Genomic DNA, 57,671 nt, shown 5'->3' on the forward strand with positions numbered 1-57,671 from the left:
AGGCACTACATTCGGAGATTTTGATCAGCCTGAACAGGGAAAAAATTACTGGATGGGCTTCAACAATGGCTACCAAGACATTCCAAGTAGCTTTCCTAAGAAAAATCTAAATTTTGCAACTCCTGCCGAACTCGAACTTGCGGGAAGAGCATTACGTAACAATTGGACAACCAACCGCACCTTAGCTGTTCCTGACCAACGTTATTCATTGACTGGCAACTTCAAGTTTCAAGCAGGAAGTATTCGTTTTGGAAACGTTACAGCTCTTAATTATAGTGATGCTCGCACGGCTTTTGAAATTAACCGTAAAGACTTTAACGAAAGTAACAACAATCAACAGTCAGTTATCTATAATTATAATGACGCTCAGTCAAACCGTAATATTCGAGTAGGGGTACTTCACAACTGGTCGGTTCGCTTCAACGAAAACCACGCTGTTGATTTTAAAAACTTGTTTAATCAGTTGAGTAATTCAAGTACAGTTAATCGTACAGGCCGAAACCTAGAGTCAAATTATTCACCTGATAGCTATTCTTTCGACCAAGTATATCGTGGTATTTATACAGGGCAGTTAACTGGGAACCATAAATTTAATGGCAAAAAAACTTTGGTTGATTGGGTAGTTGGTTATAACAATGCCTATCGTGACCAGCCCGATTATCGTCGTTATCGTTCGGATATAGATGAATCAAACGGGCAGCGCACGCTTTATGTACCTGTCGGAACAGCTGCGGCTTTTTTCTTGGGACGTTTTTCTTCCGAAATGAGAGAAACTTCACTTACAGGAGGAGTTAATCTTACCCAAAAAGTAGCGCTTAAAAACGGTTCAGAGGTAGAATTCAAAGCAGGAACTTATTATGAGAGCAAAGAACGTGATTTTAAGGCTCGTAACCTTGGCTATGTTCGTACAAGTCGTACCAATCCAGAAATTTTGGGAGGAACAATTTCACAGTTATTTCAACCTGCTAATATCAATAATACAGACGGTATCCGTATTGATGAACAAACCAATAACAGTGACTCGTATAAAGCAAGCAATGACTTACTAGCCTTCTACGGTTCGGCCAACCTTCCGTTGTCAAAGAAGATAAACTTAATAGCTGGTTTACGTTATGAATCCAACACACAAAAGTTGTCGTCTGCTACCATCAATGGTGAACCCGTCAACGTAAGCTTTCCAGTCAATAAGTTGTTGCCGTCACTAAATGTTACATACAATTTTTCAGAAAAAAGTCTCCTAAGAGCAGCCTATGGACGGACGTTGAATCGTCCAGAGTTTCGTGAGTTAGCACCGTTCGCATTTTATGACTTTGATTACAATATTGTTTACAAAGGAAATCCAGAAGTACAAACGGCTAACGTTGATAATTTTGACCTTCGTTATGAATGGTATCCAACTCCCAACGAAGTAGTAAGCTTGGCTGGATTCTACAAATATTTTACTAATCCTATTGAGGTAATTGTTGTTCCAGGGGCAGGTTCAGGTGGTGCAAAAACATTCACATTTGCCAATGCAAAAAGCTCTGTTAGCTCAGGAATGGAACTAGAAATTCGTAAAGGTTTAGCTTCATTTGGCGCGTCACCAGTCTTACAGAATATGAGCCTTTTGTTCAATGCGGCGCTTATTTTCAGTCGAATTAAATTAGGAACATTGGGTTTAGGCCAGTCAGATGACCGCCCACTTCAGGGTCAATCACCGTACATTGTCAACGTAGGACTAAATTACAACAACACAAAATCAGGGTTACAGGTAAATATTTTGTACAACGTCATTGGGCGTCGAATCTTCGCTGCTGGTTTTGAAGGTTATCCTGACATTTATGAAATGCCGCGCAATGTATTAGACATTACTTTCTCAAAAGAAGTTGGTAAGCGTTGGGTACTCAAAGGAGGGGTAACAGACATCCTTAATCAAACGAACGTATTGCTTCAAAATGGTAACGGTGACAAAAAATTTGACCGTAAAAATGACCAGCTTATCCAGACTTACCGCCCAGGTAGAATGCTCCAATTCGGATTTTCGTATCGGATATTATAAAAATAACCAATCAAATCAATTCTCAAACTCATGAATTTGTTTAAACACACACACATTCTTCGTACAATAGCGATTTTGCTATCGGCAGCGATGATTTTCAACGCCTGTACCAAAGAAGAAGAAATTGTTCCCGTACCAACTATTTCAGCAGGAGCTGCTGTGAGCAGCAAGGTAGGGGATGTCGCTAAAGTGACTGCCACTATCAATGCACCGGGTGGGCTAAAAACCCTTACAATTCTTAAAAATGGTCAAACATTTGAGAGCAAAGCATACACAGGTGAAACAAGCATTTCGTATTCAAAAGATTATACAATTGAATCACTTCCTGTAGGTTCTACTGTAGTATTTACTTTTCAAGCCACCGACAACAAAGACCAAGCTTCCACCGTTGCTACACAGGTAATTACGGTATCAGCAGTTCCTGCCAAACAAGTGGTAGATGTTTCTGGAGTTTTGGAAGGAAACATTAGCTGGACAAAAGACAAAATATACAAACTGAAAGGATTTGTACGTGTTGGTGAGGACCTAAAAGTGGATGGTACTCCTACTAAAACGGGAACGTTGACAATTCAAGCAGGAACGGTCATTATTGGTGAACGTTCTTCAAAAGCAACCTTGATTATTCAGCGCGGAAGTAAAATTATCGCCAATGGTACTGTTGATGAGCCAATCGTGTTTACCTCTGAGCGTGCTATCGGTGAGCGCGAAGCAGGTGACTGGGGCGGATTAGTAATTTGTGGAAAAGGACTTAATAACGTCACCACAGCCGGGGTTAAGGGAGTTGCTGAATTGGAAGGTCAATATGGTGCGTTCCATGGCGGCACTGACAATGCCGATAATTCTGGTTCATTGAAATACGTACGTGTTGAATATGCTGGTATTCCTATTAATCCTAACCAAGAAGTAAATTCATTTACTTTTGGTTCAGTGGGTTCAGGGACAACATTGGAGTATGTGCAAGCTTCGTACGGTGGAGATGATTCTTTTGAGTGGTTTGGTGGTGCTGTCAATGGTAAGTATTTAGTAGCCTACCGTGGTATTGATGATGATTTTGATATGGACAATGGTTATAGCGGTAACCTACAGTATGGGATAGGTTTACGCGGAGCATCAATAGCTGACCAGTCAGGTTCAAATGGTTTTGAAATTGACAACGATGGTTCTGGAACAACCAATACACCTGCAACTACTGCTACATTATCGAATTTCTCTTTGATTGGACCTAAGCAAGATAATACTACTGCTATTAGTGTTCAATTTCAGAACGGTATGCACCTACGCCGCAATGCCCAAGTTAAGATACACAATACTTTTGTAACTGGTTATCCTAACGGTATTTTTATGGATCCTACTGGTGCTGTATCTACTTTAACAAATGCAGAAGAAGGTAAATTAGTTTTGAACCGAGTTGTACTATCAGGAGTGAAAAGCTGGGGAACTAACAACTTTGGTGCAGGTGCAGGAAACCCGAATGGATTTGCAGTTCGTGACGTGAATACAGCCTCTACACCAGTCGCTTTAGCCAATATATCTGGGAAAAAACCTTCGGAGTGGTTTGCAGCTCAGGCAGGTAATAAAATTCTGGAAGATTGGTCTGTGACGGGAGTTAGTACAACTATTTTTGGAGCAGGCCGTCCTACTTTCACTGTGGGGACTTCAGCTACTGAAACGCTGACGAAAGGTGGGGTAGCACCTACTGGATCCTACTTTACCGCGACCGATTTTGTCGGTGCATTTAAAGACAATGATTGGACTGCGAAGTGGTCGAACTTCAGTCCTGGTACAACAGATTATAGCAAATAATAATTGCTGACTATCTTTCGGGGAGTCTTTAAAAGCAGACTCTCCGAAACTATGAAAACACATTTTTCAACCGCGTTCTTTCTCTTTATTGTTGCTTTAAGCGCCCCGTTTTTTTTGGGTTGTAAAAAAGACCCGTACCAAGCCAAAACGTACTTCTCACAAGCCGAACAAGATACGTTATTGGTCAACATCATTACTTATACGAGTCAATACGCTCGTGGAGCAACCAATGCCACCCGCTTCGATGCTAAGTTTCGTCAGGAGTATGTAGGTCGGTTGCCGCAGTACAAGTTGGTCAACTATTTCGTGACGTCCGACTCCACGCATTATTTCTTTATCACCCGCCCCGTAGGTAGTGGGATGTTTAGAAGAGGAGTAGGAGGAAAGTTTAAATTAGGGGCGAAGTTGATGCCCACCGAGTACGAAGAGCTTTGGTGTACACCTCATTTTAAGGAGGAAACAGTGGTAGTTGAACGAGGCGGATTTTTGTTTAAAGCAATGACAAAAGAAGGAAATATCGACAAATACTTGACCATGAAGATGTACGTTGAGTGGCCCGACTCCACCCTCAAGTACGATAAAAACATTCACGAATGGGTACCTAGAAATAACTTAGCCATTCCGCTGAAATAAATTCATATTGGTGTCAGATTATAAGAAAAGCCAGAGGCAAATGCTTCTGGTTTTTTTCGTTTATTTCTACTTCAGGCACGTTCGACTCCCAGTACATTACTAGCTAAGTTTTTTAAGTTTTACCCGCAGATTGACGCAGAGTAAGAGCCGCAGATTTTCGCCGATGAAAATAACTTCATTAGGTCATTTATCAGCGAAAATCTGCGTTTGTAGTATTCTGCGGGCTTCTGCGGGCAAAAAATGAAGCTATTTACTCAACAGTGTACTTAGAGTAGAAAAACCCAACGTTTTGATTTTCAACTAAAAACAAAAATGAAACCTATCTTCGCCTTTTTCGTTGCCCTCTTTGGTTTCTTCTACCAAGCCGTGGCTCAACCCTCGCTTAGCACCCAAATGCGAACGACGGCCTCTGCATTTTTAGAAACACTCTCTTCGGAACAAAAATTGGAGGCGACGTTGCCCTTCGACTCCGAGTGGCGTTTTGACTGGAACTACACGCCCCGAACGCGCAAGGGGCTTCCGCTCAAACAAATGAACGACGCCCAACGAAAAGCAGCTATGCAGCTCCTTATTGTAGCACTAAGCCAAGAAGGAATCAAAAAAGCAGAAGCCATCATCGCGCTCGAACACGTGCTGCGACAAGTAGAAAAACGACCCGAAAACGATACCTACCGCGACCCCGAAAATTATGCCTTCTTGGTGTTTGGTACACCTTCAACCAAACAGCCTTGGGGATGGAGTGTAGAAGGACACCATTTGTCGTTACACTTTACATTCGTTGGCGACAACGTCGAATTTTTACCAAGTTTTTTTGGAAGTAATCCTGCCCTTGTGCTCCCTGGTTTTATTCAAGAAGGAAAACAAGTGCTGCAAGCGGAAGCAGAAGCGGCTTTTCAGTTGCTACATTCTTTGGATGAAAAACAGCTTGCCCGAGTCGTCCTTTCTCCAAAAGCTCCCAGCGACATGTTGACGACCAACAGCAGACGAGCGCTACTAGAAAAACGGGAAGGATTGGCATTGGGAGAAATGACGGCTCCCCAACAAGCCCTTTTCAAAAAACTCCTCCACGTTTATTTTGATCGCTACCACGTAACGCTCAAAAACCAAGCCCTCAATCGGCTCCAAAAAGCTGACTTAAACGCCGTTACGTTCAGTTGGATGGGCGACCAAAAGCCCATTCGAGGCGCAGGGAAAGGGCATTATTACCGTATCCACGGCCCTACGTTACTTATTGAATACGACAACACCCAAAATAACGCCAATCACGTGCATTCGATTGTCCGCGACTTAACCGACGATTGGGGCGAAGACCTCCTCAAAGCCCATTACGAGGCTGGGCATCGAAAGTGAGGGAAGGATAAATTATGAGGAACAAAAAATGTCGTATTTTTGTATCTAAAAAATGTCGTATTTTTGCTGAAATAAAATACTGTTATTCAGATGAATAAGCGAACTTCATTGGAGTCTAAAATCTTAAAAAGAATTGTACGAAAGAAGTCAAATATCTTCTTACGCGACGATTTTTTGGACTTGGGAGGTTATGATCAAGTGGGGAGAGCTTTAAAGTATCTAATCACGAAAGGAAAACTCGTTAAACTTGGATATGGGCTATACGCTAAAACCAAAATTTCTGCCCTTAATGGTGAAACCGTTCCTGCAGCAACTTTACCAACGTTAGGAAAAGAGGCGCTTCGTCGATTAAATATCCCAATAGCACCTACTAAAGCCGAAATAGCTTACCAGGAAGGGCGTTCTACTCAAATACCTACAGGTAGAATGATAGGAGTAAAAGGAAGAGTTAGCCGTAAAATAGGTTATAAAGGAATGTATTTAGCCTATGAACGCACCCCTTGATAAGTCCCTACTTGAAGAAGTTGCCCTGTTAAAATCAAGTATTAATGAGGCTTTTATTGAAAAAGACTGGTTTGTAACTCAGGTTATCAAAACCATTGCGGGAAACCCCTATCTTGATTTCTTGATTGTTTTTACGGGAGGAACGGCACTTTCTAAAGCCCACAAACTAATTGAACGTTTTTCAGAGGACATTGACTTTAGAATTATTGCTCCCAGATTGGCAAACCAAGGTGTCTCGGTAATTAGGAAGTCTCTATCTGAATTTAAGTACTACCTCATTGAATTACTAAGTCAAGAGTTTGAAGTTTTAAACATAACTGCCAGAGATAACAATAGATACCTAAAAATTGACCTGGCTTATCCTACGGTCTGTAATCCTACCGATGCGTTACGTCCCCATATCAAGCTCGAATTTGTGCTTTCTGACCTTCTACTTCCATTCGTTGATTTACCCGTTTCCTCCATTATAAATGAAGTGGCTGGCAAACCCCCAGAAGTTAACAGAATTGCTTGTATCAACCCCGTAGAAAATGCGGCAGATAAATTAAGTGCGCTTGTCTGGCGAGTACCATCAAGAATTAGAGGAGAAAATGATAAACAACCTGAAATAGTGAGACATTTGCACGACTTAGCCAAGCTAAGTAAGGCTATTTTAGCGCACAATGATTTTTCTGAGATAGCAAAAATAACCGTAGAGCGTGATACCAATCGCGCCGTGGAAATACAAGGACTAGCTATTTCGGAAAAGCTAGATTTAATGCTACAAATTCTACAAACAGACGCCCAGTACTTTCAAGAATACGATACTTACGTCAAAGCAATGGTGTACAGTGATAGCGTTACTGTACCTACATTTACGGAGGCCATAGCTAATGTACAAGGAATTTTAAGTAAAATACGTTGAGCCTCATCTAACAATCCGAGCCGTAACAGGTACACATTTTTGAGTGGCACATTCGCTTGCAAGCGCGTCAGCTTTTTTGAAATTAGGGATGCCGTAGCCCAACAAATTATCAGGTGCTTGAGCTTGCGTGCCCGATTGCTTGAGGTAGTTCATTACCTGAACGTTGGTCAGGTTGGGATGTGCTTGCCAAAAACCTGCCGCCATTCCTGCCAATAACGGCGCCGCAAAAGACGTCCCTTGACTGTACGCATAACTACCACTAGGCGTAGCCACGACCACAAAACTACCCTGCGCGGCCACATCGGGCTTCACCCGTCCATCGGCAGAGGGACCAATGGAGCTAAAACTCGTCCGAATCCCCGCAGGATTGACCGCCCCTACGGCCAACACAGAATCTCCGTCGGCAGGAGCGGTGATGTATTGCCAAGGCGAACTTCCCGAGTTTCCAGCCGAAACAACCACCAAAATACCCGCCTGCGCGGCTAAATCAGCGCCACGGGTGGAGAGCGCTACGTCGCCATTCATTTGGGAATAGGTGTAGTTTTGGGCAGGATTGTCAAACTCGCTGTAGCCCAACGAAGAATTGATGACGTCCACCCCAAGGCTGTCGGCGTACTCTGCGCCAAACACCCAATAGGCTTCTTCTATCTTAGTTTCGGTGGCATCGTCTTCGGTACGGAGAAGTACGTACGAAGCTTTGTAGGCAGTACCGATGAGCGTGTCGGGCATGTAGCTTGCCATGCACGAAAGCACGTTGGTGCCGTGGCTATGGTCGTCGTAAACATCGGTTTCGTTGTCCACAAAATCAAAGGTCGAAACCACCCTGTTTTCGGTAAACAACGGCTGCAAACTTGGGTGTAGGTTAGCATTCTGAAATCCTCCATCAAGTACGCCAATGAGCATTCCTTCGCCCCGATACCCCGCCGAGTGCATACTATCGGCACACAGCATTTTTACCTGATTTTCCGAGAAACCGTAACCTTCGGCCGTGGTTGTTCCCCATTTGTCCGTTTTATTGTTTGAACGATTTTCAGCCGATACCCGTGCATTGCGAATGTCGCCGTTGCCTTCAATTCCCCTCACAAAAGGCAATGCCAAAATCTGCGAAAGTGTGGTACTGTTGGTTTCAACAAGTACACCATTGAGCCAACGCGTTTTGTACAATACCGTTGCCCCTAAATTTTTGATGGATTGAATGTACGAAGTATTCGGGGGGAAATCGCGTTCGGAAACGGCAATGTGTTGCCGCTGACGGCGAGCAATGGCCCGCGCCGATAAGTATTGTTGTGGATTGGCCGTAGAATACGACGAACCTGCTTTGTCTTTGAAATAAACCAAGTAACGATTTTGGCTTTGCACTGTTTCAAAAGCCATTATCCATACACTGACTACTAATAAAACTTTGCTGAAAAGGTTGTTCATTGTTTATCGTTATTCACCTTTTAGCTCTGAGCAAAGATGATGCTAAACTTTACAAATCTTGGAGGCTGGCCTGATAAAAAATGGAATGTTGACGCTAATACCCTAATTTTGCGGAGGGATAGGTTTTTCTTTCCCCCCAAACATCGTAAACGACCAACTCACCCATGTCATCTGCTGATAAAAATCTGAGCGTTTTTACCACCGACGGTTTGCCTGACATCACCAACAAAAAATTTGTGATAGTAGTAGCCGAGTGGAATTCGGAAGTAACCGAAGCTTTGTTTCAAGGAGCCTACAAAACGCTTGTTGACCACGGAGCGCAAACGCAAAATATCCTTCGTGCCAACGTTCCAGGAAGTTTTGAGCTTAGTTTTGGCTCACAAGTATATGCCCAAAAAGCCAATGTGGACGCCGTGATTGCCATTGGCTGCGTGATTCAGGGAGAAACTAAGCACAACGATTATATCAACCACGCCGTAGCACATGGCCTCACCGACGTGGCCTTGAAATACAACAAACCCGTAATTTTTGGCGTACTTACGCCCAACACCCTCCAACAAGCCCTCGACCGTGCGGGAGGCGTCCACGGCAACAAAGGCGACGAAGCCGCCATCACTGCCATCAAAATGTTGAGCTTACAATAAATAAAAAGTTAAATCCATAAAGTAAGCCTTCTAAATCCCTTCTTCTGTAAGGAGAGGGGCTAGGGGGGAGGTTAGCATGAAAACTGTCATTATCAAATATAACGCGGGCAATGTGCAGTCGGTGATGTATGCCCTCGACCGCATTGGGGCGGCGTACGAATGGACCGACGACCCCGAAACCATTTTGGCGGCTGATAAAGTGATTTTCCCAGGCGTAGGCGAAGCCAGTACGGCCATGGCCTATTTGAGAGAACACCAACTCGATCAGCTCATCCCGACCCTGCGCCAGCCCGTTTTGGGTACGTGCGTGGGGATGCAACTCATGTGTCGCTATTCGGAAGAAAACGACACCACTTGCATGGGAATTTTTGACGTGGACGTACTGCGTTTTCCGCGCGTATCGGGCTTTAAAGTGCCCCAAACGGGCTGGAACGACATTTATGAGTTGAATAATCCACTTTGTGCAGGACTCAACGAACACGACTACGTGTATTACAACCACGGGTATTATGCCCCCCTTTGTGCGCAAACGGCCGCCAAAACCAATTACATTTTGGAGTATTCGGCCATGTTGCAAAAAGACAATTTCTTCGCCGCTCAGTTTCACTCTGAAATCAGCGGAAACGTAGGACAACGGATTTTTGAAAATTTCCTGAAATTATAATTAGAGATGTGTCGCTTGTTGCTTATCAGAGCGACACATTTCCCTACGATTCAAACTCACTTTACTGAAATCCTTGAGTTTGACGAACAAAATATTCTGAATCTTCACTTAGCCGTTGATATTTGATGCGTGCTTTTGCTTTCTTTTTGCTCATGTTTTCGTGGTTGAAACCCAACGCCCAAACCAATAGCCGTGCCTATAAAGTCATGCTCGAAGGCATGTACAAACACACGGTGCCTACGCTGAGTTGTAATGAATTGAAAAAAGAACTCAAAAACGTTGTATTGCTCGACACCCGCGCCAAAAACGAATACGATGTAAGCCATCTTCCAGATGCGCGTTGGGTAGGCTACGATGAATTTAATCCAAAATCCGTGGCAGATTTGCCCAAAAACACGCCGATTGTAGTCTATTGCACAGTGGGAGTTCGTAGTGAACGGGTAGGCGAAAAACTCAAAGCAGCAGGTTTTCAAAATGTTCGCAACTTATACGGAAGTATTTTTGAGTGGGTCAATCAAGGCAATACCGTCGTGGATAACCAAGGAAAACCTACCCAAAAAGTACATGCCTATTCTCGGACGTGGGGCATTTGGCTTAATAAAGGGGAGAAGGTGTATGAGTGAGTTTGGAACGATGAGAGATGAGTTATAAACGATGAGCTATAAGAGATAAGACCGATGTATTATGGACGATTTTTTGGATAAAAATTACTGGGACGAACGCTATTTGCAGGATCAAACGGGCTGGGACATTGGCTACGTGTCACCCCCTTTGAAACAGTTTTTTGATACCCTTACCGACAAGCACCTCCGCATTCTTATTCCTGGGGGTGGAAATAGCTACGAGGCTGTTTATCTGCTGGAGCAAGGTTTTAAGAATGTCACTGTCGTTGATATTTCGGAAGTGGTATGTCAGCGCTTGACGGATAACTATGGTGAAAAAGGGTTACGAGTCGTTTGTGCTGATTTTTTTGAGCATTCAGACACATACGACCTCATTGTGGAGCAAACCTTTTTCTGTGCCATTTCTCCTTCATTACGAGGTGATTATGTTCAAAAAATGACTGAATTGTTGTCGGAAGATGGAGTACTTGCGGGACTTTTGTTCAATCGCGCCTTTGAAGGTGGGCCGCCTTTTGGCGGAAGTGTGGCAGAGTACCAAGCTCTATTCGATAAAGCTGGTTTTAAGATTACCTTCGATTTGGCTCCTGCTTCTATTCCACCACGAGCGGGAAGTGAGGTGTTTTTTATAGCAAAAAGATAGACGCCACCCACAAAGAGCAGCGTCTATCCGCTATCCTAAACCCTAACTACATTAAAAAATTGGATACAAATGATTAATCGGCAAGAGTCGTTAAGAAACGAACGATTTTAGTAACCGTCGAAACTGCTTGACGAGTGCCTTCGGCACCGTTCTGCGCTTGCTGCGTCACTTCTTTCAAAAGCGAACGCTGTGGCACCACTTCCTTTTTCACTTGGCTTGCCTCTTGCATGGCTTTGCGAGTAGCAAAAACATTGTGTGGACGGCCAATTGAAAAGGCTGAAGAACTTAACAAACACAGAACGGCGGCGAAGGTAATGGCTTTCATGACTGTATGAGTTTTGATGGTGATTTTAATGGTTGATTTGTCTTCTGGCTGAATGTTGAAACAAAGATATATGTTTTGTCTGGTATTATGCAATACAAAGTACCTTGTTTTTTGTTTGATTCGTGTTAAGCGGCAAATTTTAAGGACGAATGGTAAGCTATTTTTTTTGTACTGAAATAATTCCTTTCATCCAATAACCGTTGCCCTTAGCGGCGTCGATTATATGATGCAAAGGTGATACGAAAGGTTGCATCACACCAAAAAAAATTGACAAACTGGCTCTTCTGCCCGATGAATCGGGTAAAATGCTGGGTGAAACGAAAAAGGGAATTGTTGAGGCGAATAGGTTAGGGTTCTCTTAGGTACATGATTTTTCTTTCCCCCAGCACCGTCAATACATCGTTGTTGATGTTGTACCGTCCTTCTTTTGATTCAAGCACAAATGCTCCCGATATAAAAATGGCAGAATAGAGATACTCATTTACGATGTACCACCTAAGTTCGATGGGAAGAGAATCTTTTTCTGAACCTAGACCTATGCCTTCTATTCGCATCTCTCCCTCTTTAAAGAAGTGTTTTTTAGTGTGGCTACGAGGCAGTTCATTTTTATAATCTGTCTCAGAGATAACCTTCCATGTTCCCACCAAATCGGTATCTAGCTTGGGTTTTTCAAAATACGCTTCTAAATGGAAGGTAGTATCGTTGTTTTTACGTTCTAACCTTAGCGAGACGGTCGTTTCTTGAAAAGGGGGAATGTGGTTCAAAAAAACGATATTTGCGTCCAATTTATCGCTCCTCAGTGTTCCCGCCAGAGGGGAGGTACCGAGCGTTTTATGATGTAAAAAGGCTTTTAACTCCCCGTTCATTAAAGTCCCCTCTAAACTATGATTACTGTAATAACTGGTGTGAAACGTACCTGTGACTTTCTCCTTAGAAACTTTGATTGACAACACACATGGCTGTTCCATGAATCTACCTTCATATAAGCCTGCTAGATTCTGTTGGGCGTAGGCAGAGGTAAATAACGAAAGATAGCTAAAAAGAAAATGGAATAATCGCATTGCGGGAGGTTGATAACTGCTAAATACCCAATAGCTTACTATAATTATCAAAACCATATAAGTCATATAAGAGATTATAAGATGGTTTGATGTTCTCAACTTATATGCCCTTATATGTCTTATATGGTTGCAAAATAACTACCGCTCAAACCTCAACCGCTTCCCCTTTGCTGATTCGTCAAAAACGCCATTGGCATACACCAAATGCCCCGATACAACGGTGTGCGTTACGCGGGAATGAAGCGTTGTCCCTTCCAAAGGCGACCAACCGCACTTGAAAAGAATATTTTCTTTCGTAACTGTCGTAGTGTCGTTCAAGTCCACCAATACCAAATCGGCCCAATATCCTTCGCGGATATACCCACGGCGGTCTATGGCAAACACATCGGCAACGGCATGGCTCATTTTCTCCACTACGCGTTCGATTGAAATTTTACCCTGCTGCACAAACTCCAACATCATATTGAGTGAATGTTGTACCAACGGCAAGCCCGACGGGGCCTCCCAGTAGCCTTTCGATTTTTCGTCCCACGTGTGCGGTGCGTGGTCGGTGGCAATGACGTCGATACGGTTATCGAGGACTGCTTGTAAAATTTGAGCTTTGTGATGCGCGGCCTTAATCGCGGGGTTGCATTTTATCTGCGTCCCCAAGCGACGATAATCCTCCGAGTCAAACCAAAGGTGATGCACACAAGCCTCCGACGTAATACGCTTTTTACGCTTATCGGACATAGCTACGGTTGAGTCTCCGTAAGCACCTACTTCAAACAAACTGGTTTCTTCACCCGTCGAAATGTGAAGTATATGGAGGCGCGTTCCGTGTTTTTTTGCCAATTCTACCGCCATCGACGATGATTTATAACACGCTTCTTCGTTGCGCACGAGCGCGTGAATATCATGCCCCCATCCCCCAATGGGGGTATTGTTTTTGTAATATTCTACATTTTTACGGACAGTATCTTCGTCTTCGCAGTGCGTTGCAATCAAACAAGGGGCGTTGGCAAACAGTTTTTCGAGTACTTCGGGGGCATCAACGAGCATGTTACCCGTGGATGAGCCCATAAAAACTTTTATCCCGCAAACATCGGGACAAATGGTTTTCATTACCTCGTCGTAGTTGTCGTTGGAGGCGCCCATAAAAAACGAATAGTTGGCCAACGACGTGTTTGACGCAATTTGGTATTTATCTTCTAACAGCCCCTGTGTCAGTGCATTAGGGACGGTGTTTGGCATTTCCATAAACGAAGTTGTTCCACCTGCTACTGCTGCTTTGGCCTCGGTATAAATCGATGCCTTGTGAGTAAGGCCAGGCTCTCTGAAATGCACTTGGTCGTCGATAACCCCTGGAAGCAAGTATTTTCCTTGGGCATCAATGAGTTGCGAGGCCGACAAATGGCTCAGATTTGCCCCAATTTGTTCGATAAAACCGTCTTTGATAAAGACATCTTGTGTGGTGATTTTACCCTCGTTGACGAGACGTGCATTGGTAATTAGAAGAGTAGTCATACTATATAACAAAAAAGCTCGTTAAATAAATTGAAGTCAAACTTAGCACTCATTCACTAAACAGCCATCACCTTATGCGTTTATTTTTATGGGCTTGCCTGCTCTCTCTATCTACGTATGCGCAACAACGTTACACCATCAGCGGCTACGTCCGCGAAAGTGGCAGCCAAGAACAGCTCATCGGCGTTAATGTCTATCTGCCCGGAACTGTCACGGGAACGACCTCCAACACCTACGGTTTTTATTCGCTTACACTACCCGCAGCCGATTCTGTTACTTTGGCATTTTCATTTGTGGGCTACGGCACCGAAATCCGTACTGTTAAGCTACAAAAAAACCTTGAACTCAACATTTCGCTCGAAGCCCTCGGAAGGCAGCTCAACGAAGTAGTGGTATCGGGAAAACGCGAAGCAGACAAAGTAAGCCAAACGCCCCAAATGAGTCGCATCGACATTCCTGTCCAGCAAATCAAAAAAATCCCTGCTTTTCTGGGCGAAAAAGACGTGTTGCGGGTTATTCAACTCATGCCAGGGGTTCAAAAAGGGTCGGAAGGACAAACGGGCATTTACGTACGCGGGGGTGGTCCTGACCAAAACTTGATTATTTTGGACGACGCGCCCGTTTATAACGTCAGCCACTTGTTTGGGTTCTTTTCGGTGTTCAACGGCGATGCCCTCAAAAGCGTCGAACTGACCAAGGGAGGATTCCCTGCACGTTTTGGCGGTCGGCTTTCGTCGGTGTTGGAACTGAATATGAAAGAGGGCAACAAAGAAAAACTCCACGGCGAAGGCGGCGGCGGACTCATTGCCAGTCGTTTGACGCTCGAAGGGCCACTCAAGTTCCGAAAATCAGCCCCAGCCAAATCTTCCTTTTTAATTTCTGGACGGCGCACCTACCTTGATTTACTGGCTCGGCCGCTCATTGCTGCCGAAAGTAACGGAGCGAGCTCGGGAGGTTATTATTTTTATGACCTCAACGCCAAGTTGAATTATGATTTTGGCCAAAAAAATAAACTCTACGCCAGCGGGTACTTTGGCAAAGACCGTTTTTTCTTCCGTGACAAAAGTACTTCTTCCACCAGCGAAGGTGGTCTCAACTGGGGAAATGCCACGGGAACGCTCCGATGGAATCACCTTTTCAACGAAAAACTATTCTCCAATGCCTCGTTGATTTTCAGCAATTATCAGTTTCAGATTTATGCCAAAGACAGCCAAACCAATGCTACCACCACCAACCAGTACGAACTTCGTTATACGTCGGGGGTGAGGGATTGGGGGTTAAAATACGACGTTGATTATTTCCCTAATCCGCAACATGCCCTTCGATTTGGGGCCTCGACCACCTTGCACCGTTTTACTCCTAGCGCAGTGGTGGTGAAAGATTCGGACATCGACCGTTTTTCAAAAGAAATAGAGGCCATCGACAACGTGGAATCGGGCGTTTATGTCGAAGATACGTGGAAGCCTACCCCGTGGTTCAAGATGAATGCGGGCTTGCGGTTGAGTTATTTTAAGGCCGAAAACCAGCACTACCTCCGCCCTGAACCACGCATTTCGACGGCCTTTATGCTCCGCCCCGATTTGTCGTTTAAGGCATCGTACGCGCGCATGAACCAATATATTCATTTGTTGTCAAACACGGGCATTGGTCTTCCTACCGATTTGTGGGTGCCTTCGACGGACAAAATCGCCCCGCAGCAGTCGAGCCAAGTTGCCGCAGGTTTTGCCAAAGATTTTGAAAAACAAGGACTTGCGCTAACCATAGAAGGATATTACAAAAACATGAACAATATCGTCAATTATAAGGAAGGCTCTAGCTTTTTGTTGATTGACGACCCGTCGAGCGCCGACAAAGTGCGCTGGGACGAAAACATCACCAGCGGACGTGGTTGGTCGTACGGGGCTGAAGTGTTGTTACAGAAAAAGACAGGAAAATTTTCGGGCTGGATTGGTTATACCCTATCGTGGACACAATGGCAGTTTGCTGAACTTAATTTTGGACAAAAATTCTTCCCGCGTTACGACCGTCGCCACGATTTATCGGTCGTAGGTATTTACGAAATCAGTCCGCGCATTACGCTTTCTGGAACGTGGGTATATGGCACAGGCAACGCACTTACTTTACCGCAGAGCAATTACAAAGCATATCAACATACCCTAACACCGCAGGTTCAATACACCGACACGGGCAATGGCACCTACGCCCCTTTTATCTCCAATTCGCCTTTTAGCTACGGCCGCACGGTCAATGATTATGGGCCTAAAAACAGCTTTCGGGCCGAGCCTTATCACCGTTTTGATTTGAGTTTGCAGTTCCACAAGAAAAAGAAATACCACGAACGCACTTGGGAGTTGAGCATTTATAACCTATACAACCGACGAAATCCGTTTTTCTACAACCTCACCTCACGGACTGTCTATGATGCAAATGGGCGTCCTACGGGTAGCCAGAACGTCCTCCAGCGCATTTCAATTTTCCCAATTGTGCCAACGTTGAGTTATAATTTTAAATTTTAAACTCTCGTAACAACAAAAACATGAAACATATACGTATTTTCGGACTCATCCTTTTTGCGCTTGGTTTCTATTCGTGCGAAACCCTCGTCAACGACGTTGACCCTGACCGTTTGCCCCAAGCCGATTTGAAGCTCGTGGTACATGGGTACTTATCACCTCAAGATACACTCACTACGATCCATGTATATTATAGTAATACTTTTTTTGGGAATGCTTCTTTTTACGGCCTCCCAGCCACTTCAATGAATGATGCCACCGTAACACTTTCATCGCAAGGGAAGAGTATTATACTCCCCTTTAGTACCAAAACCAACAATTATAGCATTCGCTCTAGCGAATTTTCTATCGTAGAAGGGCAAACTTACTCGCTAAAAGTGGAGCGAGACAACCGAGTGGCAGAAGCTTCATGTACCGTACCTCTGGCTGTGCCAATTCAGCAGGTACTTCAAGATTCGGTAGAACGAAGCAATTCATCTAACCCCGCCGCTCCCAAAGATTACTTATATACATTGAAATGGAAAGACCCCGCAGGACAGGCCAATTACTACCGCGTAAGTGGATATGTCTATCAAACCCAGCGAGTCCAGACTGGTCCAGACAAGTTTACCAACCAGCCAAACTTTAGCATTTTGAGTTTTCGGGAAAATAACCGCTCACGTGAATTAATAACCGATAAAGGGGGGGATGGCGCACAACTCACCTCTGGTCCTGGGCGGTTTTTCAATTATTATTACTCCAACACGACTCCATCGCCTTTCACTTTTCATTTTGTAGAACTGTCGCTCATTAACTGCGAAAAAACATATTACGATTACCACGAGGCCATACAAAACTTTAACGAAGACAATCCCTTTGCTGAACCGTTGCTGATTCCATCCAACATCAAAAATGGACTGGGGTGTTTTGCGGCCTATAATCGCAGTTCCGTTGTCATAAAGAAATAAGTACTGAGACGTTGCAACACCCACACAAGCGGCCGCGTAAAAGTAGCTGATATTGTGGGTGTTTGCTTTACAGTAAATATCCCATAAAATCAGCTTTTAAGTTCGTTGTTATTTGCACTTCTTTTATTCACACTACATGAGCAAACTTTTCCTTTCGTTTCTGTTTGTTTCTCAATTGGCACTTACGCTACTGGGGCAAACGGCCAAAGTAGCCACTACTTCTCCGCAAAAGCCTATTACAGAGACTCTTTATCAAAATGCAACGGAGCTTTCGCAGCACCTCTACAATGGTCAGCGGTACCATATCTATGACAGTCGCTCAAAAGACCATCAGTTTTTTCAGGTAGAAGATTGGCGGCTAGGAAGCTTCGACTACGATGGGCAGCATTTTGAAAATATCCCAATCATGTATGACATCGTCAAAGACCTACTAGTGATTTATTATCAAGGGCGCTCAGGCTTGATTCAGCTACAGAGCGAACGGGTTAGTCGGTTTTCATATATTGATCACCACTTTGTGCGAATCGAGCAGAATAAAGTGCTTGGGACGACCGTACCAACGGGTTTTTATGACTTTCTGTACGATGGTAAAACCAAGGTCGTGGCTCGTTGGACCAAGCAACGGCAGGAGCAAATTGAGAGCAACAGAGTGAATGTCTATTTTTTGCCCAAAAACTTTTTTTATATTCAAAAAGAAGGGGAGTTTCATCTTATTACGTCAAAAAAATCGGCATTGGCCTTGTTTGGAGAACATAAAAAAGAACTCAAAAAACACCTCCGCGAAAAGCGTATTAAGTTCCGTAAAAACCGCGAAGAAGCCCTCGTTACAATTGCTAAACACTATGATCAACTTGTCCACCCATGAAAAAACAGCTACTTATTTTCTTCTTGCTCAGTGTCTTTGGTAGTGTGACATGGGCGCAAAACAAAACCGAAAAACGAATTAGTATTACGCTCACCGATGGTACTTTTAACCAGTTTGTGAAAGAGGCAGAAAGCCAAACAGGTTGCTTTTTTTACTACGAAAAAGGACTAATTGATAGCCTGAAAATTACCATTCAAGCCCAAAATCAGTCGCTGACGAGTGCGTTGTTGCAGGTGTTTAAAGGCACCGATTTTAAGTTTTCTATTGATGAGCAGCAACGCGTTTTTGTTACCTCAGATCAGGCCATTATCACGGCGCTTCCTTCCAATCTCTTTGAAGGAGACGACACTCCTGCTGATCAGAATCAATACGTAGCTCCCACCACCGACGAGTCGGACAAACTGCTATCGACGGCGGAAAGTAAGACCTATAACATTGGCCCTCAGCGCCAGCGTATTATGGAAGGCAAGTCGGCTATTTCGGGTTATGTGCGAAACGCCGTTACGGGCGAGCCCGTCATCGGTGCGGCCGTCTATATCGAGTCCCCGTCGATTGGGGTTACTACCGATGCCCTTGGTTTTTTTGCGCTCAAGATTCCGAATGGCAAGCATACCCTCAAAATCAAGAGCGTTGGGATGCGTGACACCTACCGCCGTATTGTACTTTATGGAGATGGCAAACTGGACATTCAAACCCAAGAGAGCGTAACGGCCTTGAAGGAGGTGTCGGTCGTGGCAGGAAAAGATGTCAACATTGCAGGAACGCAAATGGGGCAATTAAAACTGAGCATCAAAACCATGAAACAAGTGCCAACGGCGTTTGGCGAAACGGATTTGCTTCGGGCGGTATTGACGCTTCCAGGGGTGAAGTCGGCCAGTGAAAGCAGCGTTGGGCTCAACGTACGGGGAGGTTCTACCGACCAAAACTTGATTTTGCTCAACGATGCGGTAATTTATAACCCGTCGCACTTATTTGGATTTTTCTCCGCTTTTAACCCCGATGCCATCAAAGAAATTGAGCTTTACAAAAGCACGATTCCCGCGCGTTATGGCGGACGTTTGTCGTCGGTACTCGAAATCAATGGCCGCGATGGCAACAAGAAAAAGTTTGTTGGTTCGGGCGGAATTGGGCTTTTGACGGGGCGTTTGTCCGTCGAAGGACCTATCATCAAAGACAAAACGTCGTTTCTGGTGGGGGGGCGTTCAACTTATTCTAATTGGCTTTTTAGACGTTTGGACAACAATGCTTTCAACAAAAGTACTGCCAATTTTTACGATGTAAACCTCCAATTGAGCCACGAGGTCAACCAAAAAAACAGCTTGACGCTTTCGGGTTATTTTAGCAATGACAAATTTAAACTCTTTGGCGATACTGCCTACGCTTACCGAAACCAAGTAGGGTCATTTAAATGGAAACATACCTTCAACTCCAAGTTGTATGGTACTTTTACGGGCGCATTTAGTAAGTACAATTATTCGGTGGGCACTTCGCGCGTTCCCATCAATGCGTTTGACCTTACCTTCGACATCCAGCAGAGCAATGCCAAGCTTGACTTTACGTATTTTATCCACCCAAAACACACGCTTGATTTTGGGGTAAGCAGCATTTTGTACAAACTTTCGCCTGGCACTATCACGCCTGCGGGAGAAAAATCACTCATTCTGCCCGATGTTTTAGAACAAGAACAAGGCGTAGAAAGCGCAATTTACATTGAAGACCGCTATGACGTTAACTCGCGACTTTCGTTGAGTGCGGGTCTGCGTTTTTCTACCTATTCATTTTTGGGGCCTAAAACAGTCAATAATTATACGGCAGGGTTTCCCATTGAAAAAATCTACCTAGATGGTACTACCGAATACGGGAAAGGCAAAAATATTCGTAGTTATCAAGGCCCCGAATATCGTATTTCGGGCCGTTATCGACTGACCGACAATACCTCAGTCAAGGCCAGTTACAACACAACCCGCCAGTATATTCACTTGTTGAGCAATACGATGGTGATGTCGCCAACCGACATTTGGAAACTCAGTGATACCCACATTAAACCCCAGCTAGGTAGTCAGTGGGCGGTAGGGTTTTATCGAAATCTCCGTGGCAACAAGCTAGAGTTGTCGGTTGAAGCGTACTATAAAACCATCCAACATTTCTTGGATTACAAAGGTGGAGACTCGTTGATCATGAACCACCACATCGAAGCGGCGGTCATTTCGACAACGGGAAAAGCCTATGGAGTGGAGTTGATGGCCAAAAAATTGACGGGAAAACTGAACGGCTGGGTGAGCTACACCTATGCCCGTACCCTATTGCGGGCCGACGACCGCACGTCGCCAGAAGCACCTAACAACGGAGACTATTATCCAAGCAACTACGACAAGCCCCACGATTTTACGCTCGTGAGCAACTACAAGTTTTCGCACCGTTTTAGTTTGTCTTTCAACTTTACCTACAGTAGCGGACGACCTTACACGCCGCCTATTGGAAAATACATATTGGAAGGAGTGCAGCGTATTTATTATGCCGAACGTAACCAATACCGAATCCCTGATTATTATCGGGTGGACTTTTCGATGAACGTAGAAGGGAACCACAAAGTCAAGAAATTAGCGCATAGCTCTTGGACATTTGCGGTGTACAACTTGCTGGGGCGAAAGAACCCTTCGTCGGTGTATTTCCGTTCGCAAAATGGCATCATTCAGGGCTATATGTTGTCAATTTTTGGACGACCGATTCCTACCGTTACGTATAACTTTAGGTTCTAACCTCTTCATTTTCACACTAATTACATGAAAAAAATACTTTCGTTTATCGTTATAATAGTGGGGCTTTTGGCGCTTGAAGGGTGCGTGGTGCCTTTCTCTCCTCCTGAGGTCTCGACGCCTGGCCGATTTTTGGTTATAGATGGTTTTCTAAACACCAACGGAATCGACAGCAGTAGCATTATGCTGACTTATACCCAAGTGGTTTCTAATAAAAACACTTTTGGCACCGAACTAAGAGCACGGGTGACGGTGGAGGGAAACAAAGGAAGTACCTATACTTTTACCGAAATCGGGAAGGGGTTGTATCGGCTACCCGCCCAAAAAGTCAATCCTTTAGAGCAGTTTCGGATTCGTATCAAAACCACTGCCAACAAGGAGTACCTATCTGAGTATGTGGAGGTGAAACAAACACCCCCGATTGATAGCATAACGTATAAAATTGCGGCTGATAAAGGCTCGGTTCAGGTGTTAGTCAATACCCACGACCCCCTCAACAAAACCCGCTATTACCGTTGGCGTTTTGAAGAAACTTGGGAGTATCATTCGCCCTTGATATCATATTTTGAAATCAAGAACAAAGCCATGGTAGATCGTACTTCTCTGATTAATGTTTGTTGGCAAACGGCCCGTCCTTCTACGATTTTGTTGGCATCCACCGCAAAATTATCGCAGGATATTATCAACGATTTCCCTGTGACAACGATTACGGCTGCTTCCAACAAACTCCGAGTAAGGTATAGCATTTTGGTAAAACAAATTGGGCTTACGGAAGATGGATTTGCGTATTGGAATTCACTTTCAAAGACGACCGAAAAAACAGGAAGCCTTTTTGATCCACAACCTTCGCAAGTGACAGGAAACATCAAAAATACGGCCAATGTGCAGGAACTGGTGTTTGGGCATTTTAGTGCCGTTTCGCCCCAAGAAAAACGATTTTTTGTCCCTGTGACGCTCGGTTTTTCCGTTTTCTGTCCGCCTTCAGATACCCTTAGTTTGGCCGATGCCCTCAAATGGACGGATATTATCGTGAGTCAGTATTATCCAGAAGGTGCGCGTTTTCCTGATTATATTGTTGGTACCTCCGAATGTGCCGATTGTCGAACCCAAGGTGGTACGCTCGTTCGTCCTAGTTTTTGGTAATAACCCTCCTTATGCTATGAAATCCCGTTTTCTACTGACTTTATATTTTATTTTTGTGCTCGGGGTGGCCGCAGGAGTGGCCCAAAATCCGACGCAGCAGCTGACCAACTACCGTCAGCAAGTACCACAAGAAAAACTTTTCTTTCACCTCGACCGACCGTTGTATTTGGTGGGTGAAATGATTTGGTTTAAGGCACATTGTGTGGATGCCGCCTTGCATACGCCATTGGCCATGAGCAAAGTGGCTTATTTGGAGGTGTTGGACAAAGACCAAAATCCTGTATTACAAACCAAAATCACGCTCGACGGTGGCAAAGGAGTGGGTTCGGTGTTTATTCCGCCGTTTTTAGCCAGCGGAAACTACTTGGTGCGTGGCTATACGCAATGGATGAAAAACTTCAGTTCAGAATTTTATTTCCAAAGCCCCATCACCATCGCAAATCCGTTTAGCAAACCAGCCGCCGCCGCCACTACGGCAAAAGCAACAACGCCTTACGATTTGCAGTTGTTTCCCGAAGGGGGCCATTTGGTGCAAGGACTCGAAAGCAAAGTGGCGTTTAGGGCAGTGGGCGAAGATGGAAAAGGAATAACCTTTCGGGGACGGATTGTCAATCAACAAAACGATACCATTACCCGTTTTGAACCGCATAAATTTGGTATGGGCACTTTTGGATTTGTTCCGCAAACAGGGCAGTCGTACCGTGTTTTGTTGCAAGATGCTCAAAAACAATGGTTTGTTTATAAATTTCCTGATGCGTTGGCGCAAGGATATGCCATGCAAGTGAGCGAGTCAACGGCTAATACGTTAGATGTCATTGTTCGAGCTCAAGGGAAAGATGGTGCCGTATCTTTATTGGCACATACCAAAGGAATCGCTAAACATGCCGCTCAGGCTACTTTCCAAAACGGTCAGGCGCGCTTTAGTCTCAACAAAAACTTGCTTGGTGATGGCACTTCGACGTTGACAATTTTTGATAATAACCAAACTCCTGTTGCTGAACGCTTGTACTTTAAGCGGCCAAAAGAGTCGTTGACGGTTTCGGTCCAAGCGAGCAAAAACCAGTACAACGTTCGCGAAAAAGTGGAACTAGACCTTGGAGCGCAGATAGGCGCCACCACGACTGCCGCCGATTTTTCGGTGTCGGTGTTCTTGGTGGATTCGCTGCCTGCACCTTCACCTGTGTTTATCGACAGTTATTTAGGGTTAAGTTCCGACCTCAAAGGCAACGTTGAGTCGCCTCAGTATTATTTTCAAAACGATGATGAGGTGGCGCTGGATAACCTGATGCTGACCCACGGTTGGCGGCGTTTTACTTGGGATGACGTCACGCAGACCAAACCAAAATTTGCCTTTCCTCCCGAAATGACGGGGCATTTTATTACGGGAAAAGTGGTGGACGCCAAAACGGGCGCGGCTGTTCCTGATATCGATACTTATTTGGCTGCTCCAAGCAAACGCCCTCAATTGTTTGTTTCGACGAGCGATTCTTTGGGGCGTATTTTGTTTGAATTAAAACACTTTTTGGGGGCAAAAGAGGTCATTGTTCAGACCAATACGCGCAAAGACAGCACCTATCGCATCGAAATCAACAGCCCTTACTCCGACAAAATGTCTTCGTATGTATTGCCTAAATTCCATTTTGATGCTTCGTGGAAAAACGATTTGCTAACCCGCAGTATCAACATGCAAACCCGTAATTCATTTTCGCCCAAATCAGCCCAACAAATGATTACTACCGAGGCTGATACTTTGGCCTTTTTTGGAAAACCCGATGAAAAGTATCAACTAGATGCCTACACGCGCTTTCCTACCTTGGAAGAGGTCATGCGGGAGTATGTGCCAGGGGTGGCTGTTCGCCGCCGACAAGGGAAGTTTATTTATAGGGTGTATGACAAACTACAGTCAAATGTTCCGTTTGAGGAAGAGCCGCTTGTGATGGTGGACGGCGTTCCGATGTTTGATACCGACAAAGTATTGACCTTTGATCCGCTAAAAATCAAAACTTTACAGGTGATTGACGGCCTTTATTACCTTGGTCCAGTATCGTTTCCAGGCATTGTGAGTTATTCTACTTACAAAGGTGATTTGGCAGGTTTCCCCATCGACCCACGCGCGTTGGTGCTTTCGTACGAAGGCGTACAGGGAAAGCGGGAGTTTTATGCACCGCGTTACGATGCGGCCGAGCAGCTTAAAAGTCGTGTCCCCGATTTTCGTAACCACCTTTATTGGAATCCGCAGGTAATGACGACAAGCAACAAACAAACCCTCAATTTTTATACTTCAGACCAAGTAGGTACGTATCGAGTTGTTGTACAGGGTCTGACCGACAAAGGTGTTGCAGGTAGCAAAACGTTTACCTTTGAGGTCAAAAAATCGTCTTTGTAAAATACGCAGCAGAGGAGAAAATCTTCATACATTAGGGTTGTTCGCAACCCTAATGGTTATTCGTGGGCAATAATTTCTGTATTATTCATCTCGATTAAACTGTAAAAGGGGAATAATTTTACCAATTCGCTAAAGTTTTTACGAAACAAATCTAGCAGCTGACGATTTTTTATATTTCCAGTGGAAATTAGAAGTAATTTTTTCGGAGAATTTCTAATTAAATAACTATCGTAAAAATCAGAGTCCTTACTGATAACAATACAATTATTTGCATCGGCATACATCCTAATTTCTTGGTCTTCAGTTTCATCCTTATTGGGCAAATCGTCTGTATGAACGACTTCATAACCTTTCTCCCGTATCCATGTGGCCAAGAGAGAGGGTAATTGAGCGTCAACCAAAAATCTCATACTAATACTTGCTGAATACGCTTTACTCTTGATAGTTTAGCAGCATACTGTAAGCAAGCCAAAATGTCGTCATTTTCAAGACTAGGATAATCTATTAAAATTTCTTCGTGACTACTGCCAGCAGACAGTAAATCCAAAATCATTTCCACAGGGTAACGTTTGTTACGGATAGTAGGCTTACCGTGACAAATGTTGGGGTTAATTGTGATTCGACTGAGTAATGTTTCCATGGTTCTGTCATTTTTTACCAAAGATAACATTCTTTTCAAAAAATATTTCTTCACCTCATAGGGGGAAGGGCAGACTTGAGTTGTCATAGGAGCAAATGAGTGCTTTATCCGTCGTTTTCGACAACTCGTCACAAAAAGAAACAGTAGGTTGGCCGCAAAATCGTACTTTTGCGCCAAAACGAAGGGAATCCTATTACGTGCAATTGTCGGACACACAAATACTTATAGCCATCAGGGAAGGCGACGAACGGGTTTTCGAACAAATGTTTCGGAAATACTACGGAGGACTATGTACCTACGGGCGGTCGATTTTGCGCGATGAGGAAGAATCGGAGGAGATTGTTCAGAACGTATTTGTGGGTATTTGGGAAAAACGGGCGGAATTGGAAATTACGCAGTCGCTCAAGTCGTATTTGTATCGGGCGGTGCATAACCACTGCCTCAACCGTATTAAGCACCAAAAAGTGCGCGACGAACACCAACAATACACGCTTTATTCCCAAGAAGAAGCGTATGAGTCGGTGAGTCAGACGGTGTATAAAAACGAACTCGAAAGCGAACTTGCCAAGGCAATTGGGAAGTTGCCCGAACAGTGTCGGGTGATTTTTAAGTTAAGTCGTTTTGAAGAATTGCGTTACCAAGAAATTGCTGACCAATTGGGGCTGTCGGTCAAAACCGTGGAAAACCAAATAGGGAAAGCGCTCAAAATATTACGCGCCGAATTGGCAGACTTCCTGCCCGTGGTAGCGATTATCTATTGGTTGACCAAAAATCTGTGAGGTTTACGAAAATTTAGTGCATGACAAAAATTTACTCATGAGTGCAAACGAACCCATTTCGGACGATTTACTGGCGCGGTACGTGGCGGGAACTACTACCCCCGACGAACAGGCGCAGGTAAAAGTGTGGCTGGCCCAATCGGCTGACCATGCGCAGGAATTGGCGCGTTTTGAGCGGGTATGGGAGGCTTCGACGCAGGTGCGGACTCCTGCAATGGAGGTGGACGTGGAGGCAGCTTGGAGTAAGGTAAATAGGCGAATAACTGCTAAAAACGAGCAATTTGAGCCGAAAGTGTTGCCGTTGCGAAAACCCTCTTTTGCCGCATGGCGGGTAGCAGCAAGTGTGCTGGTCGTGCTCGGTTTAGGCTGGCTGGGGTATCGTTGGATGACCCCGATAGAAAAAGCCGAAATCGCTGTGGTGAAGACCCAAAAAAATACGCTAGAGCAGACCCTGCCCGACGGAACGAAGGTGTTTTTGAACGAAAATTCGACCTTGACTGCCGCCGCCGATTTTAACGAAGAAACGCGGACGGTCACGCTGAAAGGGGAGGCGTATTTTGACGTCAAACGCGATGAAACGCGGCCTTTTATCATCAATGCCAATGGTACCGAAGTACGGGTGTTGGGAACGTCTTTCAACGTAAAAGCGTATGACAACCACGTTCGAGTGGCGGTCACGAGTGGAAAAGTGCAGTTTTCGACCCCAAAACAAAAAGTAGTGTTGGTGAAAGACGAAGCCGCCGCTACTTCCGAAGCCGATACCATCATCAAAATGCCTGCGTTGAATTTTAACGAAATGGCCTACCGAACGCGGGTGTTTGTGTTTGAAAAAACCAATTTGAGCGACGTCGTTGCGTCGTTGCGCGAAGGCTACCATGCCGATATTCGCCTCGGCAGTCGTCGGTTAGAAAACTGCTTGTTGACGGCGCGTTTTGAAAAAGAAAGTTTAGATACTACGCTCTCCGTCATTGCCGAAACCCTGAACCTACGGGTAGTTCGGCGCGGAAATTCCATCTTATTGGATGGAAGCGGATGTGAATAATGTGCTTCACAATCAACTGTTTACCAACTAACAGCCATGAAAAATTGCTTACAAACCATTGGGTTTTGTCTCGTTACTCTTTTCTGTTTTGCCCAAAAATCGGTATTAGATAAACCCGTTACGGTACGCGTTGCCAACGAACGACTGGAAGAAACCCTCAAAATGATTGGGGACAAAAATGGGTTTAGTTTTTCGTACAATCCCAGTGATTTTGACGTCAATCGCCGCGTATCCTTAAACGCGTCGGGCAAGGCCGTTCGCCAAGTGTTGGACGAGATTTTTAAGGGAACGGCCACCTACAAAGAGCGCCGCAACCACGTCATTCTTCAGAAAGTTGCCCCTACCAATGAGCCGCCGAAAGAGGTTTTTATCAATGGTTATATTTTTGACCAAGAAACGGGAGAACGCATTGCCCAAGCGAGTATTTACGAAAAACGAACGTTGGTTTCGGCAGTATCGAATTCGATGGGGTATTATCGGTTAAAATTGCCAGCGGCCTTGCCCAATCCGCGCTTGGAGGTGCGGAAAGAGAAATACCTCGGAACGAGTATGCCCATCAACAACCAACTGTCCTTGGACATTGGCCTGATTCATACGAAAATAGATGGCAAAACCGAGCCTATTCGTCCGCAAACGCTTCCTTCGACGACGGTGGCGCGGAAAGATACCTTCAAGGTAAAAGTGCCCGTGGCACCGCTGCCTGTGTTTGTGGCTTCGGCAGATACCAACGATGTCCCCGCCAAAAAACGCGAGTTGAGGCTGGACAAAGTCCAAGAAACGTTTGTGGATGCTTTTACTACGGCTAAACAAGCTGTTCACATCAAAAACGTGGATGATACGCTCTACCGCCCTTTTCAGGTGTCGTTTTTGCCGTTTATTGGCACCAACCATGTGTTGAGTGGGCACGTTATTAATGCGCTGTCGTTCAATGTGATAGCGGGGTATTCGTTGGGAGTCAATGCGTTGGAATTTGGAGGACTGGCCAATTTGGTGCGTTGGGATGTCCACGGAGCACAATTCTCGGGTTTTGTCAACCTCGTTGGGCGCAATGTCTATGGGTTGCAAGTGTCTGGTTTTGGCAATGCCGCGTTTAGAAATGTGGAAGGAATGCAGTTTTCGGGTTTTGCTAACCTGACGGGCGGGCACCACAGTGGGATTCAGGTGGCAGGTTTTGCCAATTTAACGGGACGTAGTTTTAGCAACGGCCTCCAAACGGCAGGTTTTGCCAGCGTGACACTCGGGAGTTTGCACGGTGCTCAAGTCAGCGGTTTTGCCAACGTGGTGCTCGGAAACACGCGCGGAATGCAACTCAGCGGCTTTGGAAATGTTGCGCTTCGCCGCTTGAGAGGAGTACAAATCAGCCCGTATTTCAACTACGCAGGCATCCACGAAAAAGGACTACAATTAGGCTTATTCAACTATGCCGACTCGTCGGGAGCGGTTCCGATTGGACTTTTTAGCTACGTTCGCCGCAATGGCTACCGTCGTTTTGAAATCAGTAGCGACGAACTCAACTACGCTAACCTAACCTTCAAAACGGGCGTACGTGGTTTTTATAACATCGTGACGCTAGGAGGTAGTTTTGGAATGGCCGACAAACCCCTCTATACTTTTGGCTACGGGATTGGAAGTTCGGTGTATTTTGGCCGTGGTTGGGCAGGGAACTTGGACTTAACCGCCAACAAAATCATGGAAGCGACCAACCGCTTTGATTCCTCAAACGGCATGTTTTATCGGTTGAGTCTGGGATTGGAAAAAAAATTGTCACGACAGCTGGCGTTGTTTGCAGCGGGTACCTGGACGGCACTCACGGCAGAGCCTGGCTACATCAAGGCTGACTTATCGCGTCTGTATCAGCCACTTCCAGCGACCACTTTGCGCGATGGCCTTGATTTGACCAACTGGCTCGGTTTTCAGGCAGGAATTCGGATTTGTAATCGTTAACAATCATTAACGACGCTGGGTGTTACTTGCCAAAATACGGCGCGTCAAAAGGTCGTTAATCAAGAAATAATCGTTTACAAAACCATCTTCGATGCCATGAAAAATTTCGCTTTTATTCGTTCAAATGTTGCTTTTATAGTAGGATTGATGTTCCTCGTCGTGACCGCGCAAGCGCAAGTGTCGATTGGAGCGCGCGGAGGTGCATCCCTTGCCAAAACCACAGGAAACGGTGGTTTCGTTGAAAACTTCACGGGAAATCTTAACTATATCGTTAGCGGAAACGGCGGGGTATTTTTGCAAGTGCCTATCTCAGGCGGTTTGTCATTCCGTCCCGAAATCGCCTATACGCAAAGCGGGGCAGGTATTTCTTCCAACGATTTGTTGGACTTGGTAGGCGTAAACCTTCCGTTGGGCGGGTCGCTCAAACAGCGTCTTACTTATATCCAAGCACCGTTGTTGTTGCAGTATGAGTTTGGAGATGCGGGTAATCGCGTCAAGCCTTATGTGGTAGTGGGGCCTACATTTAGTTATTTGGCCGATGGCAAAATCGTGAGCCGTGCCGATTTGATTATATTCCGTACCCAGCCCAACCGCACGAGCATCGGTTTGGGAGGTTTCAACCGCTTTGAAGTAGGTGGAGCAGGGGGCGTAGGTTTGAGCTTCGATTTGGGAGGGGCAAAACTTTTTGTAGAAGGTCGTTACCAACGCGGTTTTACGCGGGTATATGACACGCCGATAGTGCAAGTGCCCGTTCACAATCAAAGTTTTACGGCATTGGCAGGGTTTTCGATTCCGTTGGGGAGATAGTCGTTGATTATCAGGAAGCTATTATAACAAAAAGACCGCTCTCTATGAGCGGTCTTTTTGTTATAATAGTAAAGCAAAAGTTTATTTCTTAAACGCGTTTGCTATGTATAAAAGCCCATGTATGAGCGCAAAACCCAAAGAAAAATAGAACAAGCCAGTATCTTCACCGTTTGTTTGTCCGTGGTGAACAAAGGCAATGATGGCCAAAGCAGCTGCCAAAACCAACCCAGAAATACTAACAACTTTTAAATCATCGGTTAATTTGTTTTTTCCAGGAGATAATCTACTGTTGGTGATTCCATACCATAGATAAATGTCGAAACCGATAATCATCCATACAATCAAACGAATCCACGTATCTAAAGGTAGAAACGCCATCATAAAGAAACAAGTAACTACACCCAAAATAGGAACAAGCGGAACAAGTGGTGTTTTAAAAGCCCGAGGTGCATCTGGCATTTGCTTACGCATAACGATAATACCGATACATACCAAAATAAAGGCAAAGAGTGTTCCGATACTTGTCATTTCTCCTACTACACGGGCAGGGATGAAGGCCGCAAATAAGCTCACAAAAAGCATGAACATCAAGTTGCTTTTTACAGGAGTTTGGAATTTAGGGTGAACTGCCGAAAACACTCTAGGCAACAAACCGTCTTTGCTCATGCTAAAGAAAACGCGGGTTTGTCCCATAAGCATCACCAAAATAACAGACGCATAACCTGCCAAAATAGCGACGATAATGGCACGGTTTAACCAAGGGTAATCTGGAACAAGCACCCCAGCGGCGTTAGGAGTACCCATGCTTTCGATCGCGACAGCGACGGGAGCGATTCCGTCTTGTCCTTTGAATGAAGTATAGCTAGTTACGCCCGTCATAACGTGGGCAAACAAAATATACAAAATCGTACAAATGGCCAAAGACGCAAGAATACCAATTGGCATGTCTCTTTTGGGATTTTTGGCTTCTTGGGCAGCAGTACTTACCGCATCAAAACCAATGTAAGCAAAAAATACGATGGCCGCCGCTCGAATGATACCACTAAAGCCGTATTCGCCAAAAGTACCTGTGTTGTCAGGAATGTAAGGAGTATAATTCGACTCGTTGATGTATTTCCATCCTAAAATGATGAAGACAATGACAACCGTGACTTTCAATGCCACAATGATGCCATTCACAAGGGCGCTTTCTTGCGTTCCTTTCATGAGTAAAAGGCTCATAAGCACAACGATAAAAACCGCAGGTAGATTGATCATACCGCCATCCCAAGGGCCTACCGTAAGGGCGACGGGTAAGTGGACATCAAAGCCTTCTAGGAACTTTATCAGATAACGACTCCAGCTAATACTAACCGTAGCAGCACCGACGGCATATTCTAACACCAAGTCCCAGCCGATGATCCAAGCAACAAATTCTCCCAACGTAGCATACGAATAAGTATAGGCACTACCAGCTACGGGAATCATGGAGGCAAATTCGGCGTAGCATAAGCCCGCAAAAGCGCAGCCAAGGGCGGCTACAATAAATGAAATGGTGATGGCAGGGCCTGCTTGGTTGGCGGCAGCGCCTCCAGTAATTGAAAATAATCCAGCGCCGATGATGGCTCCTATACCTAGGGCTATTAAGCTACCCGCACCTAGGGTTCGTTTTAGCTGATTGCCCTCACCCGAGGACTCTGAGAGGAGTTGGTCTAAGGGTTTTTTAATCCAAAGTTGCTTCGCCATTCTGTCTGTAGTTAGAAGTTTTTTAATACTAAGATTAGGTTTGTTTTTGAAATGTGGTTGAAAAATACGCCCTTATTGGTTTGTTACCAAATAAAGAGGTTGAAAACTTATTTTTATACCAAATAATCACCTACTCAAAAGGATTGATACTGAAATAGTTACTATGAAGAATACGAGCAATATCTGACTTCAGTCATTCTCTACTACATATAGTGCACCTATCTTGCAGCAATTTTGTTAAAAACGTATGCGAAAACAACTTGAAAACCGCGCCGATGTAGAACTACTTGTGAATAGTTTCTACCAAAAAATACGAGAAGACGCCGAGCTTGGTCATATCTTCGACGAAGTAGCTCAGGTGTCGTGGGAATTGCATTTACCCAAGATGTACGACTTCTGGGAAGGGATTCTCTTCGGAACGCTTAACTATAACGGCCGACCTATGCCTCCTCACTTCCGCCTGACGGCTCAGTACACGCTTACCCCCGAGCATTTTGACCGCTGGCTGAATCTGTTCTTTCAGAATGTCGATGCGCTTTTTGAAGGTGAAAAAGCCGATGATGTCAAGTACCGAGCGTACAGTATTGCCACCATTATGAACAACCGGGTGCAGCAGGTCAATGAGCAAGTTCGTGTCGAAAATCCTTGAAGCAACTTACCCCCTAGTCGTAAGTTTGAGAGTAAATAGTGCCCGATATACTAAATAGTTTATTCGTTTTTGGTAAATTATTTTTGCTGTTTTTTGTAATGATGAACTATTTTATTGTATTATATTAACAATATGTTAATGTAAGTGACTGTATATCATTGACTTGATTTGGATTTATTTTATATCTTTGCCCCTGCGAACTAAATAACCAAATAACGCTATGGCAATTGCAAAACAAGTATTGAAAAGCAAACCTGTTTGTAAAGTAACGTTCTCTCTTTCAGCTGACGAAGTCGCTGGTGCAAAAGATGTTGCTCTATTGGGAGAGTTTAATGGTTGGGCTACCGAGGCCGCTACAAAATTGAAGAAACAAAAAGATGGTTCATATAAAGCTATTGTAGAGTTAGAAACTGGAAAAGAGTATGCTTTCCGTTATTTGCTCGACGGTACTACATGGACCAACGATGAAACGGCCGACAAGTTCGTTCCAACGGGTGTATCTTACGACGAGAACTCAGTAGTAGTTCTTTAATCGGTGCTACAATTTTGAACAAACCCCTCCAAGCGTCACGTTTGGCGGGGTTTGTTGTTTATGGAGTTGAAAGAATGGCCATCGTTAGGCGACTGATGCAGACGAGTTTGCCGTCTTCGGTCGTGATGCGGATTTCCCACACGTGCGTCGTACGGCCGATGTGAATCGGGGTGGCTTTGCCATACACCCAGCCGCTTTTGACGCCGCGTATGTGATTGGCATTGATGTCGAGTCCAACGGCGTACTGATGAGCTGATTCGGGTAAGATAAGGTACGAAGCAATACTGCCAACGGTTTCGGCCAATACCACCGACGCTCCACCGTGAAGAATCCCAAAGGGCTGATGCGTGCGGTGGTCAACGGGCATTCGAGCAATGACGTAATCGTCGCCTACTTCTAAGTATTCGATGCCCAAATGACCCGCAATTGTATTATTATCTAACTGTTTGATGCGTTCGAGCGCATTATTTTTGTTGAACATAGCTAAAAGGGGTATTTTTGTCGTGTCGTCAAAACTAGGCGATTTCATTCGATTTTAAACGGATTTTACGTAGATTTTACATGTCTTCTAAAGTTATTTACCTCATCCGCCACGGTGAAACCGACTACAACCGACGAGGAGTTGTGCAGGGAAGCGGAATAGATGCTGAACTCAACGAACTCGGCCACGCGCAAGCCCACGCGTTTTACCAAATCTATCAAGACGTCGCTTTTGATAAAGTTTATACCTCCAATCTCATCCGCACCAAGCAAAGTGTTAAAGGTTTTTTGGAAAAAGGGCTGCCGCACGAAGCCTACGAAGGGCTCAATGAGATCAGTTGGGGAGTACGTGAAGGACGTACACCTAACAGCATGGACAACGACTACTACCGCTGGTTGATTGAAAGTTGGCAAAAGGGCGAAATTGAGCTACAAGCCGAAGGTGGCGAAAGCCCCGTGGATGTCCAAAGTCGCCAATTGCCCGTCATTGATTTGATTCTAGCTCGCCCCGAAGAAAAAACGGTACTTGTAGCCATGCACGGTCGGGCCATGCGGGTATTGCTGGCGACCATTTTTAAGCGTCCTTTGCACGAAATGGATGAGTACTTACATACCAATTTGGGTTTGTATCTTCTTCATTACGATTATCATACCGCCACTTTTTCGATTCAAAAACATAACGATATAGCTCATTTAGAGCTAGTTCCGCCCCATTTATTAGCCTAACCAAGCGATGAACAGAGCCCAACTGATTGAACAGATAAAGCGAAAAAAATCTTTTTTGTGCGTAGGACTCGACCCCGACCTCAAAAAACTGCCAAAGCATTTGTTGAAAGAACCCGATGCTATTTTTGAGTTTAACAAACGCCTCATCGACGCCACCGCGCCGTATGCCGTAGCGTATAAACCCAACATCGCATTTTACGAAGCCCTCGGCCCACGCGGATGGAACAGTTTGCAGCGTACGTTGGCCTACATTCCCAAAGACTGTTTTACGATTGCCGACGCCAAGCGCGGTGATATTGGTAACACGTCGTCGCTGTACGCCCAAGCTTTCTTTGACAAAAATTCTTCAGGAATGTCCTTTGACAGCATCACGGTGGCGCCTTACATGGGCCGCGATTCGGTGATGCCGTTTTTGGAGTTTAAAGACAAATGGGTGATTTTGTTGGCTTTAACTTCAAACGAAGGAAGCGCCGATTTTCAGACTCATTTGCTCAATCCCCAATTGTCACGCAACGACGATGATGAATTAGGGTTGGCCAATAGCCAGATTGTCGTTGAAAATCAGAATGAGTACGTGTTTGAGCGCGTGCTGCGTGTGTCGCAAGAATGGGGAGGTGCCGACCGCCTCATGTACGTCGTCGGTGCTACCAAAGCCCCGATGCTCAAGCAAGTGCGTAAAATTGCGCCCGATCACTTTTTGTTGATTCCAGGCGTAGGCGCGCAAGGCGGGAGCATGGAAGAAGTGTGTAAATACGGCATGAACAAAGATTGCGGATTGCTCGTTAATGCCGCTCGTAGCATTATTTACGCCTCTTCGGGTACTGATTTTGAGCAAAAAGCAGCCGAAGAAGCAAAACGGATGCAGCAAGAAATGGAAGTCCAATTGAAGGCATTTGGGATTATATAAGCTATGATACAGTTACTCGCAAAGGTAGGCATCAACGGTTTTTTCTTTTGCCTGATTGGAATGATTGGGCTTGCTTATCTTTTCCCTAGTTTCGGTACCGAACAAAGCCCGCTGCACTTGCCTCAAATTGCGGAATACGGTGTGTCGGTGATTTTCTTTTTTTACGGCCTGAAACTAAGCCCCGAAAAGCTAAAAAAGGGGCTAAGTAACTGGAAACTGCACCTGCTGATTCAATTGACGACGTTTGTGTTTTTTCCGTTGGTGATTATCGGGTTAGGCAAGGTGCTACCGATTGACACGTCGTCGCTGTTGTGGACGGGGGTGTTTTATTTGGCCGCCTTGCCTTCTACGGTCTCATCGTCGGTCGTCATGGTGGCGATTGCGGGTGGCAACCTACCTGCCGCGATTTTCAACGCTAGTATTTCAAGCATCATTGGCATTTTTATTACGCCGCTTTGGATGAGCAGCGTGTTGGAACAGCAAGACGCCAACTTCGACGTGACTCACGTGATTATTCGCTTGTGTTTGGAGGTGTTGCTGCCAGTGGTGCTAGGTTTTTTGCTCCACAAAAAAATGGGTAAGTGGACTGAGAAGTACAACAGCGCCCTTCGCCTTTTTGACCAAAGTATCATTTTACTGATTGTTTATACTTCGTTTTGCGAGTCGTTTACGGGAAATATGTTTAGCAACCACGCTGCTTCGGAGCTTTTCCAGTTGGGAGTGAGTATGTTGGTATTTTTTCTCGCGATGTTTGGCCTCATGAATGCCATCAGTTACGCCCTGAAGTTTAACCGACCCGATCGCATCACGGTCTTATTTTGTGGTTCCAAAAAATCATTGGTACAGGGGGCGGTGATGGGCAAAGTCCTGTTTCCGAACCCCGAGCTGTTGGGAGTAGCGCTTCTGCCCCTCATGATGTACCACGCCCTGCAGCTGATGGTGGGGAGTATGATTGCGCAACGGATGGGGGATGGGAGATAAGGAAGTGCTAAAATTGACGCTACTTTCCTTATCGTTTGCCGTATAGTTTCTCAAAAGCTTTACATTGTTCGATATCAAAGTCCGTTTCTAAATATAGCCCATACATATAGCGATTGAATGCCTTTTCTCTGAAATCTCTAAAATCAGTATCTACGATGTCGTTCTTCAATTCATTCAAATGATTCAAATACGCTTCTTTACGTTGTTCAAAACCTTTTGAATCAGTAGTTTTACGTTGGTGCCACAAATACAAACTGTATTGTACCATCGCAGGGGTTTTGCCCTCTATATAGCCTTGCATTTGGCTTCGAAATGTTATCAATCGGTAAATCTGTACCAAGGCTTCAAAGTTTCCTTGTAACTGCCTTCTTTTGGCTTCATCGGTTTTGTTTTTTTGACGTAGAAAATCAGCATAAAGCGCATAAAAATCGTCGGAATGAGCCGTTACCCCAAAATCAATACATTGTTTTTCGCCCGTTTTATCAAAGTATTCTGTATAGCTTTTTATAGCAAATGCACTATCAGGATGCAAGGGTGGGTATTGGTACAAATTAGGGAAGCCATCCACAATATGGTTGAAGATTTCCCTGTCATAGCAATAATATGGTGATATACGCACTGTATCTTGCTGCGTATAGGGCTTTTTTTCGGTGGTTTGCTCTTGCGGTTGGCAGGAAAAGATCAGTAAAACACCCGGTAATAATAGAGAATATTTCATTTTTTCGTTTTTCTACTCCACCATTACCTTCGCCCTGGCACGTATAAACTCATTAATGGCGAATTTATCAAAGCCATTGGCTATAACAGTTACCAAGGCAGGGTTTACAGCTATGATTTCTTTGGTATCATACTTATCGAACCTGCTATCAGTGATGACGCTTGCCCCTGCCCGCACAAAATCTTTCATGTCATATTTATCAAACTTTGTACCCCGTATTGTTACGAGTGCAGGGTTGAGGAGGATGATTTCTTTGACATCGTATTTATCTAACTCATTGCCGAGTATGACGCTTGAACCTGCCCGCACAAAATCTTTGAGTTGGTATTTATCAAATTTGCCGGAACTTAGGGTAAGCAATGAAGGCTTTTGGTTTGTAAAATCTTGAGAACTGTAACGATTGATTGGTTGACAAAAAGCACTAACAGCAAGCAAGCTTGTGAGAATAAGGGTTATGACTCTCATTTATTCTAAGAAATGCTATGGAAAATCTACGCCTTGCGTCTCAAACGCTCTATCCAAATTCCAATTGTTGTCGGCTATCAATCTTTGGAATAACTGAGGGCGGTAACGGGTGTTTCTTAGTAATTTCTTAGAATGATTTGCCAACCACTCGTACCGCACATCTACATATTGTTTAATCCAACGCTTTTCATTTCCGCCCATCAACGGGGGAACTTCTGGAAACCGTTGACGGAGATGGTTAGGAACTCCACCCGAATGAACGAAGCTATCATAAATCACCAAAAGAGACAGGGGGTGCGTAAATTGGTGATGCACAAAGAAGGCTACGGCAGGTTGGAAATAATACCTGTCAAAGAATATATCCTGAGTGACGCACATAATGTTATCATTATTGGCGGCATCTTTTAAAGTCTTCTTAAAAGTATTATTACTCCAAAAAGACTGAGGAACACCACCCACAATTCTTCCAATGTTTGGTATATAAGGGCTTATAGCACTGGCGTAAGTGCCTCCTGCCCCAATATACATTTCGAGTAGCTTTTTAAGATTACCAAACTCGGTCGTTTGCGACCTGCCGTAGGTAATTTGTTTGTAACTCTGCCCTTGATAATTAAAATCTTGATAAGCCACCCAAGCATCATATTTTCCTAATTTAGAACTCGTTTCAAATACATTAATTACTTCCAAAATTTTATCAGCGGCTTCTTGACTTATGCCTGTTGGTAAGAATGAAAAGTTCATAACTAAATTTTTTAAAGTGTATACACGTGATTTTAGAAATTAGGTATTACTTCAAAATTTAGTTTTTAAACAAATCATTATTTGCAACACTGGCACCACAAAGTTTCGCAAGATGCTCATAACCCTTTTTTAATTGTTTGATTTCGTCTTCTGTAACACTGTACCATATTTCAATGACAGAATAAACCCCTGAATCCATAGTGACACCATATTCATTATATTTGCTTATATCACCAAAATAGCTGGAACGATCAGGGTTGAAAACTCTATCTATTTTACCCATAATTCTAAGTTTGTATGCCCCCTCTTGTAATACATAGTTTGCTGCAGTCATTTTTGAAAAATTAATATGCCGTACATCACTATAGCCGTTATATTGAGGATAAAATAACTCGACATCATTACTTGTGGCTTTTAAGTAATACATTTTGGCAAACTCAGGGTTATGAATATTACCTGCTTTAGCATTTAACCATTCAATTGTTTGCTCTTTGGTTTGAGCTTGCGCATTATTGATATAAAAACCAACGCTTAAAAAGAGTAGTAAAAGTATTTTTTTCATGTTTGAAAATTGTTTTTGGGTGAAAGTTTGAGTTTTCTTTTTTTGAAACTGATTTGGAATTATAGGTTGAATTTTGGATAAGATGGAAACTATCTCTTGTTCAAAGCCCAAAAATATTTCGCTTAATAGTGTATTCCGAAGCATCCACATGAAGCTTATTACCCAACGCAATACCTGCTTGAATAAAGAAAAAGCTATCTTCAAAATACACATTGTAGTCATCTTGGCCTTTGTAACCCACCCCAACGAAATAACTTATTGAATTGGAATTGACCCGATATTTGGCGGCATTGGCCCCACTCCATTGGTATTTAAAATCTATATTGATTTTGTTTTTGAATGTAGGAGAATACAAGTTGGTTTTGATGAACTTATTGAGTGCCAATGAACCATTGATCACAAATCTGTGCTTTTCAAAAATAGACTTCTTATTTGTCTCATTGTCTCTTTTTCCTATGATATTCTGGTACCTGAACACAAGCTTTTCTAAGCCATATACCCCCACAAGCGATGCCTCTCCAAGATCAACCAAAGGAGTAGTCAGTTGCCCAGAGTTCATCCCAAAATAAAGTGTTCGATTGGAGATACTTTTAGATAAATCATCAGTAGAATAAAACCTAAATCGGGAGAAAGTAACGCCTGCTTCTACGCCCAAGTTGATGCCAAAATTACCATTGTAGATATTCATGTATCTTTTATAGGTATCGTAATTGGACGTGGGGTTTTCTATCAAAAACGCTTGATTAGCAGCCTGCCGGCTCACGCCATTTGTCAACATATACCGCTCTTCCCAATCTTTTTGGGCACTGCTTAAATAGCGATATTGGGCTGCCTCACTGTTGGTGGCATCTTGTCCATTGGAGTGGTGATAAACACTCATAGAATAATAATGGTGCCTGTACTCTTTCGTTTCTTTACCACTAATTGACCTACTTTTATTTTGTTGGTAGATGCGTTTCCATCTATCCTCTTTCTTTTTTGACCGTCTTTCAAAGAAATAGGTAATACTTGGCTTATAGCTCGGTGTACGGACAGGAAACGATTGGTTCCAAAATGTACGTGAATCATATTTGGGTGAATAGCCTCTCGACCAATTGACGCGAGATTCGTTGGCCATACTCAGCAGAAGCGTATTTTTGGTTTTTGTACCAGTAAATATGAAAAAATTGATAGTTGGGTCTAACACCAAAATATACGAACGATAGGTAGGCGTTTTGTATAAAGTCCAAAAAGTTAACGGTGGAGAAATAAATGTTTGTTTTGAGTTTATCCTTACCGTCTCTTTAAACAAAAAATTTATTTCCTGATCATTCTCAGTTTGAGCATAGACAGCCATTGACCACAGGATACAACATAGTATCAATAGCTTTTTCATATTTTTAGATGGTAAATGCTTTTTTGATTGAAGTGAGTTTATTGCCAAATCCCTTTCCTCCTTTATTTCTAAGAACTATGGTGGTGTTTTTGAAGAACTTATTCATTGGTATAGAGTAGGAAATGGTATAGAACGCAGGTTTGATGTTGGTACTTATGTCTCCAAATTCTTTGCCAATTCCTACCTGAAAATCTAATACCGAAATACCGGTGTAAAAAGCAAACCTACTATTGCCCGCCCCTGACTTAGAAAAAAGAAAACCTGCTTGAAAACCAAAATGATTTCTTATATCTGAGCCTGTGGTATCGCCTTTTGCAGTTAAAAGATTGAAATCAGCTTTAGACAGTGAAATTCCTGCACCAAGTGAATTAAAAAAAGAAACTTCACCCGAGGCTGTTTTACCAACTTTACCGGCCTCAGTATAAGGGCTAAACTGTACAGTAGGTAGATTAAAGTTGGTACTCACAAGCCATGCCGTTTTTTTATAACGCATCACAGTATCTCCGTCCTGGGCATAACTTTTGGTATAAGCCAATGCGACAAACAAGAATGATAATATCCGCTTCATCATTTTGGTAGTTTTAGATAGCCCCTACTCTCAGTATCTAGGCGCTTTTTCAGGTTAGTTCCACCTTTGTTTTTTTAATTCTTAAATAAATCATCACTCACCAACTTTGCACCGCATAGCTTTGCTAAATGTTCATAGGCTTTTTTGATTCTTTTTATTTCGTCTTCTGAGACATTGCCGTAACGTAACTCAAAATTTGTAACTGCTTTCTCTACAAATTGTACTCCATTTAAACCTTCACTAAAAGGCATATACGTTTTGCCATTTTTTATACCTTCATCAGCTGGACCTGATAATACTAATGAATAACCTTTTATTTTTTCATAAGCATTATATTGTACGGCAGAGACCTTCGATAATTTTATACGATAAACACCAGCTAAAAAGACTCCATCAGCATAAAAGGAAAGAGTAGGAGTTAATAATTCAACATCATTGGGGTACACGGGCTTGAGTGAAAAATAGGCTGAGGCATTTCCATTATCAAAATATAGAGGTTTTGTCTTAATCCAGTCAATGGTTTCGTTCATAGTTTGTGCTTGGGTATCGTTACTAAAAAAGCCAAGGCTTAAAAAGAGTATTAAAAATGTTTTTTTCATGATTGAAAGTTGTTTAAGTATTTTGAAATTAGGCCAAACTACCCACAGAATTAATATTGGCATCAATAATACGTACTGTTACACTTAGGGGCTGAATATTATAATTTGGTCTGCGGCAAATGTAGAGTCTGCTTTTCTCCATTGCTTTTATACAAACACTGTCGTTTTGGTTGCCTCCCAAAACAAAAAAATGGTCTGTATTTTCGCCTACATAAAGTCCAACGTGCCCAGCTTTTTTGCCATCGGGAGTTATTCTGTTAAATACAAGTACATCCCCAAGCATTGGTACTTCGGTTAGCTTTCCGAAAGTACCCCAATTTAAAGCCCAAAGCGGGTCTTTTACCACTTGTTTTTTAGCTCGTTTGGCAACTAACGCCATAAACAAACCACACCAAGGTATTGAGTCAGCTTTGTAAACATCGGCTACTTTTCCACCTACTTCTACCGCCCAAGCCATGATGGTATTATTATTTTTAGGGCTTAAGTCTTCTGTTGTTCCGTAAAAATGAAGGGCTTCTTCAATCATACGGGTTTTAGGCTCATCAGCAAGCCATTGAAATTCATTTGGTAGTGCCATAGTTGTATTATTTTATCCAGATTTCTAATTGACCTACTTTTACTTTATTCTCAAAGCCTTTCACTTGTTTAAGAACCAGCCGATAAGGAGTTTTATCATTCAAGAGATTCCTAAGCATTTCAGCTTTGGGCTTGTCTTCTTCATGAAAATATCGGATAGAATTATCTGCTCTACCTTCTTCAAGGTCATACCCTGATGCTTGAAAATCGTTGGAGTTAATTATCTCTATCAACTTCAAGCTTTTGGCTTCGTCCAATAAAAGTTTGCTATTAACTTGGATATAAACTTTCGATTTTGAGTTTTTCTCATTTAAATTAATTGCTGCATTTTCGAGGCTTTTGTCAGCTATCAGTTTGTCCTGTATCAGTTCTTTACTATTACTTTGCTTGGAACTGTTGATTTTAGCAATGTCATCTAAAGTTTTCTTCTTATTAGCGATAATTTTATCCAAAGAATCGGCGGCATTTTTTTGCTTTTCGATAGTTATTTTATTAGCGTTGATAATTTCAAAACTATCTTTGACTTTGTAAAGAACATAAACAAAGCCTACAAGCATTAAAAGTATTGCAAAAACACTCCAAAGGCGTTTTTGGCTTTCTGTTTGATACTTAGATGTTTTCATCGGGTTGGTTTCTTAAAAGTTCAATGGCATCGTTCCAGAATTTCAGAATATTGTTGATAAGAAAGATCATAGCACCCGAAGGTGTTAGCAGCCCGACAAAATACTTAAAGTCAATTCGCTCATTTAAAAGAGAAAATACAGCAAGTCCCATCAATATCAGTGCACATAACAGAACTGCAATTAGATACGCATATCTCTCAATACGAAAGAGTCTTAATAGTGCTTCAATTTGTCTTATTTGTTCTTCCATTTTGATATTTTTTTTAATTGGTTAAATAAAATAAATGAGCCTTGTACAATCGTATTTATTACCTCACTCTTGCATTACCCAAAACGATGAGTAATGCAAGAGTATTGAGAGTTTTCATATTAATCGCAAGTATCAATATCATACTTAATGCTTGAAGTTGCTTTTTCATAACACTTTATTTTATAACCAATATTTCTTTGTAAATCTTCTTTTGCTGCCGTTGAATTTGAATACGTACAAGAAGTAGAGACTTCGATTACACGCATTTGGCCTTCCTTAACAGCATTATCAAAATACATGCAGTTTGGTATTGATTGCGGCCCAACTTTTACAGTTACTGATGCTGTGCCACCATAACGAGTGACATTTTTTGCTTTGAAACTCATAAATGCGATTGATACAACGAGCATCATTGTTAATAAAACAGTTACTTTTTTCATTTTAATAATAGTTTATTGTTGGGACCCTACTTTCTTCTTTAAAGCCGTTAGTTCGGATTAGTTCGGCTTTTCTAACTCTATTCAATTAAAACTGCCATTACCACTTAGTATGCCTGCACCATCCAAGCTGACTCCTTTTATTTCGAATTGCTTGCTACCAAAATTCATCGTGCAGGTTCCTCCTCCACTGGATGTGGCAATTCGCCCACTACTACCAGAAGGACTGATTTCTGAAACAAATATTGAAGCATTATTCCCGCATGGATAAGAAATGTGTTTGTTTATATTAAATGCGGTAGCTTGTTTTGGAAAATTAGATATTGATACTAAAATACGATCTGATGAGGTTGAACTTTCTGCGACTATAGCGAATGCAGGCTGACCACTACATACGGGGTTTGAAGCATTGCTTCTTATTGTTGTAATTTTATAATTTTGCCCCCCATAAGTAATTGAATTAGCATTTACTATCTTATCTAATACATCAAGTACACCACACAAGACGTAAGAAAAGTTTTTTTCATTTGTTTTTCTTGACCCTACTCCCCGTTTTTCGGTGCTTTTTCGGGTTAGTCCACCAAATCGTTTGCTTAATACTATTATTCAAAATGTTTTCGTTAACCCTTCTTTTTCCACCCTACGATAAGCCATTTCTGTTCATCTAAATAAGCTTCGTCTTGATAAAGCAGTTTTTGGAGCAGTGCCATCTCTTCGAGCGATACTTTTTCAAATGAGTGGTCTCTTTGAGACTCATCTGTAAGCGTTACATAGCCCTCCTTCTGTAATGTATTCCAACCAAGGGTGTAAGATTTGATGCGTTTCATTTGGCTATTTTTATGAAGACAAAGCTCTTCATTCAACACGCCGAAGACAATACTGGTGAGGCCGTATTTTTATCAATTTGGCCTACTGCCAAGACAGTATTTTGCTGTTTTTCGTGATTTTATAGCTAACTTGTCTCCCCTAAACCGCTACTTATGAAAAAATACTTTTGGCTTTGGATGCTTGTGCTATGTGCGATTGGTGCCCACGCTCAATCGCCTCGCAAGCTCGACAGCCTACGTACCGTACTTGCCCAACTTCCCCCCGAAGGCAGCAGCTATGCGAGTGATACAATGCGGGTGCGGGTGTTGTGTGAGGTGGCACAACAAATGCCATTGATTCAAATAGACTCTACCATAAAAATATTTGAGAAATCATTACTTATCTGCCAACAAATAAAGTGGCATTTGGGAGAGTGTATGTCTAATTACTATATTGGCTATTATCAAGTAGGAAAAAACGACTTGATGAAAGGTATTGACTACCTCTATAAAAGTTTGGCGATAGCAGAAAAAGAGCATTTGACTTTTTACATAGCCCGAAATAATAAAACGTTGGGTGATGCCTATTCAAATTTGGGGAGTTATGGCAAAGCTACGAAACACCTGAAGGCAAGTGTAAAGATATTTGCAGCATTGAAAAATAAGCGAGAAGAGTTGCTGGCCATGAATAATCTTGGGTTAGTGTATTTTGATAAAGCCGATTATAAAACCTCAATACCTTATTTCAAGCAATGTCTCAACGAAAACAAAACAGCACAAATTGACAACTTAGACGACATATTTTTGGCCAATCTTGGAGCTTCTTATAGAGAAATGGGCAATTTAGATGAGGCATTGCAAGAGTTAATACAGGTAGAAGATATTTTAAAGAATAAGCCAAGATATCAGTATCGGCGACTACTTAATTTGCTATCAATTGCAAATGTTTGGCTCTCAAAAGGTGCTTTTGTAAAAGCCGAGTTGTTATTGAAACAAATTGAAGAATTACAACTTAAAGAAGGTACTGAAATATCACAAAAAGACATCTATAAGGCTTACTTAGAGCTGTATAAAAAAACGAAAAATGCGCCTTTAGCATTAGAATACTATGAAAAATACATAGTGCTAGATAAAAAACTAACCCAACAAGATCAACAACATCGAATAGAGAACCTTCAGGCCGGTTTTGACAATGAAAAGAAAGAAAGCGAGATTTTGCTATTGAATCAAAATGTAAAACAAGAAATCTTGCTCAAAAATATTTTTACCGGTGGGGCCATATTCCTATTTCTGTTTGCTGTCTTGTTTTGGCGTAATAGCCAAAAACTATCCAAACAAAACAAAATCATTGAAGAGCAACGCTTAGAACTTCAATCTACCAACAGTCAATTAGAAACGCTGAATCATGGTTTAGAACAAAAAGTACAAGAAAGAACCTCAGAACTGCAACATGCCAACGAAACCCTTATCAGGAAAAACGAAGAAATAGTATTGGCAATGGTAGAAGGGCAGACTATTGAACGTAAGCGAGTTGCCTCAGAATTACATGACAATTTGGGGGCAACGCTATCAGCCATCAAATGGCGATTGGAAGCTATCAATGGCCATAATCTTACTGATAAAGAGCGAAAAATACATGAAAGCACCTTAGAAATGATGAAAGGGGCGTACTCGGAAGTGCGACTGATTTCTCATAATTTGCTCCCTGCCGAACTCGAAAAAGGAGGATTTAAAGGAGCGTTAGAAAAATTTATTGCCGACATTAACAGTAGTAATAAAATTAACATAACCCACACCCTCGAATCAGAGGCTATCCCGACCGACAAAAAGATTCAGCTTGAACTTTATAGCATAGCCCTCGAACTTCTGAATAATGTTTTGAAATATTCACAAGCCCAAAATGCCCATGTAGCACTTTATAAGCAACAAGGCAATGTTATTTTTGAAGTATCAGATGATGGCAAAGGACTTGATTCGCAACAGCAAAGCAATGGTATGGGTACAAAAAATATTGAGAACAGGGTGCAAAGTCTTAATGGCACTATTTCTTATCAACCCCAGCTCCTCGGGTTAAAGGTTGAAATTTACTTTTCCAAATTTTAAGAATCGCTTTTGCCTCATCCGTATTCTTTTTATACCATGCTTGATAAAACTTCAGCAAGTCTTTCAGCGTAGCCGAAGATGACGATGCTAATAGAAAAAGCACCGCTATTTTGAGCTTTCCATTGTAGTTGGGGCAATATTCATAGTTGCCAAAAGAGTTTTTCATAGGCAGGCTCAATTTCTCAAAGTATCGGTCTATTATTTTTGCTAATCTTTGAAAATCTTCATAACTTATAACCGAATTTTTTGTAATATTATCAAATTCATTTTGAATTCTTTCTAAAATTAGTAGAATCGGTTGGTCTGCATCGCTATCAAGAAATTTAAATAATTCTTCTAAATCAATAACTTCATCTGGTTTATCATCTTTGGGGCTTGCCGATTCATCTTCATCATAAGTGTTTTTTATTTTTTCGGATGCTATACTGTAATAACTATCTTTCGATGTTTTGGCAAGTAAGTGTAAAAATCTTTTCAGTTGTTGTTGTTCTTTATTGTGTGTAATCCTGTAAAAATATTCGCCGTTTTTTTTGTCGTATGTAAGCCAGTGATAGGAATCGCCGGTTGGATTCCAGATAGCTTTTTCAATCAAATCTTTACCATAATTTTCGGCAATATTTAAAAAACGTTTTTGACCGTAATCATCAATCAAAGCATTGTATTTTTTCTTCATTGCAGAAAATATATCAGTGAGTTTATTCCAAGGGTCCCATTTTGAGAGTATGGTCGAATCTTTCTTATCTAATTCGATGTACTTTAAATATTTTGAAAATCTATAATCATATTTAGTATCCGCATTTCTATAAATTGTTTTATACCCCTGTTTAGTTAATTTTTCGATAATTCTATTGATGGCCTCATCACTATTTAATTCCGTTGTTGTCTTAAAACTATCCTTAATGATTTTGCAAATCAATGAACGACGGTGTTCGCCATAACTATCATTCACAAAAAAAGGATCCTCGGCAAAACCAATACCATCATAGAGTTTTAGAGTAAGGAGTGGTACAGTTTCATAAAATAAATCTTTAAATTCTATAGACACCTGATGCACCAAAGGTGCTACCAGCGGAAAATGATTTTGAGCAATATATAAGACTCCATTGTCGGCACTAAGATAATTATCAAGATGAAGTGGATACTTTATCTGGAATGGTATTCGGTAACGATTGAGGTATTTTTGTATATATTCCGCCCATTCTATTACTCGATTTTTTTGGGGAAGCAGATGAAAATAAAAACGTACCATCGGCTTCTCAAATATTTTAATGGCATAGTCTCCTTCTATATTGACATAATAGTTTTTTTTAGGTCTATCAATTTTCTTGACCCTATACAAGTACAAAAACTCGTCTATATCTTTTGAGTTATCTACTTCTTTTGGCAAAAATCCCCCATTAATGTATTCGCCTGGATTGACAATAATAGACTGCCCATCTTGAAAGACTAATTTTTGCCCATCGTTAAGTTTTACTTTATCATTGTTGATAGTGAGCCAAAATCGCTTTTCATTAAACGAGGCCGCAAAAGGCCAAATATCTTCTACCTGCTCGTGTTTTTCTTTTTTGCTTGAGATATTATTTCCTTTGTTTTCGTAACGTTCTTGGAGCGTGCTTAAAAAGTCATACCCATTTGTGAAATTTGTACCATCAAAAGAAAACCCATCCAACAAAGTTTTAAGATTTTGCTCAAGGTCTGGCTCAATCAAGGAGGGTGTCAATGGTTGTTTTTGTAATTGTTTCTGTGAATCTGACATCGTTTATTTGGATATAAAGCCTTAGATATATTTTTAATTTCTCTAAATTAATGACTCCATATACTTGCAAAAAAGCCTTAACTATTGGCTTTATATTATCGAAGCGAGCAGGAGGTAGTTTTATAAAAAACTCGGAGTCTCCAAGTGTAATACATAGCGAGTAAATAAAAACAGCAATATCCCACAATGGGTCTCCGGCCATCGCAAACTCCCAATCAATGAGTTTAATTTGACTTGGGTCAGTATTATTTATCAATATGTTAGCAAGCCGTAGGTCGTAATGAATCAAAGACTTTTTATCCGACCAATTACCAATTAAGGCTATTTCATTTACTGTGAGATATTCTATTGGTAAAAAAGCAGCAGGATTGACCTTAGGAAGGTCATCTCGGTAAAAGCTATGAACGTTGTAAAAAATTTTAGATACATTTTTAACTATTGCTTCAATGTCGTTCCATTTTCCTCTTAAACGTAATTTTGCTAAAAAATTTTCAAGGCTATGAAATTCGTACCATTTTATACAAATAATTAAATTGTGCTCATCAAAAAACGGTACTTCTACAATGAATTCAGATAGATTACTTATTTTCAAAATAGATAAAATCAAATGCTCATTGGCGATAAATGATTTCGATGCCTGAGAGCCATACTGTTTTAGTAAAAATTTTTCTGTCTCTGTCGATACAAATATGAGAAGGTTTCTACTTTCAACATCAAGAGTACAAACCTTCTGTACCTCTATTGTTGGGAGACCATTAAATTTTCGCCAATGCAAATACTCTAAAGCCAAATAAGGCGACTGTAAAAATACTCTCATATCAGTTACAAGGGGGTCTTGATACAGTATCATTCACAGTTTCGTCAAGTGCAACATCTGATGTTAATTCTTTACTTAATTCAGCCTTAGCTAAGTTTTTACTATTAGCTTCCTTAGAACCCTTTGTTCTTACAAAACTCCCATCACTCTTTTTTTGAATAACAATTTCAAAATTCGCACTGTCAGTTACAGTTATGTTGTATAGAGTAAAACGGTGGTCGTTATTTTTTTTATCTTCAAATATTATAGTATTATCAGTTGGAACTATAGATAAAATCCCTTCTACTGGAAATTGTAAAAGAATAAAACTGGTTACATCTTTTTTGTCAATTCTTAAAGGAATTCTGTCTGCAATAATACAAGCAACAGTCATGTAAGGTATATCTCCAAGATGTTGCTGAAATTTTGAAATTTTGCCTTCGCAAATTCCTTGAAAAGTTACTTCTGCCATAATCACAAAAATTTAAAAGGTTAAAAATAGGTTTAAATCTCATCAATCAACTTATGTTTCAAAGCCCAGCGCATGAGACCTACGGCGGTACTTACACCTACTTTTTTGAGGAGGTTTCGGCGGTGGGTTTCTACGGTCGTCACACTAAGGTGCAGTCGGTCGGCAATGGCTTGGTTGCTTAAATCTTCGACGATAAGGCGCATTATTTCGAGTTCACGCTTGGTCAATGGTGCAGCATCGTCTATGGCTGTTTTTCCATTGGTATTGTTGAGATTGGGTAGTTCGGCCAGCTTGCGTACAACCTTCTCGCTAAAATAATTATCGCCTTCTGCTACCATCTGTATCGCCCTGATAAGCTCGGCCCGTTCGGCACTTTTCATTACATATCCAGATACCCCTGCTTGCAATGCCTCACGTATGTGTACGGCTTCTTCGCTCATAGTTAGTATAATGACTCTGATGAGCGGGTGTTGCTCTCGCAGGCGAGTAGTCATGTCATTACCGTTGAGCAAGGGCATGTGCAAGTCGGCTAATACGATGTCCACGGCACATTTTTCTACAAAATTTAGTACTTGCCAGCCATTATTTACGATGCCCGCCACCTCGAAAGCCTCAAACGAGCCTAATAATAGACTGAGGCTATCGGCTACTACATGGTGATCGTCGGCAATCAATATTTTGACAGGCATATCAGTTCTGTAATGTTGAATAGAGGTGTTTGGTTTGGCAAATATGGAAGTATAGATGTTATTAAGAAATACCTACTAGACAGTATTTTTATAATTATTGATACCTTTTTAATAGTAGAAAAAAGAGGAGCAGACTGTAAATATTGTTACAAAGTACTAAGATTTAGTTGTTCTTTATACTTCTAATAGCTGTAAGCAGTCTTTAAAGTTATCCTACTCTACGGAATAGCTAAATAAAAACAAGAGGCTGCCCTTCTTGGACAACCTCTTGTGATGTTTAATTATTTGGTTTGGGGAAAGATGATTTCCGTCCCTACTTCCTAGAAAACGAATACGGAAAACTGCTCACTTCCGTACCACGGCTTTGGTTAGGCGTGGGCGACATCGTAAAGTTCAGACTTCCGCCTTGTTGTAAGGCGTGGTGCTCCACGAAGTTCTGCGTATGAGGTTTGCCATTGAACATCAATTGCTTCACATACACGTTTTTATCGCTGTTTTCGGGGGCCGTGATGGTGAGTTTTTTGCCGTTTTCAAACGTCATCGTCGCGCGTTTGAAAAGCGGACTTCCTACTACGTACTGCGTGGTGCCTGGGCATACGGGGTAAAAACCTAAGGCACTAAAAACGTACCAAGCCGAAGTCTGTCCGTTGTCTTCATCACCACAGTAGCCGTCGGGGGTAGGTTGGTAAAGCTTATCCATGATTTGGCGAATCCAGTACTGCGACTTCCACGGTTGGCCCGCGTAGTTGTACAAATACGGCATGTGCTGAATCGGTTGGTTTCCGTGGGCGTATTGGCCCATGTTCATAATTTGCATTTCGCGGATTTCATGGATTACGAACCCATAGTAAGATTCGTCAAAAACGGGCGGTAAGATAAATACGCTATCCAATTTTTGGGCAAAAGCCTCGCGCCCACCCATCAAAGAAGCCAAGCCGTCCACATCGTGGAAGACTGACCAAGTATAGTGCCAGCTGTTTCCTTCGGTGAAGGCATCGCCCCACTTAAACGGATTGAACGGTTTTTGGAAATCACCCGCTTTGTTTTTGCCGCGCATAAGTTTGGTTTGGGGGTCAAACAGATTGCGGAAGTTCTGATTACGTTTGGTAAAAAGAGCGATTTCGCTTTCGGGGCGTTTTAGTGATTTGGCCAATTGTAAAATACAAAAATCAGCGTAGGCGTATTCAAGGGTACGGGCCGCATTTTCGTTGATTTTCACGTCGTAAGGAACGTACCCAAGTTCGTTGTAATACTCGTGGCCAAAACGCCCAACCGAACTCAACGTACCTGCGTGGTCGGTATTTTTGAGAATGGCTTCGTAAAGGGTATTAATATCATAACCGCGAATCCCTTTGATGTACGAATCTGCAATCAACGAGGCGGAGTTCGAACCAATCATACAGTCGCGGTGGCCTGGGCTGGCCCATTCGGGCAAGAAACCACTTTCTTTGTACGCATTGACCAATCCTTCCATGATTTGGGCGTTGAGCGTCGGGTACATCAGTGTGAAAAAAGGAATGGCCGAACGGAAAGTATCCCAAAAACCATTGTCGGTAAACATGTAGCCAGGCAATACTTGGCCGTTGTAAGGGCTGTAGTGGACGACTTGGTTTTGGGCGTTTAGCTCATAAAATTTGCGAGGGAAAAGCAAAGCGCGGTAAAGGCACGAGTAAAAGGTGCGGATTTGCGCGTCGGTGCCGCCTTCTACGGCCAAGCGACCGAGTTCTTGGTTCCAAGCTTTCTGACCTTTTTGAAGGGTAGCGTCAAAGGTATCGTTGCCCAATTCGCGGGTGAGGTTGAGCGCAGCTTGTTCGGCACTGATAAACGACGACGAAACTTTGATTGTCACTACTTCGCCTTTTTTGGTTTTAAATCCAATGACTCCACCTGCGTGGTCGGCTTTCATTTCGAGGGTGTTTTTTGACAACGTTTTGTCGGACCAAGTGGCTGAGTAGGTAAACGGTTTGTCGAAACGCAATTCAAAGTAATTCTTAAAATTGGGCGGAACGCCACCGCTGTTTTGGGTGCTGTACCCAATGATTTTTTGTTGTTCAGGAATGATTTTGATGTACGAACCCTTCGCAAAAGCATCGATGACCACAAAAGCACTATCGGTTTTTGGGAACGTCAACCGAAACTGCGACGCGCGCTCGGTAGGCGTGATTTCCACCTGCGTGTCGTGGTCGGCGAGGTAAACGCTGTAATAATGAGGCTTTACCACTTCGGCTTTGTGCGAAAACCAGCTTTGGCGGGCATCTTCGGTAAATTTGAGTTTTCCCGTCACGGGCATGATAGAAAACATCCCGTAGTCGTTGATCCAAGGACTGGGTTGGTGGGTTTGCTTAAAACCCCGAATTTTATTGGCGGTGTACATATACATCCAGCCGTCGCCGTTTTTGCCCGTTTGGGGGCACCAAAAATTCATCCCCCACGGCAATGCCACGGCAGGGTAGGTATTGCCAGTCGAAAGTTCGTGGCGCGAGTCGGTACCCATCAACGGGTTAACCCACTGGGTGTAGTCGATTTGGGCGTACGAAAAAGTTGCCCCTAATAGGAGAAGGAGGGTGGTACGAAAAAATGTTTGCATGAATAACGAGTAAATTTGACGCGATTTTACGATAAAATTATCGAATCACGCTCAAACTTCCCGTGAATTTGTGCGCTACTTCTCGAAGATAAATTTGGTAGTAGTACATTCCGACGGGCACCAGTTCGCCGTTCCAGCGGCCATCCCAAGGCGTGGTGTAGCCTTTGCTACTAAAAACGACATTTCCCCAGCGGTTGAGTACTTCCACCGTACAGTTTGGGTATTCTGTGATTCCCCCAATTTCCCACGTATCGTTACTGCCATCATCGTTGGGGGTAAAGCCGTTTGGAATGTTTAAGTCAATGACGAGTACGGTGATTTTTTTCTCCGAAACACAGCCTTCGGGTGTACTTACGGTGAGGGTGTAGGTGGTGGTTCGGTCGGGGCTTGCGTAGGGGCGTGCCGCAGTGGGATTGCTTAAACCGATGCTTGGAAACCACGAAACGGTTGAATTGAGCGGGGGAAGCATTCGTAGTTCGATGCTGTCGCCTTTCACCATAATCCATTTATCAGTACCATCGATGCGGGGCGGGGGCGATAACCTGGCCAAACGAGTGGCTTTGGCCGAACACCCTTCGGGATTGGTATAGGTATAAGTGATGGGGTACGAACCTGCGGCTAAGTTTTGTGAAACAAAGCGATTGCCTGTTACTCCATTGCCGCTAAACACGCCACCTGCGGGCGTTCCTCTGAGGGTGATGGCTTGGAGAGCAGTAGTACAAAGTGGCGCAATAGAGTCTAAGGTAACTTTGGGGGAAGGCTTGACGATAATCTCTAACACCAGCGAACGCGTGGCACAGCGCGTAGCCGTGTCAACCACTGCCACGCTGTATTTGCCTGATTTTTGCGGGTATAATTCGTTGGTAATGACCGAAAAAATAGGAACCCTGTCTTGGTACCAAACGTACTCGTAGGTTTTGACGTTGGTTGTGGCGAGTTTCACCGAATCGTTGGCACAAAAAATGGGAGGCCCCGAAATAGAAATGGGGGCAGGTGGACCCGCTATCAATTTGACAATAACGCTGTCTTTGGCTTGACATTGAGAAACGCCGTCGGTGGCGGTTACTTGGTACGTACCTGCTTGCTTGACATAATATAAGGTGGAGGCGTTGCTTCCGACGGCTTGTCCGTTGTATTTCCAAGCCACGGTAGAGCCTGCCGCCGTTTCGATGCTCAAATTAGTGCTATCGCTGTCACAAAAGGGAAGGGGACGGCTTGAGGTAATCTTGACCGAAGGCGTACTTTTGAGGTTTACGGTAGTGGTGTTGGTAGCAACCTCTTCGGCGCTGCAACTTTGGGCAAAACGTTTGAGAAGCGTATAAACGCCCGCTTGTTTCACAGTCTGAGATGCCGATGTATTCCCTTCGATCGTTTTTCCGTCGCGCTGCCATTCGTAAGCCCATTGTGGGTCTTCGTCGTCTGGTTTTAGCACTGCGCTGTCGATTCCACACATGGTTAATGCCGATACGTGTCCGTTGGACTGAATCGTAGGAACAACGCCAGCAGTTGCGGATTTTACGTTGATAAAAACAGCCGATGGAAGAGAGGAAATGCAGTCAACGACTTGGAAAACAAACTCCCGACGTACTTCACCAATTTTTACTCCATTTCGGTATTCTTCACAACGAACGGCAAAGGCAAACGAACCTAGTTGCGAAGCGTTGACGGTAATTTTGCCCGTTTTAGGGTCAATTTTTAAGGGTGTTTTGCCCGAAATCGCTTTTGTACTGTCAAAACCATTGGCCCAGGTAGCGCGTTTGTACGGGCCTGACTGCGCTTTGGTAGGGAAAGTGCCGCCGCCGTCGGTAGAACCAATAAATGGCGTGACGATGCTGTAGGTAAGTTCGTCTTTGTCGGTATCGGTGGCACTAAAATCGGCTTCTACATCTTTTCCCGCGCAGATGTATTTAATTTCGGGAGCTTTAAAAACGGGGGAGCTGTTGACAGTGGCAAGTGGAGGTAGTTCGGCGTAAAAAACGAGCCCAACGCGGCTGGGCGTTTGGATATTGAGCAGACTACCGTTGCGACAACATTCTTCCCACGCCAGATAAAAACCTCCTGCAGCATTGTAAGCCGCTGCCGAAAAACTGGCATTGACCGTGTAACGAATCAAGGTGTTTTTAGCGTCTGACGGACTGCCAACGCAACGAGCATTGGTGTAGGGGAGTTCTTGTTTTGCAACGCGCGCGAGCGTTAAATCTTCAATTCTGCTGTTATCGCTTTTACGAAAAACCGACACAAAGGCGTTGTCTTCGGTGTTGCGGAGGTTGGCGTCGTAAATAAGCGTGAGTGTGATGGTGAAATCGTTAGAAGAAGTGCTACGGCGGGCTACAGAAATGTCGCCACCAATGATGTGATTGGCCCAACTGCTCATACTACACATCACCAAAAACACCGCTGTTAACCAACTTCTCATTGCAAAGGGAATTTATTTTGCTGAAAAATGCGTCAGAAACGCTAGGCTGTATCCGCCCCGATTGGATGGGAAATGCGTCAGAAACGCTAAACCGTATCCGCCCTGACTGGATGGAAAATGCGTCAGAGACGCTAAACCATATCCGCCCCGACTGGATGTCGGGGCGAGCATTGGGCAATAGCAAGCAAAATTTACGCCAATTTTTAGAAAGCAATCGTATCACCTACTTTGACACCATATTTGTCGCAGTAGCCGCCGTTTACTTCCACTACGTATTGTGCTTCACCATAAGAAGGCAAACTTTCTTCCGAATAAGGCTTTGCATTTTTCTGAATAGAAACGATTTTTTTGCCAGAGTCAACGTAAATAATATCTAGCGAAATCATCGTGTTTTTCATCCAAAACGATTGGGGTGTAGCATATTCAAACACAAAAAGCATACCTACCGAATCTGAAAGATACGGCCGAAACATCAGTCCTTTGGCGCGTTCGGCGTCGTTTTCAGCAATTTCAACGTCGATTTTGCGAAGTTGTTGACCTCCACGCAAAAAAGCAACTACGCCTTCCTTCGTAATGCCGCTGCTCGTAGCGGCGGGAGCTGTAGCAGGAGCCGAGCTTTCGGGGATTGCCGATGGCGCAGGGGCGTTGGTTACTGGGGCAGTCTCGTCATGGTCTGCTACTAGCAGAGGTCTTGCCACGTACAAAACCCCTGCCAGTACAAAAATGGCTAACAAAATATAACTGAAGTAAGCGCTTCTCTTTTGCATGAATGTGTTTGGATTATGACCTACTCTTCGTATGCCCAGTCGATGCGGTGTTTCATGTCGCGGATGACCAAGTTTTGCGTTTTGAAATACGAACGAATTTGATCCACTTTCTCGTATTGTTGGGCGGCTTTGTATTCGCGGTATAGGTCAAGCATCCCGTTTAAGACCGCATCGTTTTCACTGCGCTCTTCTACCAAACCCAGAATTTCTTCCGTAAAAGTGATAAAGTTGTTTTTGAGTGCTGCAAATCCGTCTTCTCCCAAAGCCGCAGGAACAAGCTGATTCAAATAAAGCATGTTGATGTATTTCAACATGTTAAATAGCTGCGCGATAGCCACGGCCGTGTTTAAGTCGTCGTTCATGGCATCGTAAAACCCTTGAACCGACTTCTGGATGTCAGCGACTTTTTTCTCATCCACCTGAACGCAAGGCGTCGATACTTTCAAGCCTACTTCATCGCTGCTTGTGGTTACTTCGGCAGGGATATACGCCATTTCTTTGATGGCTTTTAACCCATTCATTAGGCGTTTATAGGCTTTGTGTGAGCCTTTTAAGGCGTCGTTGGAGAAGTCAAGCGTACTTCTGTATTGCGACTGTAGCATGAAGAACCGGCTCGTCATAGGACTGTAGGCTTGGTCGAGTAGCGGGTGATCGCCAGCAAACAGCTCACGTGGTAAAAACGAGTTCCCTAGCGACTTTGACATCTTCTGGCCGTTGACTGTAAGCATGTTGGAGTGCATCCAATAGCGCACAGGGTCGGTGCCGTTGATACCCGTTCCTTGCGCAATTTCGCATTCGTGGTGGGGGAATTTAAGGTCCATACCACCGCCGTGAATGTCAAATTGTTTTCCTAAATATTTGGTACTCATGCAAGTACACTCTAAGTGCCAGCCTGGAAACCCTTTGCCCCAAGGTGATTCCCACTGCATGATGTGCTCGGGAGCGGCTTTTTTCCAAATGGCAAAATCGAGCGGATTGCGTTTTTCGCTGGTTCCTTCAAGTTCGCGGGTTTCGGTCAAAAGTTCGTCCAATACCCTACCCGAAAGCTTTCCGTAACTGTGGCCTTGGCCGTTGTATTTATTGATGTCAAAATAAACCGAACCGTTTGATTCGTATGCCAAGCCTTTTGAGATTAAGTCTTTGACCGCCTCGATTTGCTCAATCAAGTGGCCTGTAGCGGTAGGCTCAATGCTCGGCGGACGGAAATTGAGTTGGTCCAACACTTGGTGAAAATCGTTGGTGTAGCGCTGGACGATTTCCATAGGTTCCAATTGTTCCAATTTTGCCATGCGCCCGATTTTATCTTCTCCTTCGTCGCCGTCGCCCACAAGGTGGCCCACGTCGGTAATGTTACGCACATAGCGCACTCTATAACCGATGTGCGAAAGGTAGCGAAAGAGCGTGTCGAACGTCAAAAAAGTACGTACGTTCCCAAGGTGTACGTAGTTGTAAACCGTCGGCCCGCACACGTACATTCCTACGTACGGAGCGGTGATGGGTTCAAAAAGTTCTTTCTGTCGAGTGAGGGAGTTATAAATTTTGAGCGGTTGGTTCATGAGATATATAAGTTGCTACTATTCAGGTTTTAGACTAAAATTCAAAACAGGTTAGCAGCAACATCGGAAGTAGGCGATAGTAAATTTTGTGATGGGCATAGTTAAAAATAGAATAAATGAATGCAAAACTAACAATTTGTTGTGGCATCGTGTACAAAATCCGTGCTGGAAGTTCAGTATTTGCGGATGGAACTGTAACTTTACCGGATGAAAAAACCTTTTATCGTTGGTATCACGGGCGGGAGTGCATCGGGAAAAACGTATTTTTTGAATAGTTTGATGGGCGCATTTTCAGAAGATGAAATTTGCCTCATTTCACAAGATCACTATTACCGTCCTCGGAACGAAGTCCCAGTGGATGAAAATGGGGTTCATAATTTTGACTTACCTATTGCCATCAACCATCGTTCGTACGCCGAACACATCATTCAACTTCGAGAAGGCAAACCAGTTGAAAAACTAGAATATACCTTTAACAATCCCAATATTATTCCACAAATGCTAACTTTTCGGCCTACTCCCATTATCGTGGTCGAAGGTATATTTGTGTTTTATTTCAAAGAAATTTCAGAGCTGCTCGACCTGAAAATATATATTGACGCCAAAGAGCATATCAAACTCAAGCGACGTATTATTCGTGATCAAGTGGAGCGGGGATACGATTTGACCGACGTGCTTTATCGCTGGGAAAACCACGTTTTTCCTACTTACGAACAATTTATTAAACCTTCCAAGGCAGATGCAGACCTGATTATTCCTAATAATCGTCATTTTCACCGTGGCTTAGAAGTCGTAAAATCGTTCTTAAAAACAAAAGTATCCTAATTAGTAGCTTACCATTCCCAAATGGTAGGGTTTTTGTGACGGCGC

The 57,671-nt window shown here is 43.2% G+C and carries 57 protein-coding genes (2 of these 57 only partly in view); 27 read left to right on the forward strand and 30 right to left on the reverse strand.

What is annotated here, in order from left to right; genetic code table 11:
- The 6 genes from K339_RS34665 to K339_RS0124350 form a co-directional block, all read left to right on the forward strand.
- Positions 1-2,038, forward strand: partial view of a TonB-dependent receptor gene (locus tag K339_RS34665; RefSeq protein ID WP_037301847.1) — the 3' portion only. Its footprint begins 761 nt before the window's first position; the window shows 2,038 of its 2,799 coding nt (coding positions 762-2,799); the start codon falls outside the window, past its left edge; it ends in the stop codon at positions 2,036-2,038.
- A 30-nt stretch (positions 2,039-2,068) separates the two neighbouring features.
- Positions 2,069-3,841 (forward strand): beta-helix domain-containing protein, encoded by a 1,773-nt coding sequence (locus tag K339_RS0124330; protein WP_028525938.1) that lies wholly within the window; start codon positions 2,069-2,071, stop codon positions 3,839-3,841.
- 51 nt (positions 3,842-3,892) lie between these two features.
- Positions 3,893-4,474, forward strand: a complete 582-nt coding sequence (locus K339_RS0124335) for a hypothetical protein (RefSeq protein WP_028525939.1) — start codon at positions 3,893-3,895, stop codon at positions 4,472-4,474.
- A gap of 312 nt (positions 4,475-4,786) precedes the next feature.
- Complete coding sequence (locus tag K339_RS0124340; protein WP_051398217.1) at positions 4,787-5,824, forward strand: DUF3500 domain-containing protein; 1,038 nt, start codon at positions 4,787-4,789, stop codon at positions 5,822-5,824.
- A gap of 90 nt (positions 5,825-5,914) precedes the next feature.
- On the forward strand, positions 5,915-6,328 hold the full coding sequence (locus tag K339_RS0124345; RefSeq protein WP_028525941.1) for a DUF6088 family protein: 414 nt from the start codon (positions 5,915-5,917) through the stop codon (positions 6,326-6,328).
- On the forward strand, positions 6,312-7,232 hold the full coding sequence (locus K339_RS0124350) for a nucleotidyl transferase AbiEii/AbiGii toxin family protein (protein ID WP_028525942.1): 921 nt from the start codon (positions 6,312-6,314) through the stop codon (positions 7,230-7,232). Before K339_RS0124345 ends, K339_RS0124350 begins: the two co-directional genes overlap by 17 nt.
- Before the next feature lie 3 nt (positions 7,233-7,235).
- Here the strand turns inward: K339_RS0124350 and K339_RS34670 are convergent, their stop codons facing one another.
- Positions 7,236-8,654: a S8 family peptidase gene (locus tag K339_RS34670; protein ID WP_084332303.1), complete on the reverse strand. Its 1,419-nt coding sequence runs from the start codon at positions 8,652-8,654 to the stop codon at positions 7,236-7,238.
- Between the two features lie 164 nt (positions 8,655-8,818).
- Between K339_RS34670 and ribH the strand changes: the two genes are divergently transcribed.
- The 4 genes from ribH to K339_RS0124380 all read left to right on the forward strand — a co-directional run bounded on the left by ribH (position 8,819) and on the right by K339_RS0124380 (position 11,225).
- Positions 8,819-9,298, forward strand: a complete 480-nt coding sequence (gene ribH, locus K339_RS0124360; RefSeq protein WP_028525943.1) for a 6,7-dimethyl-8-ribityllumazine synthase — start codon at positions 8,819-8,821, stop codon at positions 9,296-9,298.
- A 76-nt stretch (positions 9,299-9,374) separates the two neighbouring features.
- Entirely contained in the window at positions 9,375-9,962 is a 588-nt protein-coding gene (gene hisH, locus K339_RS0124365; protein WP_028525944.1) for an imidazole glycerol phosphate synthase subunit HisH, read from the forward strand.
- Between the two features lie 125 nt (positions 9,963-10,087).
- Positions 10,088-10,585: a rhodanese-like domain-containing protein gene (locus tag K339_RS0124375; protein WP_028525945.1), complete on the forward strand. Its 498-nt coding sequence runs from the start codon at positions 10,088-10,090 to the stop codon at positions 10,583-10,585.
- Between the two features lie 61 nt (positions 10,586-10,646).
- Positions 10,647-11,225 (forward strand): methyltransferase domain-containing protein, encoded by a 579-nt coding sequence (locus K339_RS0124380; RefSeq protein ID WP_028525946.1) that lies wholly within the window; start codon positions 10,647-10,649, stop codon positions 11,223-11,225.
- Positions 11,226-11,298: 73 nt separating this feature from the next.
- On the opposite strand, the gene K339_RS0124385 is transcribed toward K339_RS0124380, so the two are convergent.
- From K339_RS0124385 to K339_RS0124395, 3 genes are all read right to left on the reverse strand, one after another.
- Complete coding sequence (locus tag K339_RS0124385; RefSeq protein ID WP_157607726.1) at positions 11,299-11,550, reverse strand: hypothetical protein; 252 nt, start codon at positions 11,548-11,550, stop codon at positions 11,299-11,301.
- A gap of 347 nt (positions 11,551-11,897) precedes the next feature.
- Positions 11,898-12,611 carry a hypothetical protein gene (locus K339_RS0124390; protein WP_028525948.1) on the reverse strand — a complete coding sequence of 238 codons (714 nt, stop codon included), beginning with the start codon at positions 12,609-12,611 and terminating at the stop codon, positions 11,898-11,900.
- Between the two features lie 138 nt (positions 12,612-12,749).
- Positions 12,750-14,117 carry a dihydroorotase gene (locus K339_RS0124395; RefSeq protein ID WP_028525949.1) on the reverse strand — a complete coding sequence of 456 codons (1,368 nt, stop codon included), beginning with the start codon at positions 14,115-14,117 and terminating at the stop codon, positions 12,750-12,752.
- Positions 14,118-14,191: 74 nt separating this feature from the next.
- Here K339_RS0124395 and K339_RS0124400 point away from each other — a divergent pair, with 74 nt between their 5' ends.
- The 6 genes from K339_RS0124400 to K339_RS0124425 all read left to right on the forward strand — a co-directional run bounded on the left by K339_RS0124400 (position 14,192) and on the right by K339_RS0124425 (position 24,727).
- A complete protein-coding gene (locus K339_RS0124400) occupies positions 14,192-16,633 on the forward strand; it encodes a TonB-dependent receptor (protein WP_028525950.1) in 2,442 nt (813 codons plus the stop codon).
- 20 nt (positions 16,634-16,653) lie between these two features.
- Positions 16,654-17,577, forward strand: coding sequence for a DUF4249 domain-containing protein (locus tag K339_RS0124405; RefSeq protein WP_028525951.1), 924 nt, complete (start codon positions 16,654-16,656; stop codon positions 17,575-17,577).
- Between the two features lie 136 nt (positions 17,578-17,713).
- Positions 17,714-18,442 carry a hypothetical protein gene (locus tag K339_RS34675; protein WP_051398219.1) on the forward strand — a complete coding sequence of 243 codons (729 nt, stop codon included), beginning with the start codon at positions 17,714-17,716 and terminating at the stop codon, positions 18,440-18,442.
- Positions 18,439-21,201 (forward strand): TonB-dependent receptor, encoded by a 2,763-nt coding sequence (locus K339_RS0124415; protein WP_028525952.1) that lies wholly within the window; start codon positions 18,439-18,441, stop codon positions 21,199-21,201. The genes K339_RS34675 and K339_RS0124415 overlap by 4 nt, the downstream gene beginning before the upstream one ends.
- Positions 21,202-21,225: 24 nt before the next feature.
- Positions 21,226-22,341, forward strand: coding sequence for a DUF4249 domain-containing protein (locus K339_RS0124420; protein WP_028525953.1), 1,116 nt, complete (start codon positions 21,226-21,228; stop codon positions 22,339-22,341).
- Between the two features lie 16 nt (positions 22,342-22,357).
- Positions 22,358-24,727, forward strand: a complete 2,370-nt coding sequence (locus tag K339_RS0124425; protein WP_037301797.1) for a hypothetical protein — start codon at positions 22,358-22,360, stop codon at positions 24,725-24,727.
- 56 nt (positions 24,728-24,783) lie between these two features.
- Here K339_RS0124425 and K339_RS0124430 read toward each other — a convergent pair whose 3' ends face one another.
- Positions 24,784-25,137, reverse strand: coding sequence for a DUF5615 family PIN-like protein (locus K339_RS0124430; protein ID WP_028525955.1), 354 nt, complete (start codon positions 25,135-25,137; stop codon positions 24,784-24,786).
- Positions 25,134-25,367, reverse strand: a complete 234-nt coding sequence (locus K339_RS0124435; protein ID WP_028525956.1) for a DUF433 domain-containing protein — start codon at positions 25,365-25,367, stop codon at positions 25,134-25,136. Before K339_RS0124435 ends, K339_RS0124430 begins: the two co-directional genes overlap by 4 nt.
- Before the next feature lie 197 nt (positions 25,368-25,564).
- Between K339_RS0124435 and K339_RS0124440 the strand changes: the two genes are divergently transcribed.
- From K339_RS0124440 to K339_RS0124455, 4 genes are all read left to right on the forward strand, one after another.
- The gene (locus tag K339_RS0124440; protein ID WP_028525957.1) at positions 25,565-26,146 is read left to right on the forward strand and encodes an RNA polymerase sigma-70 factor; all 582 of its coding nucleotides are present in this window, start codon (positions 25,565-25,567) and stop codon (positions 26,144-26,146) included.
- A gap of 37 nt (positions 26,147-26,183) precedes the next feature.
- Entirely contained in the window at positions 26,184-27,188 is a 1,005-nt protein-coding gene (locus K339_RS0124445) for a FecR domain-containing protein (protein WP_028525958.1), read from the forward strand.
- Positions 27,189-27,224: 36 nt separating this feature from the next.
- Positions 27,225-29,132, forward strand: a complete 1,908-nt coding sequence (locus tag K339_RS34680; protein ID WP_051398220.1) for an STN and carboxypeptidase regulatory-like domain-containing protein — start codon at positions 27,225-27,227, stop codon at positions 29,130-29,132.
- Between the two features lie 96 nt (positions 29,133-29,228).
- Positions 29,229-29,939, forward strand: a complete 711-nt coding sequence (locus K339_RS0124455; RefSeq protein WP_028525959.1) for a porin family protein — start codon at positions 29,229-29,231, stop codon at positions 29,937-29,939.
- Between the two features lie 81 nt (positions 29,940-30,020).
- On the opposite strand, the gene K339_RS0124460 is transcribed toward K339_RS0124455, so the two are convergent.
- Positions 30,021-31,664: an amino acid permease gene (locus tag K339_RS0124460; RefSeq protein WP_028525960.1), complete on the reverse strand. Its 1,644-nt coding sequence runs from the start codon at positions 31,662-31,664 to the stop codon at positions 30,021-30,023.
- A 247-nt stretch (positions 31,665-31,911) separates the two neighbouring features.
- On the opposite strand from K339_RS0124460, the gene K339_RS0124465 reads away from it, so the two are divergent.
- Both K339_RS0124465 and K339_RS0124470 read left to right on the forward strand, forming a co-directional pair.
- On the forward strand, positions 31,912-32,313 hold the full coding sequence (locus tag K339_RS0124465; protein WP_028525961.1) for a group III truncated hemoglobin: 402 nt from the start codon (positions 31,912-31,914) through the stop codon (positions 32,311-32,313).
- 220 nt (positions 32,314-32,533) lie between these two features.
- Positions 32,534-32,845, forward strand: a complete 312-nt coding sequence (locus K339_RS0124470; RefSeq protein ID WP_028525962.1) for an isoamylase early set domain-containing protein — start codon at positions 32,534-32,536, stop codon at positions 32,843-32,845.
- Positions 32,846-32,903: 58 nt separating this feature from the next.
- Here the strand turns inward: K339_RS0124470 and K339_RS0124475 are convergent, their stop codons facing one another.
- Positions 32,904-33,326 carry a hotdog fold thioesterase gene (locus tag K339_RS0124475; RefSeq protein ID WP_028525963.1) on the reverse strand — a complete coding sequence of 141 codons (423 nt, stop codon included), beginning with the start codon at positions 33,324-33,326 and terminating at the stop codon, positions 32,904-32,906.
- Positions 33,327-33,406: 80 nt separating this feature from the next.
- On the opposite strand from K339_RS0124475, the gene K339_RS0124480 reads away from it, so the two are divergent.
- The 3 genes from K339_RS0124480 to K339_RS0124490 are packed head-to-tail and all read left to right on the forward strand — an operon-like array spanning position 33,407 to position 35,939.
- Entirely contained in the window at positions 33,407-34,051 is a 645-nt protein-coding gene (locus K339_RS0124480) for a histidine phosphatase family protein (protein WP_028525964.1), read from the forward strand.
- Positions 34,052-34,058: 7 nt separating this feature from the next.
- Positions 34,059-34,958, forward strand: a complete 900-nt coding sequence (gene pyrF / locus K339_RS0124485) for an orotidine-5'-phosphate decarboxylase (RefSeq protein ID WP_028525965.1) — start codon at positions 34,059-34,061, stop codon at positions 34,956-34,958.
- Positions 34,959-34,961: 3 nt separating this feature from the next.
- Positions 34,962-35,939, forward strand: coding sequence for a bile acid:sodium symporter family protein (locus K339_RS0124490; protein WP_028525966.1), 978 nt, complete (start codon positions 34,962-34,964; stop codon positions 35,937-35,939).
- A 28-nt stretch (positions 35,940-35,967) separates the two neighbouring features.
- Here the strand turns inward: K339_RS0124490 and K339_RS0124495 are convergent, their stop codons facing one another.
- From K339_RS0124495 to K339_RS0124555, 13 genes are all read right to left on the reverse strand, one after another.
- Entirely contained in the window at positions 35,968-36,657 is a 690-nt protein-coding gene (locus tag K339_RS0124495) for a hypothetical protein (protein ID WP_157607728.1), read from the reverse strand.
- Positions 36,658-36,669: 12 nt separating this feature from the next.
- Positions 36,670-37,017 (reverse strand): hypothetical protein, encoded by a 348-nt coding sequence (locus tag K339_RS0124505; RefSeq protein WP_211243837.1) that lies wholly within the window; start codon positions 37,015-37,017, stop codon positions 36,670-36,672.
- Between the two features lie 120 nt (positions 37,018-37,137).
- On the reverse strand, positions 37,138-37,863 hold the full coding sequence (locus K339_RS0124510) for a chitosanase (protein ID WP_051398221.1): 726 nt from the start codon (positions 37,861-37,863) through the stop codon (positions 37,138-37,140).
- Positions 37,864-37,921: 58 nt separating this feature from the next.
- On the reverse strand, positions 37,922-38,425 hold the full coding sequence (locus K339_RS0124515) for a hypothetical protein (protein WP_157607729.1): 504 nt from the start codon (positions 38,423-38,425) through the stop codon (positions 37,922-37,924).
- A 100-nt stretch (positions 38,426-38,525) separates the two neighbouring features.
- Entirely contained in the window at positions 38,526-39,542 is a 1,017-nt protein-coding gene (locus tag K339_RS37280; protein ID WP_211243838.1) for a hypothetical protein, read from the reverse strand.
- 262 nt (positions 39,543-39,804) lie between these two features.
- Positions 39,805-40,371, reverse strand: a complete 567-nt coding sequence (locus tag K339_RS0124525; RefSeq protein WP_211243839.1) for a hypothetical protein — start codon at positions 40,369-40,371, stop codon at positions 39,805-39,807.
- 71 nt (positions 40,372-40,442) lie between these two features.
- Positions 40,443-40,967 carry a hypothetical protein gene (locus tag K339_RS0124530; protein WP_028525973.1) on the reverse strand — a complete coding sequence of 175 codons (525 nt, stop codon included), beginning with the start codon at positions 40,965-40,967 and terminating at the stop codon, positions 40,443-40,445.
- A 28-nt stretch (positions 40,968-40,995) separates the two neighbouring features.
- Entirely contained in the window at positions 40,996-41,544 is a 549-nt protein-coding gene (locus K339_RS0124535; RefSeq protein ID WP_028525974.1) for a TIGR02594 family protein, read from the reverse strand.
- Positions 41,545-41,551: 7 nt separating this feature from the next.
- Positions 41,552-42,166, reverse strand: a complete 615-nt coding sequence (locus K339_RS0124540; RefSeq protein ID WP_028525975.1) for a hypothetical protein — start codon at positions 42,164-42,166, stop codon at positions 41,552-41,554.
- Complete coding sequence (locus K339_RS0124545; protein ID WP_028525976.1) at positions 42,153-42,416, reverse strand: hypothetical protein; 264 nt, start codon at positions 42,414-42,416, stop codon at positions 42,153-42,155. The genes K339_RS0124540 and K339_RS0124545 overlap by 14 nt, the downstream gene beginning before the upstream one ends.
- A gap of 119 nt (positions 42,417-42,535) precedes the next feature.
- The gene (locus K339_RS0124550; RefSeq protein ID WP_037301800.1) at positions 42,536-42,856 is read right to left on the reverse strand and encodes a hypothetical protein; all 321 of its coding nucleotides are present in this window, start codon (positions 42,854-42,856) and stop codon (positions 42,536-42,538) included.
- A gap of 81 nt (positions 42,857-42,937) precedes the next feature.
- On the reverse strand, positions 42,938-43,357 hold the full coding sequence (locus K339_RS37285; RefSeq protein WP_157607732.1) for a hypothetical protein: 420 nt from the start codon (positions 43,355-43,357) through the stop codon (positions 42,938-42,940).
- 116 nt (positions 43,358-43,473) lie between these two features.
- Positions 43,474-43,680: a hypothetical protein gene (locus K339_RS0124555; protein ID WP_028525978.1), complete on the reverse strand. Its 207-nt coding sequence runs from the start codon at positions 43,678-43,680 to the stop codon at positions 43,474-43,476.
- Between the two features lie 153 nt (positions 43,681-43,833).
- On the opposite strand from K339_RS0124555, the gene K339_RS0124560 reads away from it, so the two are divergent.
- Entirely contained in the window at positions 43,834-45,762 is a 1,929-nt protein-coding gene (locus tag K339_RS0124560; RefSeq protein ID WP_028525979.1) for a tetratricopeptide repeat-containing sensor histidine kinase, read from the forward strand.
- On the opposite strand, the gene K339_RS0124565 is transcribed toward K339_RS0124560, so the two are convergent.
- The 8 genes from K339_RS0124565 to cysS all read right to left on the reverse strand — a co-directional run bounded on the left by K339_RS0124565 (position 45,701) and on the right by cysS (position 56,801).
- On the reverse strand, positions 45,701-47,518 hold the full coding sequence (locus tag K339_RS0124565) for a T3SS effector HopA1 family protein (RefSeq protein WP_028525980.1): 1,818 nt from the start codon (positions 47,516-47,518) through the stop codon (positions 45,701-45,703). The two genes, K339_RS0124560 and K339_RS0124565, sit on opposite strands and share 62 nt — an antisense overlap.
- Positions 47,463-48,335 (reverse strand): phosphotransferase, encoded by an 873-nt coding sequence (locus K339_RS0124570; RefSeq protein ID WP_028525981.1) that lies wholly within the window; start codon positions 48,333-48,335, stop codon positions 47,463-47,465. Before K339_RS0124570 ends, K339_RS0124565 begins: the two co-directional genes overlap by 56 nt.
- Position 48,336: 1 nt before the next feature.
- Positions 48,337-48,786, reverse strand: coding sequence for a hypothetical protein (locus tag K339_RS0124575; protein ID WP_028525982.1), 450 nt, complete (start codon positions 48,784-48,786; stop codon positions 48,337-48,339).
- A gap of 32 nt (positions 48,787-48,818) precedes the next feature.
- On the reverse strand, positions 48,819-49,475 hold the full coding sequence (locus K339_RS0124580) for a response regulator (protein WP_037301803.1): 657 nt from the start codon (positions 49,473-49,475) through the stop codon (positions 48,819-48,821).
- A gap of 313 nt (positions 49,476-49,788) precedes the next feature.
- Positions 49,789-52,062 (reverse strand): GH92 family glycosyl hydrolase, encoded by a 2,274-nt coding sequence (locus K339_RS0124585; RefSeq protein WP_037301804.1) that lies wholly within the window; start codon positions 52,060-52,062, stop codon positions 49,789-49,791.
- Positions 52,063-52,099: 37 nt separating this feature from the next.
- On the reverse strand, positions 52,100-54,478 hold the full coding sequence (locus K339_RS0124590) for a T9SS type B sorting domain-containing protein (protein ID WP_028525985.1): 2,379 nt from the start codon (positions 54,476-54,478) through the stop codon (positions 52,100-52,102).
- A 203-nt stretch (positions 54,479-54,681) separates the two neighbouring features.
- Positions 54,682-55,245: a DUF192 domain-containing protein gene (locus K339_RS0124595; protein ID WP_028525986.1), complete on the reverse strand. Its 564-nt coding sequence runs from the start codon at positions 55,243-55,245 to the stop codon at positions 54,682-54,684.
- A gap of 20 nt (positions 55,246-55,265) precedes the next feature.
- Positions 55,266-56,801, reverse strand: coding sequence for a cysteine--tRNA ligase (gene cysS, locus K339_RS0124600; protein WP_028525987.1), 1,536 nt, complete (start codon positions 56,799-56,801; stop codon positions 55,266-55,268).
- A gap of 207 nt (positions 56,802-57,008) precedes the next feature.
- On the opposite strand from cysS, the gene udk reads away from it, so the two are divergent.
- Positions 57,009-57,626, forward strand: a complete 618-nt coding sequence (udk, locus tag K339_RS0124605) for a uridine kinase (protein WP_028525988.1) — start codon at positions 57,009-57,011, stop codon at positions 57,624-57,626.
- Between the two features lie 8 nt (positions 57,627-57,634).
- Here the strand turns inward: udk and K339_RS0124610 are convergent, their stop codons facing one another.
- Positions 57,635-57,671, reverse strand: the 3' portion of a protein-coding gene (locus tag K339_RS0124610; RefSeq protein WP_028525989.1) for a PspC domain-containing protein. The gene runs 185 nt beyond the window's last position; 37 of the gene's 222 nt are visible here — the last part of the coding sequence; its start codon lies beyond the right edge, outside the window; it ends in the stop codon at positions 57,635-57,637.

Source organism: Runella limosa DSM 17973 (assembly GCF_000482465.1).
GTDB lineage: Bacteria > Bacteroidota > Bacteroidia > Cytophagales > Spirosomataceae > Runella > Runella limosa.

Coding starts and splice junctions, on each gene's coding strand:
- K339_RS0124330 (WP_028525938.1), top strand. CDS start 2,069: ATGAATTTGTTTAAACACACACACATTCTTCGTACAATAGCGATTTTG.
- K339_RS0124335 (WP_028525939.1), top strand. CDS start 3,893: ATGAAAACACATTTTTCAACCGCGTTCTTTCTCTTTATTGTTGCTTTA.
- K339_RS0124340 (WP_051398217.1), top strand. CDS start 4,787: ATGAAACCTATCTTCGCCTTTTTCGTTGCCCTCTTTGGTTTCTTCTAC.
- K339_RS0124345 (WP_028525941.1), top strand. CDS start 5,915: ATGAATAAGCGAACTTCATTGGAGTCTAAAATCTTAAAAAGAATTGTA.
- K339_RS0124350 (WP_028525942.1), top strand. CDS start 6,312: ATGAACGCACCCCTTGATAAGTCCCTACTTGAAGAAGTTGCCCTGTTA.
- K339_RS34670 (WP_084332303.1), bottom strand. CDS start 8,654: ATGAACAACCTTTTCAGCAAAGTTTTATTAGTAGTCAGTGTATGGATA.
- ribH (WP_028525943.1), top strand. CDS start 8,819: ATGTCATCTGCTGATAAAAATCTGAGCGTTTTTACCACCGACGGTTTG.
- hisH (WP_028525944.1), top strand. CDS start 9,375: ATGAAAACTGTCATTATCAAATATAACGCGGGCAATGTGCAGTCGGTG.
- K339_RS0124375 (WP_028525945.1), top strand. CDS start 10,088: ATGCGTGCTTTTGCTTTCTTTTTGCTCATGTTTTCGTGGTTGAAACCC.
- K339_RS0124380 (WP_028525946.1), top strand. CDS start 10,647: ATGGACGATTTTTTGGATAAAAATTACTGGGACGAACGCTATTTGCAG.
- K339_RS0124385 (WP_157607726.1), bottom strand. CDS start 11,550: ATGAAAGCCATTACCTTCGCCGCCGTTCTGTGTTTGTTAAGTTCTTCA.
- K339_RS0124390 (WP_028525948.1), bottom strand. CDS start 12,611: ATGCGATTATTCCATTTTCTTTTTAGCTATCTTTCGTTATTTACCTCT.
- K339_RS0124395 (WP_028525949.1), bottom strand. CDS start 14,117: ATGACTACTCTTCTAATTACCAATGCACGTCTCGTCAACGAGGGTAAA.
- K339_RS0124400 (WP_028525950.1), top strand. CDS start 14,192: ATGCGTTTATTTTTATGGGCTTGCCTGCTCTCTCTATCTACGTATGCG.
- K339_RS0124405 (WP_028525951.1), top strand. CDS start 16,654: ATGAAACATATACGTATTTTCGGACTCATCCTTTTTGCGCTTGGTTTC.
- K339_RS34675 (WP_051398219.1), top strand. CDS start 17,714: ATGAGCAAACTTTTCCTTTCGTTTCTGTTTGTTTCTCAATTGGCACTT.
- K339_RS0124415 (WP_028525952.1), top strand. CDS start 18,439: ATGAAAAAACAGCTACTTATTTTCTTCTTGCTCAGTGTCTTTGGTAGT.
- K339_RS0124420 (WP_028525953.1), top strand. CDS start 21,226: ATGAAAAAAATACTTTCGTTTATCGTTATAATAGTGGGGCTTTTGGCG.
- K339_RS0124425 (WP_037301797.1), top strand. CDS start 22,358: ATGAAATCCCGTTTTCTACTGACTTTATATTTTATTTTTGTGCTCGGG.
- K339_RS0124430 (WP_028525955.1), bottom strand. CDS start 25,137: ATGAGATTTTTGGTTGACGCTCAATTACCCTCTCTCTTGGCCACATGG.
- K339_RS0124435 (WP_028525956.1), bottom strand. CDS start 25,367: ATGGAAACATTACTCAGTCGAATCACAATTAACCCCAACATTTGTCAC.
- K339_RS0124445 (WP_028525958.1), top strand. CDS start 26,184: ATGAGTGCAAACGAACCCATTTCGGACGATTTACTGGCGCGGTACGTG.
- K339_RS34680 (WP_051398220.1), top strand. CDS start 27,225: ATGAAAAATTGCTTACAAACCATTGGGTTTTGTCTCGTTACTCTTTTC.
- K339_RS0124455 (WP_028525959.1), top strand. CDS start 29,229: ATGAAAAATTTCGCTTTTATTCGTTCAAATGTTGCTTTTATAGTAGGA.
- K339_RS0124460 (WP_028525960.1), bottom strand. CDS start 31,664: ATGGCGAAGCAACTTTGGATTAAAAAACCCTTAGACCAACTCCTCTCA.
- K339_RS0124465 (WP_028525961.1), top strand. CDS start 31,912: ATGCGAAAACAACTTGAAAACCGCGCCGATGTAGAACTACTTGTGAAT.
- K339_RS0124470 (WP_028525962.1), top strand. CDS start 32,534: ATGGCAATTGCAAAACAAGTATTGAAAAGCAAACCTGTTTGTAAAGTA.
- K339_RS0124475 (WP_028525963.1), bottom strand. CDS start 33,326: ATGTTCAACAAAAATAATGCGCTCGAACGCATCAAACAGTTAGATAAT.
- K339_RS0124480 (WP_028525964.1), top strand. CDS start 33,407: ATGTCTTCTAAAGTTATTTACCTCATCCGCCACGGTGAAACCGACTAC.
- pyrF (WP_028525965.1), top strand. CDS start 34,059: ATGAACAGAGCCCAACTGATTGAACAGATAAAGCGAAAAAAATCTTTT.
- K339_RS0124490 (WP_028525966.1), top strand. CDS start 34,962: ATGATACAGTTACTCGCAAAGGTAGGCATCAACGGTTTTTTCTTTTGC.
- K339_RS0124495 (WP_157607728.1), bottom strand. CDS start 36,657: ATGAAATATTCTCTATTATTACCGGGTGTTTTACTGATCTTTTCCTGC.
- K339_RS0124510 (WP_051398221.1), bottom strand. CDS start 37,863: ATGAACTTTTCATTCTTACCAACAGGCATAAGTCAAGAAGCCGCTGAT.
- K339_RS0124515 (WP_157607729.1), bottom strand. CDS start 38,425: ATGAAAAAAATACTTTTACTACTCTTTTTAAGCGTTGGTTTTTATATC.
- K339_RS37280 (WP_211243838.1), bottom strand. CDS start 39,542: ATGGCCAACGAATCTCGCGTCAATTGGTCGAGAGGCTATTCACCCAAA.
- K339_RS0124525 (WP_211243839.1), bottom strand. CDS start 40,371: ATGATGAAGCGGATATTATCATTCTTGTTTGTCGCATTGGCTTATACC.
- K339_RS0124530 (WP_028525973.1), bottom strand. CDS start 40,967: ATGAAAAAAACATTTTTAATACTCTTTTTAAGCCTTGGCTTTTTTAGT.
- K339_RS0124535 (WP_028525974.1), bottom strand. CDS start 41,544: ATGGCACTACCAAATGAATTTCAATGGCTTGCTGATGAGCCTAAAACC.
- K339_RS0124540 (WP_028525975.1), bottom strand. CDS start 42,166: ATGAAAACATCTAAGTATCAAACAGAAAGCCAAAAACGCCTTTGGAGT.
- K339_RS0124545 (WP_028525976.1), bottom strand. CDS start 42,416: ATGGAAGAACAAATAAGACAAATTGAAGCACTATTAAGACTCTTTCGT.
- K339_RS0124550 (WP_037301800.1), bottom strand. CDS start 42,856: ATGAAAAAAGTAACTGTTTTATTAACAATGATGCTCGTTGTATCAATC.
- K339_RS0124555 (WP_028525978.1), bottom strand. CDS start 43,680: ATGAAACGCATCAAATCTTACACCCTTGGTTGGAATACATTACAGAAG.
- K339_RS0124560 (WP_028525979.1), top strand. CDS start 43,834: ATGAAAAAATACTTTTGGCTTTGGATGCTTGTGCTATGTGCGATTGGT.
- K339_RS0124565 (WP_028525980.1), bottom strand. CDS start 47,518: ATGTCAGATTCACAGAAACAATTACAAAAACAACCATTGACACCCTCC.
- K339_RS0124570 (WP_028525981.1), bottom strand. CDS start 48,335: ATGAGAGTATTTTTACAGTCGCCTTATTTGGCTTTAGAGTATTTGCAT.
- K339_RS0124575 (WP_028525982.1), bottom strand. CDS start 48,786: ATGGCAGAAGTAACTTTTCAAGGAATTTGCGAAGGCAAAATTTCAAAA.
- K339_RS0124580 (WP_037301803.1), bottom strand. CDS start 49,475: ATGCCTGTCAAAATATTGATTGCCGACGATCACCATGTAGTAGCCGAT.
- K339_RS0124585 (WP_037301804.1), bottom strand. CDS start 52,062: ATGCAAACATTTTTTCGTACCACCCTCCTTCTCCTATTAGGGGCAACT.
- K339_RS0124590 (WP_028525985.1), bottom strand. CDS start 54,478: ATGAGAAGTTGGTTAACAGCGGTGTTTTTGGTGATGTGTAGTATGAGC.
- K339_RS0124595 (WP_028525986.1), bottom strand. CDS start 55,245: ATGCAAAAGAGAAGCGCTTACTTCAGTTATATTTTGTTAGCCATTTTT.
- cysS (WP_028525987.1), bottom strand. CDS start 56,801: ATGAACCAACCGCTCAAAATTTATAACTCCCTCACTCGACAGAAAGAA.
- udk (WP_028525988.1), top strand. CDS start 57,009: ATGAAAAAACCTTTTATCGTTGGTATCACGGGCGGGAGTGCATCGGGA.